The sequence below is a fragment of the Streptomyces sp. NPDC004065 genome, from assembly GCF_044903565.1.
GTDB lineage: Bacteria > Actinomycetota > Actinomycetes > Streptomycetales > Streptomycetaceae > Streptomyces.
This window is the reverse complement of sequence record NZ_JBJDQT010000020.1, coordinates 1-55,741: the sequence shown is the minus strand read 5'-3', so window position 1 is coordinate 55,741 and position 55,741 is coordinate 1. Positions and strand designations below refer to the sequence as shown.

The 55,741-nt window shown below is 73.6% G+C and carries 50 protein-coding genes and 1 tRNA gene (1 of these 51 cut by a window edge); 16 read left to right on the top strand and 35 right to left on the bottom strand.

From position 1 onward, the window contains the following. A protein-coding gene (locus ACI2LW_RS21285; RefSeq protein ID WP_404732770.1) for a GNAT family N-acetyltransferase crosses the window boundary here: on the top strand, window positions 1-241 show its 3' portion. 203 nt of this gene lie to the left of the window's left edge; 241 of the gene's 444 nt are visible here — the last part of the coding sequence; the start codon falls outside the window, past its left edge; the stop codon is at window positions 239-241. 8 nt (window positions 242-249) lie between these two features. Here the strand turns inward: ACI2LW_RS21285 and ACI2LW_RS21280 are convergent, their stop codons facing one another. From ACI2LW_RS21280 to galT, 6 genes are all read right to left on the bottom strand, one after another. After that, entirely contained in the window at window positions 250-732 is a 483-nt protein-coding gene (locus ACI2LW_RS21280; protein ID WP_404732769.1) for a hypothetical protein, read from the bottom strand. After that, entirely contained in the window at window positions 732-1,367 is a 636-nt protein-coding gene (locus ACI2LW_RS21275; RefSeq protein ID WP_404732768.1) for a hypothetical protein, read from the bottom strand. The genes ACI2LW_RS21280 and ACI2LW_RS21275 overlap by 1 nt, the downstream gene beginning before the upstream one ends. An 82-nt stretch (window positions 1,368-1,449) precedes the next feature. Next, on the bottom strand, window positions 1,450-1,674 hold the full coding sequence (locus ACI2LW_RS21270) for a hypothetical protein (RefSeq protein WP_404732767.1): 225 nt from the start codon (window positions 1,672-1,674) through the stop codon (window positions 1,450-1,452). A 128-nt stretch (window positions 1,675-1,802) separates the two neighbouring features. After that, the gene (gene galK, locus ACI2LW_RS21265) at window positions 1,803-2,960 is read right to left on the bottom strand and encodes a galactokinase (RefSeq protein WP_404732766.1); all 1,158 of its coding nucleotides are present in this window, start codon (window positions 2,958-2,960) and stop codon (window positions 1,803-1,805) included. Then, entirely contained in the window at window positions 2,961-3,929 is a 969-nt protein-coding gene (gene galE, locus ACI2LW_RS21260; RefSeq protein ID WP_404732765.1) for a UDP-glucose 4-epimerase GalE, read from the bottom strand. It abuts the gene before it with no gap. After that, window positions 3,926-4,981: a galactose-1-phosphate uridylyltransferase gene (gene galT / locus ACI2LW_RS21255; RefSeq protein WP_404732764.1), complete on the bottom strand. Its 1,056-nt coding sequence runs from the start codon at window positions 4,979-4,981 to the stop codon at window positions 3,926-3,928. The genes galE and galT overlap by 4 nt, the downstream gene beginning before the upstream one ends. Window positions 4,982-5,204: 223 nt before the next feature. Between galT and ACI2LW_RS21250 the strand changes: the two genes are divergently transcribed. Both ACI2LW_RS21250 and ACI2LW_RS21245 read left to right on the top strand, forming a co-directional pair. Beyond that, entirely contained in the window at window positions 5,205-6,896 is a 1,692-nt protein-coding gene (locus ACI2LW_RS21250; RefSeq protein ID WP_404732763.1) for a sodium:solute symporter family protein, read from the top strand. A 21-nt stretch (window positions 6,897-6,917) separates the two neighbouring features. After that, complete coding sequence (locus ACI2LW_RS21245) at window positions 6,918-7,247, top strand: hypothetical protein (RefSeq protein ID WP_404732762.1); 330 nt, start codon at window positions 6,918-6,920, stop codon at window positions 7,245-7,247. A 1,114-nt stretch (window positions 7,248-8,361) separates the two neighbouring features. Here ACI2LW_RS21245 and ACI2LW_RS21240 read toward each other — a convergent pair. From ACI2LW_RS21240 to ACI2LW_RS21225, 4 genes are all read right to left on the bottom strand, one after another. Further along, a complete protein-coding gene (locus tag ACI2LW_RS21240; protein WP_404732761.1) occupies window positions 8,362-9,039 on the bottom strand; it encodes a LuxR C-terminal-related transcriptional regulator in 678 nt (225 codons plus the stop codon). A gap of 298 nt (window positions 9,040-9,337) precedes the next feature. Beyond that, window positions 9,338-11,320 carry a PQQ-binding-like beta-propeller repeat protein gene (locus tag ACI2LW_RS21235; protein WP_404732760.1) on the bottom strand — a complete coding sequence of 661 codons (1,983 nt, stop codon included), beginning with the start codon at window positions 11,318-11,320 and terminating at the stop codon, window positions 9,338-9,340. Between the two features lie 112 nt (window positions 11,321-11,432). Then, window positions 11,433-13,388 carry a PQQ-binding-like beta-propeller repeat protein gene (locus ACI2LW_RS21230; protein WP_404732759.1) on the bottom strand — a complete coding sequence of 652 codons (1,956 nt, stop codon included), beginning with the start codon at window positions 13,386-13,388 and terminating at the stop codon, window positions 11,433-11,435. 234 nt (window positions 13,389-13,622) lie between these two features. Continuing rightward, complete coding sequence (locus ACI2LW_RS21225) at window positions 13,623-15,449, bottom strand: ABC-F family ATP-binding cassette domain-containing protein (RefSeq protein ID WP_404732758.1); 1,827 nt, start codon at window positions 15,447-15,449, stop codon at window positions 13,623-13,625. A 157-nt stretch (window positions 15,450-15,606) separates the two neighbouring features. On the opposite strand from ACI2LW_RS21225, the gene ACI2LW_RS21220 reads away from it, so the two are divergent. Beyond that, window positions 15,607-16,200 carry a Uma2 family endonuclease gene (locus ACI2LW_RS21220; protein ID WP_404732757.1) on the top strand — a complete coding sequence of 198 codons (594 nt, stop codon included), beginning with the start codon at window positions 15,607-15,609 and terminating at the stop codon, window positions 16,198-16,200. Window positions 16,201-16,210: 10 nt separating this feature from the next. Here the strand turns inward: ACI2LW_RS21220 and ACI2LW_RS21215 are convergent, their stop codons facing one another. The 6 genes from ACI2LW_RS21215 to rsmI form a co-directional block, all read right to left on the bottom strand. Further along, a complete protein-coding gene (locus tag ACI2LW_RS21215; protein WP_404732756.1) occupies window positions 16,211-17,104 on the bottom strand; it encodes a 4-(cytidine 5'-diphospho)-2-C-methyl-D-erythritol kinase in 894 nt (297 codons plus the stop codon). Next, window positions 17,101-18,063, bottom strand: a complete 963-nt coding sequence (gene rsmA / locus ACI2LW_RS21210) for a 16S rRNA (adenine(1518)-N(6)/adenine(1519)-N(6))-dimethyltransferase RsmA (protein WP_404732755.1) — start codon at window positions 18,061-18,063, stop codon at window positions 17,101-17,103. The genes ACI2LW_RS21215 and rsmA overlap by 4 nt, the downstream gene beginning before the upstream one ends. Window positions 18,064-18,082: 19 nt before the next feature. Continuing rightward, window positions 18,083-19,318 carry a ubiquitin-like domain-containing protein gene (locus ACI2LW_RS21205; RefSeq protein ID WP_404732844.1) on the bottom strand — a complete coding sequence of 412 codons (1,236 nt, stop codon included), beginning with the start codon at window positions 19,316-19,318 and terminating at the stop codon, window positions 18,083-18,085. A gap of 537 nt (window positions 19,319-19,855) precedes the next feature. Continuing rightward, entirely contained in the window at window positions 19,856-20,743 is an 888-nt protein-coding gene (locus ACI2LW_RS21200) for a TatD family hydrolase (RefSeq protein WP_404732754.1), read from the bottom strand. Between the two features lie 164 nt (window positions 20,744-20,907). Continuing rightward, on the bottom strand, window positions 20,908-21,333 hold the full coding sequence (locus ACI2LW_RS21195) for a hypothetical protein (RefSeq protein ID WP_404732753.1): 426 nt from the start codon (window positions 21,331-21,333) through the stop codon (window positions 20,908-20,910). 240 nt (window positions 21,334-21,573) lie between these two features. Continuing rightward, window positions 21,574-22,422 (bottom strand): 16S rRNA (cytidine(1402)-2'-O)-methyltransferase, encoded by an 849-nt coding sequence (gene rsmI / locus ACI2LW_RS21190; protein ID WP_404732752.1) that lies wholly within the window; start codon window positions 22,420-22,422, stop codon window positions 21,574-21,576. A 97-nt stretch (window positions 22,423-22,519) separates the two neighbouring features. On the opposite strand from rsmI, the gene ACI2LW_RS21185 reads away from it, so the two are divergent. After that, the gene (locus tag ACI2LW_RS21185; protein ID WP_404732751.1) at window positions 22,520-24,283 is read left to right on the top strand and encodes a dolichyl-phosphate-mannose--protein mannosyltransferase; all 1,764 of its coding nucleotides are present in this window, start codon (window positions 22,520-22,522) and stop codon (window positions 24,281-24,283) included. Between the two features lie 103 nt (window positions 24,284-24,386). On the opposite strand, the gene ACI2LW_RS21180 is transcribed toward ACI2LW_RS21185, so the two are convergent. Beyond that, entirely contained in the window at window positions 24,387-25,592 is a 1,206-nt protein-coding gene (locus ACI2LW_RS21180; protein ID WP_404732750.1) for a cytochrome P450, read from the bottom strand. A gap of 516 nt (window positions 25,593-26,108) precedes the next feature. Here ACI2LW_RS21180 and ACI2LW_RS21175 point away from each other — a divergent pair. Then, window positions 26,109-27,722 carry a penicillin-binding transpeptidase domain-containing protein gene (locus tag ACI2LW_RS21175; protein ID WP_404732749.1) on the top strand — a complete coding sequence of 538 codons (1,614 nt, stop codon included), beginning with the start codon at window positions 26,109-26,111 and terminating at the stop codon, window positions 27,720-27,722. Between the two features lie 274 nt (window positions 27,723-27,996). Beyond that, on the top strand, window positions 27,997-29,676 hold the full coding sequence (locus ACI2LW_RS21170; protein ID WP_404732748.1) for a penicillin-binding transpeptidase domain-containing protein: 1,680 nt from the start codon (window positions 27,997-27,999) through the stop codon (window positions 29,674-29,676). Window positions 29,677-29,716: 40 nt separating this feature from the next. On the opposite strand, the gene ACI2LW_RS21165 is transcribed toward ACI2LW_RS21170, so the two are convergent. After that, complete coding sequence (locus tag ACI2LW_RS21165; RefSeq protein WP_404732747.1) at window positions 29,717-30,082, bottom strand: SsgA family sporulation/cell division regulator; 366 nt, start codon at window positions 30,080-30,082, stop codon at window positions 29,717-29,719. A 279-nt stretch (window positions 30,083-30,361) separates the two neighbouring features. Here ACI2LW_RS21165 and ACI2LW_RS21160 point away from each other — a divergent pair, with 279 nt between their 5' ends. The 6 genes from ACI2LW_RS21160 to ACI2LW_RS21135 all read left to right on the top strand — a co-directional run bounded on the left by ACI2LW_RS21160 (window position 30,362) and on the right by ACI2LW_RS21135 (window position 35,335). After that, window positions 30,362-31,447: an energy-coupling factor ABC transporter permease gene (locus tag ACI2LW_RS21160; protein WP_404732746.1), complete on the top strand. Its 1,086-nt coding sequence runs from the start codon at window positions 30,362-30,364 to the stop codon at window positions 31,445-31,447. A 1-nt stretch (window position 31,448) separates the two neighbouring features. Beyond that, window positions 31,449-32,210 (top strand): cobalt ECF transporter T component CbiQ, encoded by a 762-nt coding sequence (gene cbiQ / locus ACI2LW_RS21155; protein WP_404732745.1) that lies wholly within the window; start codon window positions 31,449-31,451, stop codon window positions 32,208-32,210. Beyond that, entirely contained in the window at window positions 32,198-32,965 is a 768-nt protein-coding gene (locus tag ACI2LW_RS21150; RefSeq protein WP_404732744.1) for an energy-coupling factor ABC transporter ATP-binding protein, read from the top strand. Before cbiQ ends, ACI2LW_RS21150 begins: the two co-directional genes overlap by 13 nt. Beyond that, window positions 32,962-33,429, top strand: a complete 468-nt coding sequence (locus ACI2LW_RS21145) for a MarR family winged helix-turn-helix transcriptional regulator (protein ID WP_404732743.1) — start codon at window positions 32,962-32,964, stop codon at window positions 33,427-33,429. The genes ACI2LW_RS21150 and ACI2LW_RS21145 overlap by 4 nt, the downstream gene beginning before the upstream one ends. A 138-nt stretch (window positions 33,430-33,567) precedes the next feature. After that, complete coding sequence (locus ACI2LW_RS21140) at window positions 33,568-34,026, top strand: organic hydroperoxide resistance protein (RefSeq protein WP_404732742.1); 459 nt, start codon at window positions 33,568-33,570, stop codon at window positions 34,024-34,026. Window positions 34,027-34,132: 106 nt separating this feature from the next. Continuing rightward, window positions 34,133-35,335 (top strand): serine hydrolase domain-containing protein, encoded by a 1,203-nt coding sequence (locus ACI2LW_RS21135; RefSeq protein WP_404732843.1) that lies wholly within the window; start codon window positions 34,133-34,135, stop codon window positions 35,333-35,335. A gap of 42 nt (window positions 35,336-35,377) precedes the next feature. Here ACI2LW_RS21135 and ACI2LW_RS21130 read toward each other — a convergent pair whose 3' ends face one another. From ACI2LW_RS21130 to ACI2LW_RS21110, 5 genes are all read right to left on the bottom strand, one after another. Then, on the bottom strand, window positions 35,378-35,653 hold the full coding sequence (locus ACI2LW_RS21130; RefSeq protein ID WP_404732741.1) for a DUF1876 domain-containing protein: 276 nt from the start codon (window positions 35,651-35,653) through the stop codon (window positions 35,378-35,380). Window positions 35,654-35,785: 132 nt separating this feature from the next. Next, the gene (locus tag ACI2LW_RS21125; RefSeq protein WP_404732740.1) at window positions 35,786-36,631 is read right to left on the bottom strand and encodes an EamA family transporter; all 846 of its coding nucleotides are present in this window, start codon (window positions 36,629-36,631) and stop codon (window positions 35,786-35,788) included. Continuing rightward, window positions 36,628-37,218, bottom strand: coding sequence for a YbaK/EbsC family protein (locus ACI2LW_RS21120; RefSeq protein WP_404732739.1), 591 nt, complete (start codon window positions 37,216-37,218; stop codon window positions 36,628-36,630). The genes ACI2LW_RS21125 and ACI2LW_RS21120 overlap by 4 nt, the downstream gene beginning before the upstream one ends. A gap of 89 nt (window positions 37,219-37,307) precedes the next feature. After that, on the bottom strand, window positions 37,308-39,527 hold the full coding sequence (locus tag ACI2LW_RS21115) for an MMPL family transporter (RefSeq protein ID WP_404732738.1): 2,220 nt from the start codon (window positions 39,525-39,527) through the stop codon (window positions 37,308-37,310). A gap of 102 nt (window positions 39,528-39,629) precedes the next feature. Further along, entirely contained in the window at window positions 39,630-40,229 is a 600-nt protein-coding gene (locus ACI2LW_RS21110; RefSeq protein ID WP_404732737.1) for a TetR/AcrR family transcriptional regulator, read from the bottom strand. A gap of 216 nt (window positions 40,230-40,445) precedes the next feature. Between ACI2LW_RS21110 and ACI2LW_RS21105 the strand changes: the two genes are divergently transcribed. Next, window positions 40,446-44,174, top strand: a complete 3,729-nt coding sequence (locus tag ACI2LW_RS21105; RefSeq protein ID WP_404732736.1) for a S41 family peptidase — start codon at window positions 40,446-40,448, stop codon at window positions 44,172-44,174. Between the two features lie 180 nt (window positions 44,175-44,354). Here ACI2LW_RS21105 and ACI2LW_RS21100 read toward each other — a convergent pair whose 3' ends face one another. The 4 genes from ACI2LW_RS21100 to ACI2LW_RS21085 form a co-directional block, all read right to left on the bottom strand. Next, entirely contained in the window at window positions 44,355-44,540 is a 186-nt protein-coding gene (locus ACI2LW_RS21100; protein ID WP_404732735.1) for a hypothetical protein, read from the bottom strand. A gap of 96 nt (window positions 44,541-44,636) precedes the next feature. Continuing rightward, complete coding sequence (locus ACI2LW_RS21095; protein ID WP_404732734.1) at window positions 44,637-45,530, bottom strand: SDR family oxidoreductase; 894 nt, start codon at window positions 45,528-45,530, stop codon at window positions 44,637-44,639. Then, entirely contained in the window at window positions 45,527-46,510 is a 984-nt protein-coding gene (locus ACI2LW_RS21090; RefSeq protein WP_404732733.1) for an alpha/beta fold hydrolase, read from the bottom strand. The genes ACI2LW_RS21095 and ACI2LW_RS21090 overlap by 4 nt, the downstream gene beginning before the upstream one ends. Further along, window positions 46,507-48,045 (bottom strand): flavin-containing monooxygenase, encoded by a 1,539-nt coding sequence (locus ACI2LW_RS21085; RefSeq protein ID WP_404732732.1) that lies wholly within the window; start codon window positions 48,043-48,045, stop codon window positions 46,507-46,509. Before ACI2LW_RS21085 ends, ACI2LW_RS21090 begins: the two co-directional genes overlap by 4 nt. 184 nt (window positions 48,046-48,229) lie before the next feature. Here ACI2LW_RS21085 and ACI2LW_RS21080 point away from each other — a divergent pair, with 184 nt between their 5' ends. Continuing rightward, window positions 48,230-48,850, top strand: coding sequence for a MerR family transcriptional regulator (locus ACI2LW_RS21080; protein ID WP_404732842.1), 621 nt, complete (start codon window positions 48,230-48,232; stop codon window positions 48,848-48,850). A 65-nt stretch (window positions 48,851-48,915) separates the two neighbouring features. Here the strand turns inward: ACI2LW_RS21080 and ACI2LW_RS21075 are convergent, their stop codons facing one another. Continuing rightward, entirely contained in the window at window positions 48,916-49,719 is an 804-nt protein-coding gene (locus ACI2LW_RS21075) for an exodeoxyribonuclease III (protein ID WP_404732731.1), read from the bottom strand. A 92-nt stretch (window positions 49,720-49,811) separates the two neighbouring features. Between ACI2LW_RS21075 and ACI2LW_RS21070 the strand changes: the two genes are divergently transcribed. Then, complete coding sequence (locus ACI2LW_RS21070; protein ID WP_404732730.1) at window positions 49,812-50,288, top strand: GNAT family N-acetyltransferase; 477 nt, start codon at window positions 49,812-49,814, stop codon at window positions 50,286-50,288. A gap of 129 nt (window positions 50,289-50,417) precedes the next feature. Here ACI2LW_RS21070 and ACI2LW_RS21065 read toward each other — a convergent pair. The 7 genes from ACI2LW_RS21065 to ACI2LW_RS21035 all read right to left on the bottom strand — a co-directional run. Continuing rightward, window positions 50,418-50,491 (bottom strand) — tRNA-Ala (locus tag ACI2LW_RS21065). A 71-nt stretch (window positions 50,492-50,562) separates the two neighbouring features. Continuing rightward, window positions 50,563-51,894, bottom strand: a complete 1,332-nt coding sequence (glpR, locus tag ACI2LW_RS21060; protein ID WP_404732729.1) for a gephyrin-like molybdotransferase receptor GlpR — start codon at window positions 51,892-51,894, stop codon at window positions 50,563-50,565. A gap of 184 nt (window positions 51,895-52,078) precedes the next feature. Further along, window positions 52,079-52,711, bottom strand: coding sequence for a GNAT family N-acetyltransferase (locus ACI2LW_RS21055; RefSeq protein WP_404732728.1), 633 nt, complete (start codon window positions 52,709-52,711; stop codon window positions 52,079-52,081). Window positions 52,712-52,731: 20 nt separating this feature from the next. After that, window positions 52,732-53,232, bottom strand: a complete 501-nt coding sequence (locus tag ACI2LW_RS21050; RefSeq protein WP_404732727.1) for a molybdenum cofactor biosynthesis protein B — start codon at window positions 53,230-53,232, stop codon at window positions 52,732-52,734. Next, the gene (moaC, locus tag ACI2LW_RS21045; protein ID WP_404732841.1) at window positions 53,229-53,657 is read right to left on the bottom strand and encodes a cyclic pyranopterin monophosphate synthase MoaC; all 429 of its coding nucleotides are present in this window, start codon (window positions 53,655-53,657) and stop codon (window positions 53,229-53,231) included. The genes ACI2LW_RS21050 and moaC overlap by 4 nt, the downstream gene beginning before the upstream one ends. A 285-nt stretch (window positions 53,658-53,942) precedes the next feature. Then, window positions 53,943-55,265: a gephyrin-like molybdotransferase Glp gene (gene glp, locus ACI2LW_RS21040; protein ID WP_404732726.1), complete on the bottom strand. Its 1,323-nt coding sequence runs from the start codon at window positions 55,263-55,265 to the stop codon at window positions 53,943-53,945. Between the two features lie 5 nt (window positions 55,266-55,270). Next, window positions 55,271-55,741: sugar phosphate nucleotidyltransferase (locus tag ACI2LW_RS21035; protein WP_404732725.1), on the bottom strand; the 471-nt coding region annotated here is incomplete at its 5' end.

The window sequence follows — 55,741 nt, the reverse complement described above, 5'->3', positions numbered from 1 at the left end:
GCTGCACGTGACGTACCTGTGGGTCGACGAACGCCACCGCGGCGCCGGCCTCGGCTCCCGCCTCCTCACCCGCGCCGAACGCCTGGCCCACGACGAACGCGGCTGCCGCGGCGCCCGCCTGGAGACCTGGGACTTCCAGGCCCCGCGGTTCTACCGCCGCCACGGCTACAAGGTGGTCTGCGCGATCCCCGACTACCCCCCGGGCATCACGGAGTACACCCTGATCAAGCCCTTGCGCTGAACGGGGGCTCAGCCGGGGTTCGGCGCGGGCGGCGGGGGCGGCGGAAGAGGCGGGTACGGCGGCCGGGACGGAATCCGCGGCCCGGGCCGGCCCGCCGGCGGAGCCGGAGGAGGCGGTGGCGGCTCCAGCGACCGCCGGGGGCGGGGTGCCGGCGGCCGGGGCGTCAGGGGCGGGGCCGGCGAGGGCGGCGGAGGCGGCGGAGGCTCGACCTCCGGCAGCACCGGTCCGCCCGCCCGCAGCCGCTCGACGGCCTGCTCGGCCCGCCGGCGGGCCCGCGGATCGTCGTCGCGCCGGAAGACGAGCAGCACCCGGTCCGGCGGACGGTACCCGGGCAGCAGCCCCGCGCTCGGGCCGCCGAGGCGCTCGACGGAGACCAGCGCGTACCCGAGCGCCCGCCCGACCGCCTCGGCCCGCCCCCGCACCGACGCCTCCCCCCGGATCTCCACCATCCCCCGACCGTCGAACCGCGACCGCAACGCGTCGTCGTCCATCAGCGCTCCTTGTAGCGGGGCAGTTCCCGGGGCAGTTCGCGACGCTTCTCGCACTCGGCCACGTGGTAGGCGTGGCGGGCCAGCCGGTACGCGAAGTCGGTCAGGGCCTGACGCAGCGGCACACCCGCGGCCCGGGCAGGTCCGTAGACCCGGGCTTCGGCGGCCACCGCATAGGGCCGGGAGGCGTTGTACTCGGGCACGGCGGGCGGCGTGCAGGGCACGTACACCGCCGAGGTCGTCTCCCCGGAGTCGATCCGGGCGAGCGCTTCCACGCCCTCCACGGAGACCCGGACGACTCGGCTTCGCTCCCCGGCACCGCGGTAGTACTCGAGCCATTGCCCACGGGAGACCTGCCGGACCCGCGCTTCTCCGGAGAGGGACGAATCGCTGCTGGTGGTGACCCGGCACCAAAAGGTGAGACCGTCCCCCGCGCCCTGCGTGTTCGCACTGCTGTCGGCCGATCGGACGTTGGGCAGCACTTGCTTGACCGTGTCGCGGTCGAGGGTGTCTTCGCACATTCTGTCCGGCAACAGATAGAGGCCCTTGTTCAGGAACATCCACCCACCACCGCAGAAGACTCCGAGAACGAGCAGGAACAGGAGGACCACCTTCCCACCCCGCCAGTGAGCAAGCATCGGCCGACGTTCCGGCGTTGTCTCCACTAGGGGCGCTCCTTCGCGTTCCTCAGGTACTCGTCGCTCGCATCCCATCCTTCGTTCACGGCATTGCGGACGAGAGCCCCGACGCCGTCCTTGGGCAAGAGAAGTGGTCGAACAGGTCGTGGGCGGCCCGGCCCACGGCTTCGAGGTCCTCGTGGCCCACGACGAGGTCTCCCTGGGTTCCGTCGCCTCCCTGGTCGGCCGGGTACTGGTTGAGCTGCATCCGCGCGGAATGCGCGTCGGCCGCCTGGGCCTTCAGCTGTTCCCACTCCTGCCATGCCATGTGTGGTCTCCCCCTTGTCCGGTCGCACCGCCAGGCGTGGTGGCGGCCGCGGCGCACCTTACCGGGATCCGTTCGGGTGCCGGACGCGCGCGGTCGGCGGGGAGGCCACCGGTGCGGTGGGCCGGGGGTCAGGTGAGGCGGTGGGCTCCTGGGGAGGGGGTCGCTTCGAAGACGCGGGGGGTGGGGAAGCCGGAGGTGGCGAAGGCGTCCTCGACGGCGCGGGTGACGGCGGGGACCGCGGTCGCCTCGGTCAGGACGATGGCGGAGCCGCCGAAGCCGCCGCCGGTCATGCGGGCGCCGAGCGCGCCGGAGGCGAGGGCCGTGTCGACGACCAGGTCCAGCTCCGGGCAGGAGACGCGGAAGTCGTCGCGCAGGGAGGCGTGGCCCTCGGTCAGGACCGGGCCGATGGCGCGCGGGTCGCCCGAGTGGAGCAGGGACACCACCCGTTCCACCCGCTCGTTCTCGGTGACGACGTGCCGCACCAGGCGGCGGACCTCCTCCTCGTCGCCCAGCCGGGCGAGCGCCGCGTCCAGTTCCGCGTAGGGCACGTCCCGCAGGGCGTCCACGCCGAGCAGCGCCGCGCCCTTCTCGCAGCCGGCCCGGCGCTTGCCGTACTCGCCGTCGCTGTGGGCGTGCTTGACGCGGGTGTCCACGACCAGCAGGCGCAGCCCCTCGGCCGCGAGGTCGAAGGGGATCTGCCGCTGGGACAGGTCGCGGGTGTCCAGGAAGAGGGCGTGGCCGGCCTCGCAGCAGGCCGCGGCCGTCTGGTCCATGATGCCGGTGGGGGCGCCGACGTAGACGTTCTCGGCGCGCTGGCACAGCCGGGCCAGCTGCCAGCCCCGCAGCCCCAGCCGGAACAGGTCGCTCAGGGCCAGGGCGACGACGACCTCCAGGGCGGCGGAGGAGGACAGGCCGGCGCCCGTGGGGACCGTCGAGGACAGGTGCACGTCCGCGCCGGTCACCTCGTGGCCGGCCTCCCGCAGCGCCCAGACCACGCCGGCCGGATAGGCCGTCCAGTCCTTGTCGGACCCGGGCGCCAGCTCGGCCAGGCGCAGCTGCACCGGGGCGCCCGGCACGTCGGCCGAGTGCAGGCGCAGCACCCCGTCCGTCCGGCGGGCGACCGCGGCGACCGTGACGTGCGGCAGCGCGAACGGCATCACGAAGCCGTCGTTGTAGTCGGTGTGCTCGCCGATGAGGTTGACGCGGCCGGGCGCCGCCCACACCCCGTCCGGCTCGGCGCCGTACAACCCGGCGAAGCCGTCCCGCACCTCTTGTGCTGCCCCCACTTAGCGCTCCTTCGCGATGTGCTGCGCGAACTCCCAGGCGTCCGCGACGATACCCGCGAGATCCGCGCGGGACGGGGTCCAGCCGAGCTTCTCCCGGGCGGCGTCCGCGGAGGCGACCAGGACCGCGGGGTCGCCGGCCCGGCGCGGGGCGACGACCTCGGGCACGGGGTGGCCGGTGACCCGGCGGACGGTCTCGATCACCTCGCGCACGGAGAAGCCGTTGCCGTTGCCCAGGTTGCAGATCAGGTGCTCGCCGGGCCGGGCGGCCCGCAGGGCCAGCAGATGGGCCTCCGCGAGGTCGGCGACGTGGATGTAGTCGCGCACGCAGGTGCCGTCCGGCGTGGGGTAGTCGTCGCCGTAGACGGAGATCGCGTCACGGCGGCCCTGGGCGACCTGGAGGACCAGCGGGATCAGATGCGACTCGGGGTCGTGGCGCTCGCCGCAGGCGCCGTAGGCGCCGGCCACGTTGAAGTAGCGCAGGGAGACCGCGCCCAGGCCGTGGGCCGCCGCCTCGCCGCTGATCATGTGGTCGACGGCGAGCTTGGAGGCGCCGTAGGGGTTGGTGGGCCGGGTGGGGGCGGTCTCGGCGATCGGCACCTGCTCCGGCTCGCCGTAGGTCGCGGCCGTGGAGGAGAACACCAGCGTGCGCACCCCCGCCTCGCGCATGGCGGCGAGCAGCGCCATGGTGCCGCCGACGTTGTTCTCCCAGTACTTCTCCGGCTTCACCACCGACTCGCCGACCTGCGAGAACGCGGCGAAGTGCAGAACGGCGTCGTAGGAGGAGTCCAGCCATTTGGCGGCGTCGCGGATGTCGCCCTCGACGAAGGCGGCGCCCGCCGGGACGCCCTCGCGGAAGCCCGTCGAGAGGTTGTCGAGGACGGTGACCTCGTGGCCGGCCTCCAGCAGGTGCTGGGCGACCACGCTGCCGACGTAGCCCGCGCCGCCCGTCACCAGGTACTTCCCGCTCATGAACTCGCTACCTCTCGCAGTCGCTCGGCCGCGCGCTCCGGCGGCACGTCGTTGATGAACACACTCATGCCGGATTCGGAACCGGCGAGGTACTTCAGCTTGCCGGAAGTACGGCGGACGGTGAAAAGCTCCAGGTGGAGCGCGAACTCCTCGCGCACCGCATTATCACCCGAGCGGCCGAACGGGGCCTGGTGCCAGCCCGCGATGTACGGGGTCGGAGGCTCTCCCTCGCCGAAGATCCGGTCGAAGCGCCTCAACAGTTCCAGATACACCTGGGGGAACTCCGTGCGCGCCGCCTCGTCGAGCGCGAGCAGGTCGGGGACGCGGCGCCTGGGGTACAGATGGACCTCGTAGGGCCAGTGCGCCGCGTACGGCACGAAGGCCACCCAGTGTTCACCCTCGAGGACGATCCGCTCATCGGCCAGTTCGCGCTCCAGGACCGCGTCGAACAGGTTCTCCCCGCCGGTGGCCTCCTGGTGCGCCGCCAGTGAGCGCAGCATCAGGGCGGTGCGCGGGGTAGTGAAGGGGTACGCGTAGATCTGACCGTGCGGGTGACCCAGCGTCACGCCGATCTCCGCACCACGGTTCTCGAAACAGAACACCTGCTCGACGGAGGGCAGATGCGACAGCTCCGACGTCCGGTCCGTCCACGCGTCCAGCACGAGTCGCGCCTGCCTCTCGCTCAGGTCGGCGAAGGAGGCGTCATGGTCGGAGGTGAAGCAGACGACCTCGCACCGGCCCGAGTCGCCGGCCAGCGAGGGGAAGCGGTTCTCGAAGACCACCACGTCGTAGGACGAGTCGGGGATCTCGCTCAGCCGCTCGCCGCGGGAGGGGCACAGGGGGCACTCGTCGGCGGGCGGGTGATACGTGCGGCCCTGGCGGTGCGAGGCGATGGCGACCGAGTCGCCGAGCAGCGGGTCCCGGCGGATCTCGGAGGTGGTGACGGTCGGCTCCAGCGGGCGCCGGTCGACCGCGTCGCGCACGGTGTCGTCCCGCAGGTCGTAGTAGATGAGCTCACGACCGTCGGCGAGCCGGGTCGAGGTCTTCTTCACTGTCGGACTCCCTCTGGATCCCACGGCCGGTCTGGGTGTCCCCGGGTCGGAACCCGGCACCTTCACCCCCAGTCACCCAACACAATCAAACATAACACATCACAACCAACCAAGACCCCTCGACATCACAATCAAACAAAGACGACCAACAAAAGTGTTCAATTACTGAACGCGGAGGCGTAGGTTCCCCGCTGGATCAGTTCGCGCAACGAAGCGAGTTCTCATGCAAACCCCCCCATACAACGCCGTGGAGCTGGCAGCGGGGCTACGGCTCCCCACGAACGGGCTCGACTACACGATCCTCGGGATCTACTTCGCCGTGGTCCTCGGCATCGGCTTCGCCGCCCGCCACTCGGTCAAGACCAGCCTCGACTTCTTCCTGTCCGGGCGCTCCCTGCCGGCGTGGATCACGGGACTGGCGTTCGTCTCCGCCAACCTGGCCGCCACCGAGATCCTCGGCATGGCCGCCAACAGCGCCCAGTACGGCGCCTACACCGTGCACTGGTACTGGATCGGCGCCATCCCGGCCATGGTCTTCCTCGGCCTGGTGATGATGCCGTTCTACTACGGCTCCAAGGTGCGGTCGGTCCCCGAGTTCCTGCTGCTGCGCTTCGACAAGGGCGCGCATCTGCTCAGTTCGGTCCTGTTCGCCTTCGCGGCGGTGCTGATCGCCGGTGTGAACCTGTACGCCCTCGCGATCGTCGTCGAGGCGCTGCTGGGCTGGCCGCAGTGGCTGGCGATCGTGGTCGCCGGCTTCTTCGTGCTCGCCTACATCACCCTGGGCGGCCTGTCCTCCGCGATCTACAACGAGGTGCTGCAGTTCTTCGTGATCCTCGCGGCGCTCATCCCGATCGTGGTGCTCAGCCTGAAGAAGGCCGGCGGCTGGGACGGCCTGACCCAGAAGCTCACCGCCACCCACGGGGCGAACTTCACCACTGCCTGGGGCGGCACCGGCATCGGCCACGCCAACCCGCTCGGCGCCAACTGGCTGACCATCGTCCTCGGCCTCGGCTTCGTGCTGTCCTTCGGCTACTGGACGACCAACTTCGCCGAGGTGCAGCGCGCGCTGTCCGCGAGGAACCTCTCCGCCGCCCAGCGCACCCCGCTGATCGCCGCCTACCCCAAGATCTTCATCGTCTTCCTGGTGATGATCCCGGGCCTGGCCGCCGCCGCGCTGGTGCCGCACTTCGGCGCGCCCGGCTCCGGCTACCAGTACAACGACGCCATCCCGTACCTGATGCAGGAGCTGCTGCCCAACGGCGTGCTCGGCATCGCGGTGACCGGTCTGCTCGCCGCCTTCATGGCGGGCATGGCGGCCAACGTGTCGTCCTTCAACACCGTGTTCACCAGCGACATCTGGGCGAAGTACGTGGTCAGGCACCGCGAGGACGAGTACTACGTCCGCTTCGGCCGGATCATCACGGCGATCGGCGTGCTCGCCTCGATCGGCACCGCGTTCCTGGCCTCCTCGTTCTCGAACATCATGGCCTACCTGCAGACGCTGTTCTCCTTCTTCAACGTGCCGATGTTCGTGGTGTTCATCGTCGGCATGTTCTGGAAGCGGGCGTCCATGAAGTCCGGCTTCTGGGGCCTGCTCGCCGGCACCGTGACCGCGATGGTGAACTACTTCGTCATCTACAAGCAGGGCATCATCGGCATCCCCTCGGACCAGGGCGCGAACTTCGTCTCCGCGATCGCGGGCTTCGTCGCCGGCGCGGTGGTCATGTTCGCCGTGTCGCTGTTCACCCGGCCCAAGCCGGCCGAGGAGCTCCAGGGCCTGGTCTACGGCACCCGGTCCCCGGGCGTGGCCGAGCCCGCCGCCCCCGGCGACGAGGCCTGGTACCGCAGGCCGGCGCTGCTGGGCTGGGGTGCCGTCGTCATCGCCGCCCTCTGCTACATCCCGTTCTCGTTCTGATCGCGGGAGGATTGAGAGACCATGTCTGAGTCCGAGCGCTCGGGATTCTCCGAGAAGGACGTCCAGCGGGAAGTCACCGAGCTGGAGCACCAGTCCGCGACCGCCGCGCGCATCTTCGACCTGCGGCGCATCATCGGCGGCCTGTTCGTGCTGTACGGGATCATCGTGACGATCACCGGGATCACCGACTCCCAGGCGGCGATCGACAAGGCCGAAGGGGTGAACATCAATCTGTGGACCGGCCTCGGGATGCTGCTCCTCGGCCTGTTCTTCCTGGTGTGGATGAAGCTGCGCCCGGTGAGCCACCCCTCCGGGGAGGAGCTGCTGGAGGAACAGAAGCCGGAGCAGTGAGCCACCGGCCGGGCGCCGGCCCGGTCGGGGCGCCGGCCCGGTCGGGGCGCCCGGGAAGGGGCGCCCTGACCGGGGCGCCCGGGCGGGGGCCTTGCCCGGGGGCGCCTGGGCAGGCTGGCGCCTGGCCGGGGGACCGCCTGGGCAGGGCGGCACCCAGGCAGGCCGCGGCGCCCGGGAGGGTGGCACCCGGGAGGGTGGCACCCGGGCAGGCAGACGTCGGGGCAAGCGGGCGCCCGGGAGGGTGTGGTGCCCGGCCGGGTGGCACCCGGGCAGGCAGGCCTCGGGGCAGGCAGGCCTCGGGGCAGGCAGGCGCCCGGGAGGGTGGCACCCGGGAGGGTGGCACCCGGCCGGGTGGCACCCGGGCAGGCAGGCCTCGGGGCAGGCAGGCGCCCGGAAGTGTGGTGCCCGGCCGGGTGGCACCCGGGCAGGCAGGCCTCGGGGCAGGCAGGCGCCCGGAAGTGTGGTGCCCGGCCGGGTGGCACCCGGGCAGGCAGGCCTCGGGGCAGGCAGGCGCCCGGAAGTGTGGTGCCCGGCCGGGTGGCACCCGGGCAGGCAGGCGTCGGGGCAGGCAGGCGCCCGGAAGTGTGGTGCCCGGCCGGGTGGCACCCGGGCAGGCAGGCGCCCGAGAGGGCAGCGCCCAGCCAGGACGTGCAGGCGGAGCGCCCTGCCCATGGGGCACCCGGACGGGCGGGTGGCGCGCAGGCAGGTGCGGGCATGCGTGGGGGGCACGCACCGCGCCCGCTCGCGCCCCTTGAGCGCCTCCCACGCCGGACGGAGGGCCGGAGGCCGTCGCCGGAGGCCCGAAGGCCCGCGTCGGAAGACCGGAGGCCCGCGCCGGAGAGCGGGAGACAGCCGCTGGGAGATCAGGGGCCACCGCGAAGACCACAAGCCACCGCCGAAGACCGGACGCCCACGCCGGAAGACCGGAGACGGCCGCCCGAACGCCGGGCCCGCCCCGGAAAGCCGGGGCGCCCCCGAAGACCGGGGACCGCCGCCCGACTCCCGGGCCGCCCCGGGAGACCGGGGCGACGCCGGAAGACCGCGCCCGCCCGGAAGACCGGGTCCGCCCCGGAAGGACGGGCCGGGCCCGGAGGGCGGGCGCGCGCGCCCGGTGTTACGCCGGTGGTGGTGGGGTGGCGCGGTCCAGGAGGCCTGTGCGGGCCGCCAGGGCCGCCGCCTCCAGGCGGGAGCCGACCCCCAGTTTCATCAGCACCCGCTGGACGTGGGTGCGGGCCGTGCTCGGGGCGATGCCCATGCCGGCCGCGATCAGCCGGGTGTCCTCCCCGTCGGCCACCCTGACCAGCACCTCCACCTCCCGCGGGGTGAGCATCTGCAGCAGCCGCTGACCCTCGTCGTCGGGCTGCGCGGCCGGGTTGAGGAGCTCGCCGAAGGCGCCCTGGAGCAGCTGGGGGGCCACCGCCGCCTCGCCCGCCCGGGCCTTCATGATGGCCCGCTCGACCCCCTCGATGCGCTCGTCGTGGCGTACGTAGCCCGAGGCGCCCGCGGCGAAGGCCGCGGCGATGCCGCGCGGCGAGGGCACCGGCCCCAGCACGACCACGGCCACCTGCGGACGCTCCCGCTTGATCCGCGCCACCGGGTCGAAGGCGCCCGGCTCGGCCGGGGTCGCCGTGCCCAGCAGGCACACCTCCGGCGCCCGGCTGATCACCAGCTCGGCCGCGCCCGCGGCCGGCGCCGCGGCGGCCAGCACGCGGTGCCCCCGCAGCTTCAGCGCCGAGGCCAGCGCCTCCGCGAGCAGTCGGTGGTCGTCGACCACCATGAGCCGCACTCCCATCGAGCAACCCCCCAGTCCCCCCAACGGATGCCCACCATGGCCGCCCACCGCATCCGACGGACAGGCCCACGGACAGCCGTATGAACAGCCCCACGGCAGATGGCCCCCCGGCACACCCGCCCGTCATGCACCCGGAAGCTACACGCTCGTTCGACATCGCGCTGCCCCTACCGGCGAGAAGTGCCCCGGAACGCCGAAGATCATCACATTCGGGCAGGAATGGGCAGAACGCGTACGGCCCCGCCCCTGAACAGGGGCGGAGCCGTAACGGGACCGTACCGCGGGTGTCCGGGCGCGATCAGCTCGTGCCGAACGCCAGGGCCAGGTACTCCTTGCCGAAGGACGAGGTCGACTTGTGGGCGAACACCGTCGACATGTAGAGGCGGCCCTGGGCGTAGCGGATCTCCGCGTAGTCCGGGGACATGGCGGTCTCCGCGTCGCGCACCGCCTCCGTGGCCGGGTTCTCCAGCAGCGTGGTCTGCTTGAAGGTGCCGCCGTCGATGCTCACGACCTGGCCGCCCTTGTCGTAGGGCGGGCGCTTGTAGGCGATGACGTTGGCGCCGTCCGTGCGCAGCGGGTAGATCTGGTAGCCGTCGCCCGCGTCCGCGCGCTGACCGGTCTGCCGGCCGCTGGCGAGGTCGAACGCGACGATCTCGTTGGTCTGGCTGTACTCGCCGGTGCCGTCGTGCTCCTCGGTCGGCACGTACAGCCTGTCGCCGCCCACCGCGAGGTTCGCGCAGAACTCGATCCGGCTGATGCCGTCGCAGCGCGCGGCGTACTTGTCGCCGGGCGCCGAGATGTGCGCGCGCAGCTTGCCCGTCCGGTTGTCGACCGAGAAGAAGTCGGAGATGCCGCTGCCGTCGCCGGCGGTGTCGCCGACGTCGGCCGCGACGACCAGCGGGTCGGTGGAGACGATGGCCGCGTACTCGATGCCCGAGGACATCTTGTAGTCGGAGATCACCTTGCCCGACTTGGGGTCGATGGTCTGCACGTGCAGCTGGCGCTGCCCGTACTGGCCGCACTTGCGCAGCGCGACCAGCTTGGCGCCGCCGCCGTAACCGGCGTCGTAGCAGGTGTCGGACGGCTTGGGGGCCCACAGCGGCTTGCCGCTCGCGACGTCGAAGGCGGCGCCGCCGCTGGTGCTGCCCACGGCGACCGTGTTCGCGCTGATCGTGACGTTGTCCAGGCCGACGAGCTGGTCACCGGACTTGACGGTCTTCGTCCACAGCTTCCGGCCGTCGTTCAGGTCGATGGCCGCGACCTGGCTGCAGCCGTGCGAGGGCTTGTCCTTGGTCGGCATGGCGGGCTCGTGAACGATCGCCGTCCGGCCGTCCGCCGTGGTGTGCCGGCTGGCCTGGCACACCGGGCCGGGCAGCTTGACGGTCCACAGCTTGGTGCCCCTGGCGGGGTCGTAGCCGACGATCTCGGCGACGCCGGTCTTGGCGTACACCTTGTCGGTGAGCCAGGAGCCGGAGGTGGAGACCGTGTCCTTCACCGCGGGCATGGGCACCTGGAAGAGGACCTTGGCGGCCGGGTCGGAGGGCACCTTCTCCTTCCCTCCGGAGGAGGTGCCGCCGGTGCCGCCCTTGCCGTCCTTGCCGTTCTCGCCGCCGGTGCCGCCGCTGGAGTGCGCGGTGTCCTTCTTGCCGCCGTCGCCGGACGACTTGGCGTACCACACACCACCGCCGATGATCAGCGCGATCGCCACGACGGCCGAGACGATGATCACCAGCTGTGCGTTGACCTTGCCGGCGCGCCCGCCGGGGGCGCCGGCCTGCGGGTGCAGGGGCATGGTCGGCTGCTGACCGGGATGGCCGGGGTAGCCCGGGTATCCCTGGCCCGGCTGGCCCGGGTAGCCGTATCCGGGCTGCTGGGAGCCGTAGGGGCCCGGCTGCTGGCCGTAGGGCTGGGCGTACGGGTTCGGCTGGGGGGCCGGGTAGCCGTACCCCGCGGGCGGCTGCGGCGGCTGGGCGCCCGGGGCCCCCTGCGGAGGCTGGGCGGGCTGCTGCGGCTGCGGGGCCTGCGGGTAGCCGTATCCCGGTGCGGGTGCCGGGGCCGGGGGTTGCGCCGGAGCCGGAGCCGGAGGCTGGGCCTGGGGTTGCGCCGGAGCCGGAGGCTGGGCGGGCTTGGTGAGGTCGGGGCCGCTCGCGGCCGGCTGGTCCTGGGCCGGCGGCGCGGGCTGGGCGGCCGGCGGCGCGGGCTGGGCCGGCTGGTCCTGGGGCGGGCCGAAACCGCCCTGCTGCGGCGGCTGGTTGGGCGGCGGGGGCGGCGGCTGGGTCATGACGGGGTGCACCTCGAGGGGACGGGGACGACTGAGACGACGGGGACGACGGGGAAGCCGGGTGATCGGTACGGCGCGGGAGCGCCGGCCGCGCTGCGGCGGCCGGTCCGCCTCACTTGCCGAAGGCGAGCATCAACTTCTCCTTCGCGTCGTCATTGCCCCGCAGCCGGGTGGTGGAGAGGTAGAAGCGCCCGTCGGCCCAGTCGACGTCCTTCGAGAAGAAGCCGCGCTCGATCTCCGCGGTGCCCTTCGGGTTCTGCAGCAGCTTCACCGGCGTGTGGCCCGAACCGGCGGTCGGCACGGACACCACCTGCCCGCCCGCGTCGTACGACGGCGCCACATACGCGACGAGCCTGCCGTTCTCCACCTTCACCGGCGTCATCGTGGTGTCCTCGGGGGACTTCACCCGCCACTTCTCCTTGCCGGTGGCGAGGTTGACGGCGACGATCTCGTTGGCGCCGATGGTCTTGGCGGTGGGCAGGTAGAGGGTGGAGGCGTCGGAGGCGACGGCCTGGCAGCCCTGGAGGTCGCGGTCGAGGACGGCGAAGCCGCACTGGGCGTTGAAGGACGCCTTGGTGTCCACCTGGGAACGGATCGACCCGTCGTTGTTCAGGGTCGAGATGTTCCAGTGCTTCTTGTCCTTGTTCGTCGAGTACAGGATCACCGGGTCGACGGAGTAGGCGCGTTCGACCGACCAGCCCTTGGGGATCTTCCTGGTCCACTTGACCTTGCCGGTGGCGGGGTCGAGTTCCTGCACCTCGTCGTGCTCGTTCGTGCCGCTGGCGTCGCACCACGAGACCACGATCAGCCGGGCGCCGCCCGCGAATCCGGACGGGTAGCAGGACTGGCCGTAGTGCCGCTTGTCGTAGAGGTGCTTGCCGGTGGTGACGTCGTACGCCGTGCCCGACTGCGAGCGGCCCACCATCAGCGTCCTGCCGGTGACCGACAGCTCGATGGTGACGGTGCTGTCGAAGAGCTGGCCGTCGGAGACCTTGGTGCTCCAGCCCTTCCGGCCGGTGTTCAGGTCGATCTGCTGGAGCTGGTTGCACTTGGCGCGGTCGCTGCTGCCGCTCATGTACGCCACGACGATCTTGTCGTCGGACGTCTTCTGCGGCGTCACCGCGCATATCTTCTGCGGCAGGGTGAGCGGACCCCAGGCCGGCGTGCCGTCGGCGGCGTCATACGCGAAGACCTGCTTGTAGGCGGCCTTCACCGCCGTCTTCCCGGTGATCCACATGCCGGGGGCGTCGGCGCCCGAACCGGGCGCGTCCGGCGCCTCCTTGTACCAGAGCACCTTCGCCTCGCCGGGCCTGCGACCCGCGTTGAGGTCCTCGGTGTCCTTGCCGCCGTCGCCGCTGCCGTCGCCGGGGTTCACCGGGTCGTCGGAGGCGGTGGCCGTGGGGCTGCCGCTCTTGTGCGCGACCGGCTTCTTCCCGCCGTCGCCGTCCCCGCCGGCCACGGCCCACACCGTGCCGCCGACCACGAGCAGCGCGGCCACCGCGGCGCCGACGACGACCGCGGGCCTGCCCTTGAAGGGGTTCCGCGAGCCGCCCCCGGGCGGCGGGGTGCCGGGCGCGCCCGGGTACTGCGGCTGCGCGGGCCCGTATCCGGGCTGGGGCCCGTACGGCCCCGGCTGCGGCTGCCCGTACGGGCCGGGCGCGGGCGCGGCGGGCGCGCCGTAGGGACCGGGCTGACCGTAGGGGCCGGGCCCGCCGTACGGTCCCGGCTGGGCGTAGGGGCCGGGCTGCTGCGGGTAGCCGTACCCGGGCTGGGGCGGGCCGGCGGGCGGGGCCGCCGGGCCCTGCGGGGGCTGGGCGGGCGGCGGGGGCGTGCCCTGGCCCGGGCCCTGGGGGGCGCCGAAGCCGCCCTGCGGAACGGGAGGAGCGCCGAATCCGCCGCCGGGCGCCGGCGGCTGCGGCGGCTGCGGCGGCTGCTGCGGCTGCTGCGGCTGCTGCTGCGGCTGCGACTGTGGCTGCGGTTGCGGGGGTTGCTGCGGTTGCGGCTGCTGCGGCTGGTCCTGCGGCGCTCCGAAGCCGTCCTGCGGCGGCTGGTTGGGCGGCTGACTCATCCGCGCCTCTCCCCCTCGTTCACTGATTTCTCGCCATGTCCGAGGCGCGTGACGGATCCGGTGCCGTACGCGGACAGTCCTCGGACGGCTCTTTCTATCACCCGTCACCGACGGCCCACCGGCCCGTGGCGGCCCCTGTTCCCAAGGGAGGACCGGGCTGTGATGCCTCCGTTACGCGCCTTCACGCCCCCTCCACGCGGCGCGCGCGGCGCCTGCGGGACGCGGCCGCGGGACTCATCCGCCCTGAGCGTCCTCGGCCAGTTCCAGCCAGCGCAGCTCCAGTTCCTCGCGCTCGGCCGCCAGTTCGCGCAGCTCCGCGTCGAGTTGCGCGACCTTCCCGAAGTCGGTGGCGTGCTCGGCGATCTGCGCGTGCAGCGCGGACTCCTTCTCCGAGACGCGGTCCAACTGCCGCTCGATGCGCTGCAGTTCCTTCTTGGCGGCGCGCAGTTCGGCGGCGCTTTTCTCGGGGGCCCCGGCCTTGTCCGCGGCGGGCGCGGGGGCGGAGGCCGCGGCCGCGGCCTGCTGCTCCATGCGCTGCCTGCGCTCCAGGTACTCGTCGATGCCGCGCGGCAGCATCCGCAGCGTGCCGTCGCCGAGGAGGGCGTACACCGTGTCGGTGGTGCGCTCGACGAAGAACCGGTCGTGGGAGATGACGATCATCGAGCCGGGCCAGCCGTCGAGGACGTCCTCGAGCTGGGTGAGGGTCTCGATGTCGAGGTCGTTGGTGGGCTCGTCGAGGAAGAGGACGTTGGGCTCGCCCATGAGCAGGCGCAGCAGCTGGAGCCGCCGCCGCTCACCGCCGGACAGGTCGCCCACCGGCGTCCACTGCTTCTCCTTGCCGAAGCCGAAGGTCTCGCACAGCTGCCCGGCCGTCATCTCCCGGCCCTTGCCGAGGTCGACGCGCTCGCGCACCTGCTGCACGGCCTCCAGGACGCGCCAGGCGGGGTCGAGTTCGGCCACCTCCTGGGACAGGTACGCCAGTTTCACCGTCCTGCCGACGGCGATCCGGCCGCCCACGGGCTGTGTCTCGCCCTCGGTCCGTGCGGCCTGCTCCATGGCCCGCAGCAGCGACGTCTTGCCGGCGCCGTTGACGCCGACCAGGCCGATGCGGTCGCCGGGACCGAGCTGCCAGGTCACATGCTTGAGCAGCACCTTGGGCCCGGCCTGGACGGTCACGTCCTCCAGGTCGAAGACGGTTTTGCCGAGCCGCGAGGAGGCGAACTTCATCAGCTCGCCGCGGTCCCGCGGCGGCGGCACGTCCTTGATCAGCTCATTGGCGGCCTCGACCCGGAAGCGCGGCTTGGAGGTGCGGGCGGGGGCGCCGCGCCGCAGCCAGGCCAGCTCCTTGCGGATCAGGTTCTGCCGCTTGGCCTCCTCGGAGGCCGCGATACGCTCGCGCTCGGCGCGGGCGAAGACGTAGTCGGAGTAGCCGCCCTCGTACTCGTACACGGTCCCGCGCTGCACGTCCCACATGCGGGTGCACACCTGGTCCAGGAACCACCGGTCGTGGGTGACGCACACCAGCGCCGAGCGGCGCTCGCGCAGGTGCCGGGCGAGCCAGGAGATGCCCTCGACGTCGAGGTGGTTGGTCGGCTCGTCCAGGACGATCAGGTCCTGCTCCTCGATGAGCAGCTTGGCCAGCGCGATCCGCCGCCGCTCCCCGCCGGACAGCGGCCCGATGACCGTGTCCAGGCCCTTGGGGAAGCCGGGCAGGTCGAGCCCGCCGAACAGTCCGGTCAGCACGTCCCGGATCTTGGCGTTGCCCGCCCACTCGTGGTCGGCGAGGTCCCCGATGACCTCGTGCCGCACGGTGGCCGCCGGGTCGAGGGAGTCGTGCTGGGTGAGCACGCCGAGGCGCAGCCCGCCGGAGTGCGTCACGCGTCCGGTGTCGGCCTCCTCCTGTCTGGCCAGCATCCGGATCAGCGTGGTCTTCCCGTCGCCGTTGCGCCCGACGACGCCGATCCGGTCCCCCTCGGACACGCCGAGCGACACGCCGTCGAGCAGCGCACGGGTGCCGTACACCTTGCTGACGTTCTCGACATTGACCAGGTTGACGGCCATTTCTCTCCTGCCCGGGGGGATGGATCAGCCTTCAAGCCTAGGCCCTGCGCGACGGGTGGCGACGCGCCAGGGGTCGGTCACTCTTTGTGATGACGCGAACCGGATCCGGCCGCTGCCGTGGAAACCGGGCAGCAGGATCCCGTCCATGGGAGGAACCATGACCGCCGAATCCGCAGAGCACTGCCACGCCTGGCCGGTGCCGCCGCCGGACGGCTACACCGTGGACGACCTGTTCACACTGCCCGATCTCCCGCCGCACACCGAGCTGATCGACGGGAGTCTGGTCTTCGTCGGTCCGCAGCGCCGTTTCCACTTCCTCGTGATCGACCTGCTGGTCGGCGGTCTGCGCGGCTGTCTGCCCCCGGAGTTCCGGGTCAGCCGGGAGATGACCGTCGTCCTCGACCGCCACAACGGCCCGGAACCCGATGTCAGCGTGGTCCGCGCCGAGGCGGTCACCGGGCTGGACCAGACCAGCTTTCACGCCGAGGACGTGCTGCTCGCCGTGGAGGTCGTCTCCCCCGACTCGGAGTCCCGGGACCGCACGACCAAGCCGCACAAGTACGCGGCGGCCGGCATCCCCGGCTTCTGGCGCGTGGAGCAGGACGGAGTGACCGGCGGACCTCTCGTCCACGTCTACGAACTCGACCCGGTGACCCAGGCGTATGTGCACATGGGGCTGCACCGCGACTGGATCCACGTCGAAAAGCCCTACGCCGTGCGGATCGACCTCAGCGCCATCGACCAGCTGTAGTTCCCGTCCCTCACACCACCGTCGCCCCGGGCGCCGGGGACTCGGTGATCCGGGCGGCGCGGCAGGTGCCCGAGGCGAGCAGGGCGTCGGCCACCTTCGCGGCCGCCTCGGCGTCCCGGACGAGGAACGCCGTCGTGGGCCCGGAGCCCGACACCAGCCCCGCCAGCGCCCCCGCCGCACGCCCGGCCTCCAGGGTGTCCGCGAGGGACGGGCGCAGGGAGAGCGCGGCCGGCTCGAGGTCGTTGGACAGGGTGGCGGCCAGCGCCTCCGCGTCCCCCTTGGCCAGTGCGGCCAGCAGGTCCTCGGACGCCACCGGCTCGGGGACCCGCACCCCCTCGTTCAGCCGGTCGAACTCGCGATAGACGGCCGGTGTCGACAGTCCGCCCTCGGCGAGGGCGAACACCCAGTGGAAGGTGCCGCCCACCTCCAGCGCCCGCAGCCGCTCGCCCCGTCCGGTGCCCAGGGCCGCCCCGCCGACCAGGCTGAACGGCACGTCGCTGCCCAGCTCGGCGCAGATGGACAGCAGTTCGGCGCGGGAGGCGCCCGCCTGCCACAGCGCGTTGCAGGCGAGCAGGGCGCCCGCGCCGTCCGCGCTGCCGCCCGCCATGCCGCCGGCGACCGGGATGTCCTTGGCGATGTGAAGGTGCACCGCCGGGTCGATGCCACGGCGCCGGGCGAGGGCGAGGGCGGCGCGGGCGGCCAGATTGGTGCGGTCCAGCGGCACCTGGCCCGCGTCCGGGCCGGCGCAGGTCACCCGCAGCTCGTCGGACTCGGTGACGGTGACCTCGTCGTACAGGCCGACGGCGAGGAAGACGTTGGCGAGGTCGTGGAAGCCGTCGGGGCGGGCGGCGCCCACCGCGAGCTGGACGTTGACCTTGGCCGGGACGCGGACGGTGACGCTCACTGGTTGCCGGACTCCTCGTGCTGTGCGGTGCGCTGCTCGTCGGTGGCGGGCTCGTCGGTGACGTGCTCGGCGGGGGCGGGCTCGTCGGTCCGCCGGGCGGCGGTGCGCTGCTCGGCGATGCGCGCGAACTCGTGGACGGTCAGCGCCTCCCCGCGCGCCCGCGGCGACACCCCGGCGGCGACGAGGGCCGCCTCCGCGGCGGCGGCGGACCCGGCCCACCCGGCGAGCGCCGCCCGCAGGGTCTTGCGGCGCTGCGCGAACGCGGCGTCCACGACGGCGAAGACCTCCCGCCGTGAGGCCGAGGTCCTGACCGGCTCGGTCCGCCGGACCAGGGAGACGAGCCCGCTGTCGACGTTCGGCGCGGGCCAGAAGACGTTGCGCCCGATGGCGCCGGCCCGCTTGACCTCGGCGTACCAGTTGGCCTTGACGGACGGCACGCCGTACACCTTGGAGCCGGGCGCGGCGGCGAGCCGGTCGGCGACCTCCGACTGCACCATCACCAGGGTGCGCCGGATGCTCGGGAAGGTCTCCAGCATGTGCAGCAGCACGGGCACGGCGACGTTGTAGGGGAGGTTGGCCACCAGCGCGGTCGGGGCGGGGCCCGGCAGCTCGGTGACGTGCAGGGCGTCGGAGTGGACGAGCGCGAACCGGTCGGCGCGGCCGGGCATGCGGGCGGCGACGGTCGCGGGCAGCGCGGCGGCGAGCACGTCGTCGATCTCGACGGCGGTGACCCGGTCGGCCGCCTCCAGCAGGGCGAGGGTGAGGGAGCCGAGCCCCGGGCCGACCTCCACGACCACGTCCTCGGGGTGGACCTCGGCGGTGCGGACGATACGGCGGACGGTGTTCGCGTCGATCACGAAGTTCTGTCCGCGCTGCTTGGTGGGGCGCACGCCGAGGGCCGCCGCCAGTTCACGGACGTCGGCGGGGCCCAGCAGGGCGTCGGAGGTGGGGCTGCTCACGGCACAAGGGTACGGGGGCCTAGGAGTGCAGCCGGTCCCCGCAGTGCGGCCAGGGGCTGGCCCCGCGGCGCACGTACAGCTTCTTCGCCCGGTACGTCTGCTCCTCCGCCGACGCGTCCTGCGGACGCCCCGTGCCGCCCAGGCCGTGCCAGGTGCCCGTGTCGAACTGGTAGAGCCCTCCGTAGGTGCCGGACGAGTCCACCGCGTCCGGCCGGCCCCCGGACTCGCACTGGGCGAGACCGCGCCAGTTGAGGCGGTCCGCGCCCCGCGCGGACGGCGGATGCGGCCGGGTGCCGACCCTGACGACCTGTGCGCGCGGCGCGCGCACCACCTCCGACGCCAGCAGCCGGGGCCGTTGGCGTACGCCGTTGACGGTGCGCACGGAGTACGTGACCCGCCGGAGGCCCGGCCGCCCGGCCCGGTCCACGACCTCGGTGCCGCGGAACAGGGCGGGGTCCTCGGCGCGCCGCACCGCGAAGGGGATCGTCTCCTCGCGCACGACCCGCGAGCCGGTGATCCGCAGCACGGTGACGGTCTGGCCGTCGCGCGGGAAGCTGCCGGGCGGCACGGACAGGGCGTCCAGCCCGCGCAGGGTGATCCCGGCCTCCCGCACCGCCTCCCCGACGGTCGCCGCGTTGGTGCGGACGGTGCGGGCGCGGCCGTCGGCGAGGATCGTCACCGAGCGCTCGGTGCGCACGTCCAGGGCGAGTCCGGCGCGTCCGATGGGCCGGGACCGCGAGGCCGACAGATACGCGCCCTCGGCCCGCACGCCGAGCTGGCGCAGCGCGCCCTCCACCGTCCGGGCCGTCGTCCACACCTGGTGCGGCTCTCCGTCCAGGGTGAGCCTGACCGGCCGCGCGTAGCGCACCGTGACCTGGTCGCCGCTGGTCAGGGCGGTGCCGGGAGCGGGCGCCACCACGTCGTGGGCGCCCACCCGCACGCCCTCCTCGGCGAGCAGTTCGGACACGTCGTCGGCGAAGGTGTGCAGGGTGCGCGGGCTGCCGTCCACGCTCAGCTCGACCGCCTTGTCCTCGGCGACGAACGCGGTGGTCCCGCCGGCCAGGAACGCCACGACCAGGGCTTGCGGCAGCAGCCGGCGCAGGCTCGCCTCCGGCCGCTCGGCGGACCGCGTCCGGCGCCGCCCGCCCCGGCGCGCGCCCCGCCGCCCGCCGCCGCTCGCCGTCTGCCGGGGCAGCACCGGCTCGGTGCGCTCGTAACCGGGCCGGTAGGTGTCGCCGTAGGGCAGCGTGTCCATGCTGTGCAGGTCCGGGCCGTGCGGGTCGGGGCTGTGCGGGTCGTCTTCCGGGACCGGGGTCCCGGGCGGCGGGTACGGGTCGCGGGACACCTGGGTCGCGCCCGGCCCGGACACCGTCCCACGGGCGCCGTACGTCTCCTCGGCCCCGGGCCCGTACGCCTCGGGCCCGTACGTCCCGGGCCCGTACGTCCCGGGCCCGTACGCCTCGGGCCCGTACGTCCCGGTCGCGTACGCCTCGGGCCCGACCGTCCCGGTCCCGTACGCCGCGAGTCCGAACGTCTCGGTCCCGTACGCCGCGCACACCTCGGTCCCGTCCGGCCCGTACGGGAGGTACGCCTCGTACGGCCGGTGCGGCTCGTACGCCTGGTACGTCTCGTACGCCTCGTACGGCCGGTACGTCTCGTACGGCGATCTGCTCACGCAGGCACGCTCCAGGGGGCCGGGGAGTCGGTGGGTCCCGATCGGGCCACCAGAACCTAGCGGAGCGTCCGTCACTCTCCAAAGCGGCACGACCACGCAGCGTGGCCACCGATGGGGTCAGTACCCGAAGGCGCGTGCGGTGTTCGCCGCGAGGGCCGTGGCCAGCACGTCCTCGTCGATGCCGCGCACGGCGGCCATCGCGCGCACGGTGACCGGGACGAGGTACGGGGCGTTGGGCCGTCCGCGGTAGGGCGCCGGCGTCAGGAACGGCGCGTCGGTCTCCACCAGGACCAGTTCCAGCGGGGCGACGGCGAGGGCGTCCCGCAGGTTCTGGGCGTTCTTGAAGGTGACGTTGCCGGCGAAGGACATGTAGTAGCCCTCGCGGGCGCAGATCCGGGCCATCTCCGCGTCGCCCGAGTAGCAGTGGAAGACCGTCTGCTCCGGGGCGCCCTCCTCCTTCAGCACGCGCAGGACGTCCTCGTGGGCCTCGCGGTCGTGGATGACCAGGGCCTTGCCGTGCCGCTTGGCGATCTCCACATGGGCCCGGAAGGAGCGCTCCTGGGCGGCCTTGCCCTCGGGGCCGGTGCGGAAGTAGTCGAGCCCGGTCTCGCCGACGCCCTTGACCTGGGGCAGCGCGGCCAGCCGGTCGATCTCGGCCAGCGCCTCGTCCAGGGCCGCGTCCCCGCCCGGCTCCCGGGCGCCCTGCCGCGACCACCCGTCGGGGTCACCGTGCACGATGCGGGGCGCCTCGTTCGGGTGCAGGGCGACCGCCGCGTGGACGCCGTCGTACCGCGCGGCGGTCTCCGCGGCCCAGCGCGAGCCGCGCACGTCGCAGCCGACCTGGACGACCGTCGTCACCCCCACCGAGGCGGCCCGGGCCAGGCCCTCCTCGACCGTCGCGGACTGCATGTCGAGGTGGGTGTGGGAGTCGGCGACCGGAACGCGCAGCGGCTCCGGAAGCGGGGGCGCCGCGGGCCCGCCGGCCCCATCGGTGTGCGAAGACATGCCCCGATCCTACGAAAGGGGCGCGCCCCGGCCGCCGCGCGCACCTCGGCCGCCGCGCCCGCCTCGCCGCCGTACGCGAGCCCCGGCCCCCGTGCGCGCCTCGCCGCCGTACGCACGCCCGGCCGCCGTACGCACACCCCGGCCCCCGTGCGCGCGGGCCGGTGTCAGCCCGCGCGGTGCTGGAACGGGTGCAGCAGGTCGGACAGGTGCCAGTGGTGGTCGTCCCGCTCGCCGGCCGCCGCCTCCTCCCCGGGCGGTGACACGGACGCCGGGGCCGCCGCGGGCCCCGCGGGGCGCTGCCGCTCGTGCGTGCGCAGATGGCTCTGCACGGACGACACCCGCCCGGCCCGCATGATGCGCACCACGTGGCCGTCGCAGTTCTGGCAGCTCGGCCGGCTCAGCGGGGACGGCACGACCTCGCCCTCCGCCAGGTACAGCACGAACGCGTGGCCTTCGGCGTCCGTGTGGTGCTCTATCTCGTACGACTGCTCCCAGCCGTGCCCGCAGCGCATGCAGGCGAACGAGTACGACTCGTTGACGACGGCGGTCCCCGCGGTGCGGTGACCGGTCTCCTCGGCGCTGTCGCTCATGCCGCCTCCTCGTGTCCGCCGGACGAAGGGGCACCGGTCGCGTGCCCCGATCCCAGTGGACGCCTCCACCCGCCGGAACGCACCACGCCTGCCGAGTGTTGGAGGCGATTTGGGCGTCGCTTGCCCAAGCGCCCCCCGGGCGGCGCGTGTCGCTTTGCCTTCGCGGACGGTGCTTTGCCCCCTCATGGGGCGCCCGCTCATCCGGGATACGGCCTGCTCACGGCGGCTGCGCGCGCCGTCTCACGCCTCCGCGCGCTTGGCGGCGACCACCGCGTCGAACACCTCGCGCTTGGGCACCCCGGCCTCCACCGCGACCGCCGCGATGGCCTCCTTGCGGCGCTCCCCGGCCTCCTCGCGCACCCGTACCCGCCGCACCAGCTCCTCGGCGCCGACCTCCTCGGGCGCCTTCTCCGGGGCCCCCTCGACCACGACCGTGATCTCGCCGCGCACGCCCTCGGCCGCCCACGCGGCCAGCTCGCCCAGCCCGCCGCGCCGCACCTCCTCGTACGTCTTGGTCAGCTCCCGGCACACCGCGGCCCGCCGGCCGGCGCCGAAGACCTCGGCCATCGCCGCGAGGGTGTCGTCCAGCCGGTGCGGGGCCTCGAAGTAGACGAGCGTGCGCCGCTCGCCGGCGGCCTCGCGCAGCCGGGCGAGCCGCTCGCCCGCCTTGCGCGGCAGGAACCCCTCGAAGCAGAACCGGTCCACCGGCAGGCCCGACAGCGCGAGCGCGGTGAGCACGGCGGACGGCCCCGGCACGGCGGTCACCCGGACGTCGTGCTCCACGGCGGCGGCGACCAGCCGGTAGCCCGGGTCGGACACGGACGGCATCCCGGCGTCCGTCACCAGCAGCACCCGCGCACCGCCGAGCAGCTCCCGCACCAGCTCCGGGGTGCGCGCGGACTCGTTGCCCTCGAAGTACGACACGATCCGGCCCCGGGGGCTCACGTCCAGCGCCTGCGCCAGCCGGCGCAGCCGCCGTGTGTCCTCGGCGGCGACCACGTCGGCGCCGGCCAGTTCCGCGGCGAGCCGGGGCGGCGCGTCCTGGACGTCGCCGATGGGGGTGCCCGCCAAAACAAGGGTTCCAGTCACACCCGTCATCCTCTCAAGCGCCGGCCGTGACGGACGCATCCCGGCCGGTACCGCCCATGCACGGGACTCACACAGCGCGGTTCCCTACGATGGCGCGGTGACCAGTACCGCGTCCTCCACGGACACCCGGCAGGGCCCGCTCCCGCACGACACGCGGCCGTCGTGGCAGCAACGGCTGCGCCGTTTCGGCTACCCGGCGGGCGGCCCGGCGCGCCCCGCGGACGACGGCGCGGGCGGTGTGGTGGCCCGTCTGACACCGGGGTACACACGGCCCGGACCGCGCATGTGGGCCGCCCTCGGCATCCCGCCCACGCTCGCCGACCGCCTCGTCCGCTGGTCGGGCTGGGGCGGTCCGCTGCTGGTCACGCTGGCGGCGGGTGTGATGCGGTTCTGGCACCTGGGCAGCCCCAAGGCGGTGATATTCGACGAGACGTACTACGCCAAGGACGCGTGGGCGATCGTCCACCGCGGCTTCGAGGTCAACTGGGACAAGAACGCCAACGACGTCATCCTGAACAGCGGCGGCCACGTCGCGCTGCCCTCGGACGCGGCGTACGTGGTGCACCCGCCGGTGGGCAAGTACGTGATCGGCCTGGGCGAGCTCCTCTTCGGGTTCGACCCGTTCGGCTGGCGCTTCATGACGGCGCTGCTCGGCACGCTGTCGGTGCTGATGCTGTGCCGGATCGGGCGCCGTCTGTTCCGCTCCACCTTCCTCGGGTGCCTGGCGGGCGCGCTGATGGCGGTGGACGGCCTGCACTTCGTGATGAGCCGGACCTCGCTGCTCGACGGCGTGCTGATGTTCTTCGTCCTGGGCGCCTTCGGCTGTCTGCTGATCGACCGGGACCGGGCGCGGGAGCGGCTCGCCGCCGCGCTGCCCGCCGACGCGGACGGCAGGGTCCGCCCCGACGCGCACACGGCGCAGACCGCCCGGCTGGGATGGCGTCCGTGGCGGTGGGCGGCGGGCGTGCTGCTGGGCCTGGCGATCGGCACCAAGTGGAACGGCCTGTACGTGCTGGCCGCGTTCTGCGTGATGGCCGTGGTGTGGGACGTGGGCGCGCGCCGGGTCGCCGGGGCCCGGCACCCGTACGCGGCGGCGCTCAGGCACGACACCGGGATCACCTTCCTGGCCACGGTGCCGGTCGCGCTCGCGGTGTACCTGGCCTCCTGGACCGGCTGGATCCTGTCGCCTGCCGACGGCACCGGCGGCTACTTCCGCGACTGGGCGGCCACCGACGGAAAGGGCGGCGGCTGGACCTTCCTGCCGGACTGGCTGCGCAGCCTGTGGCACTACGAGCACGAGGTCTACAAGTTCCACGTCGGCCTGTCCTCGCCGCACACCTACCAGTCCAACCCGTGGAGCTGGCTCGTCGACGCCCGCCCGGTGTCGTACTTCTACGAGTCGCCCTCCCCCGGCACGGCCGGCTGCCCGGCCGGCGCCGGCGACAAGTGCGCCCGCGAGGTGCTGGCCATCGGCACGCCGGTGCTGTGGTGGGTGGCCTGCGCCGCGCTCGTCTACGTGCTGTGGCGCTGGTTCTTCCGCCGCGACTGGCGCGCGGGCGCCATCGCCTGCGGCATCGCGGCCGGCTACCTGCCGTGGTTCCTGTACCAGGAGCGCACGATCTTCTTCTTCTACGCCGTCGTCTTCGTGCCGTTCCTCTGCCTGGCGGTCGCCATGCTGATCGGCGCGATCACCGGCCCGCCCGGCGCCTCGGACACCCGCCGCGTCACCGGCGCCACGGCCGCGGGCGTCCTGGTCCTCCTGATCTCCTGGAACTTCATCTACTTCTGGCCCCTGTACACGGGCCAGTCCATCCCGATCGACTCCTGGCGGTCGCGGATGTGGCTGGACACGTGGGTCTAGCCGGGCCGACACGCCATGAGAACGCGGCGTCGCGCCGCGCTCTCATGGCCGTCGGCGGCCGTCGGCGCCCGTCACGGGGCGCCTCCGCCGTGCCGCGAGGCGCCTACCAGGCCACCGGCAACTCCAGCGGGAACCTTCTGATCGTCTTCGTGTCCCAGCGCACGTCCTCCGGCGCCACCGCGAGCCTCAGTCCGGGGAACCTCTCCACCAGCCGGCCGACGGCCACTTCCAGTTCCGCCATGGCCAGGGGCATCGCGATGCACCGGTGTCCGCCCCAGCCGAAGGTCATGTGCGGAGCGCTGGGACGGTCGAGGTCGATGACGTGCGGGTCCGGGTAGCGCTCCGGGTCGCGGTTGGCCGCCAGGTACGACACGTGCACGAAGTCGCCGGCCCGGATGTGCGCACCGTCCAGTTCCACGTCCTCCAGAGCCACCCGGGGGATGCCGACGCCCTTGCGGAACGGGATGCAGCGCAGCATCTCGTGCAGGACGTCCGTCAGGGTCCCGGGCCGGTCCCGGAGGTGCCGCAACAGCTCGGGCCGGGTCAGCAGCAGGTAGACGATGTCGCTGATCTCGCAGGTCGCCGTGTCCTGGCCGCTGAGCGCCAGCGTCAGGGTCATGACCGCCAGTTCCCTGTCGTCGAGGTGTTCCTCGCCCTCCTCCGCCGCGGCCATCGCACTGATGATGTCCGGCCCGGGCGCCTTGCGGCGCTGTTCCACCAGCCCGGTGAAGTACTCCAGCAGACCGGCCTTGGCCTTCGCCGCCGCCTCCTTGTTCCCGGCGCCGACGACGAGCATCTGGTGCACGGAGTCCTCGATCCAGGGCCACTCCTGCCGTTCGATGCCGAGGAGGTCCAGGACGGCGTGCTGGGGGAGCTTGTCGGACAGGTGCTCCACCACGTCCGCCGGCGGCCCCTGTTTCTCCATGTCGTCCAGCAGGCGGTCCGCGAGCCGGACGATCCGGGGCCGCATACGGTCGACCCGGTGCTGGGTGAAGGCCTGTGAGGCGAGGTGACGGACGCGGCTGCTGTGCGGCGGGTCCATCACGTTGACCGACTCCGGGGAGACGATGGGTTCCGGCGTCATCCGGGGGTAGTCCTGGCCGATGATGGCCGCCCGGCTGAACCGCTGGTCGGTGACCACCTGCTTGACGGCGTCGAAAGACGTGATCAGCCAGGCTTCCGCGGCGCCGTGGGGAAGCCGGATGCGCGCGGGTGAATCCCGCTGCATCAGGGCCTGGAGCGCGGGGTCGAATTCCAGGGCTTCGCTGAAGTCGAACGGGCAGACGGGTGTCTCGTTGTCCGCGGTCATGGGGCGGCTCCTTCGGGCATGGGGGTGTGCGCGCCTGGAGGTGGTGGTGAGGGGGACGGGGAGTACTGCTGTCGCTCGTCAGCCATGTCATATGCCTCCTGACATGATCAAAACATCGCGATCCGCATCGCCCCGTGACCGACGCAGCCACGTCGCGCGAGTGGGCTAGGCCCCTCGGCCGTCCTCCGCGTCGGCATCCGCCCGACCGGGACGCCCCCACCGCCAACGGCCCGGTGCGCCCGGTGCCGCAATGGCCGGCTGTGGCCACGGCGCGCGAGAGGGGTCGTGGGAGGCCACCCAACGCCGCCGCTTGCCCGAGAGGGACACGGAGACGTGGAGTACCGAGCGGGCGCCGAACGAACCGCCGACCCCCCTCGTCGTTCACGTATGCGGCTGGACACCCGGGTTCGAGTCAGCCCGCTGATCACTGTTCGGACACCATTCGAAAGGAGCTCTCACGCGAGTTCCTCCCGCCACCTAGAGTGCATGGGTTGGCCACGGGGAGGGGAGTGCGTCATGCGCAAGGGAGCGAAGGCCGCCCTGGTGGGCGGGGTGTTCGCCGCGCTGGTGGGCGGGGCGGCCTACGGCGCGTTCGAGATGGTCTCCGTGGTGCACGGGACGGGCGGGCCCGCACCCGTGCGGACCGGGCCGCCGAGCCGGGACGAGGTGAAGGACACCTCGGCGAAGTTCTTCACCGCCTGGGAGAAGAACCAGGTCGTGACCGCCGCCTCGTACACCAACTTCCCCGAGGCGGCTCAGGAGTTGCTGGGCGCCTACGGCGGCGAGGCGCACATACGGAACCTGCGGATCACTCCGGGCGCCGCGTCCGGCGCCACGGTGCCCTTCTCGGTGCGGGCCACCGTCTCCTACGACGGGAAGTCCGAGCCGCTCGCCTACCGCGGCGAGCTGACCGTCGTGCGCGGCCGGACCACCCACCGCCCGCTGGTCGACTGGCGGCCCTCGGTGGTGCATCCCGCGCTGAAGAAGGGCGACACGCTCGTCACCGGCGAGTCCGCCGCCCCGCCGATCGAGGCCGTCGACCGCGACGGCGCCGTGCTGACGAAGGCCAAGTACCCCTCGCTCGGGCCGATCCTGGACGAGCTGCGGGCCAAGTACGGCGACCGGGCGGGCGGCACGCCGGCCGTGGAGCTGAGCATCCGGCACACCGGCACCGACGCCGCGGAGACCCCGCTCGTCACCCTCGCCGAGGGCCGGCCGGGCAAGCTGCGCACCACGCTCAGCGCCAGGGCCCAGGCGGCGGCCGAGCGGGCGGTGCAGAAGTACACCGAGTCCTCCCTGGTGGCCGTGCAGGCGTCCACCGGTGAGGTGCTGGCGGTGGCCAACCACCGCGACGACGCCTTCAACGCGGCGTTCCTCGGGCGGCTCGCCCCCGGCTCGACGATGAAGATCATCAGCGCGGCCACGCTGATCGACAACGGGATCACCACGGCCGCCGGGCCCGCGCCCTGCCCGGACGAGGCCGTCTGGCAGAGCCAGACCTTCCACAACCTCGCGACCATGAAGCCGAACGAGCACGCCACCCTCTCGGAGAGCTTCGCCCGCTCCTGCAACACGGCGTTCGTGAAGTACGCGGACGAGGTGAAGGTGGACTCCCTCACCAAGGAGGCCGAGGAGCGCTTCGGGCTCGGCCGGGACAACTGGAAGACCGGCATCCCCTCCTTCGACGGCTCCGTCCCCGCCTCCGGCGGCCCGGACACCGCGGCCAACATGATCGGGCAGGGCCAGGTCCAGATGAGCCCGCTGAACATGGCGTCGGTGACGGCGACCGCGATGACGGGCCGGTTCCGGCAGCCGGTCATCGTCTCGCCGAAGCTCGACAACCGTGAACTGGCCCGGGCCAAGGGCCTGCCGGCGCGTACGGTCGCGCAGCTGCGGCAGATGATGAACCGCACCGCCACCAGCGGCACCGCGGCGGTCGCCATGTCCGGCCTGAGCGGCAGCATCGGCGCCAAGACCGGCTCCGCCGAGGTCGACGGGCAGGCGAAGTCCAACAGCTGGTTCACCGGCTACCGCGGCGACGTGGCCGCCGCCGCCATGACCCAGGAGGGCGGCCACGGCGGCGACGCGGCCGGCCCGATCGTGGCAGCGGTCCTGCGCGCGGCCGGCTGAGCGGCCGGGGGGCGGCCCCCCTGCAGCCCCTGCCGCCCCTGCCGCCGCTGCCGCCGCGACGTGCCCGCGCACGCCGGCCGCCCGCGCGGGCGGGCGGAGGCGGCTCGCGCGGGCGGGCGGAGGCGGCGTGTGGTGAATGTCGCAGCTTGGCTACGGACAGATGGCCGCCGCCGCGGCGCCGGGGCGGGACTCTAGGGTGGTTGCCGTCGTTGGGTGAGTGAAGGCCGTACGGGCAGCGGGGGCGCCCCGGGCACTGGCGGAGGACGGAAGGCAAGTGGGCAAGAGAAGGCGCGTCGCCGAGCGACGGAGGACGTCCCCCGCCGTGGTCGGCGGAATGATCGCCGCGGTCGTGGTGGGCGCGGGCGTCGGCGTCTACGCCCTGTACGGCGGCGGCGCGGCCGCCGACGACCAGCCCCGGGCCGCCTCCGCGGACGGCGGCCGCAAGGAGGTGCCGACGGGCCCCCTGTCGGCCGCCGAGGTGCGGACCACGGCCCAGCGGTTCCTCACGGCCTGGCAGCGCGGCAAGCCCGCCGAGGCCGCCGCCGCGACCAGCGACTCCACGGCGGCCGGGACCCTGCTCACCGGCTATGCCAAGGACGCCCACCTGACCGGCGTCACCCTCACCCCGGGCACCGCCGAGGGCGCCAGGGTGCCGTTCTCCGTCCGGGCGACCGTGTCGTACAAGGGCGTCCGCAAGCCGCTGGCGTACGACAGCGCGCTGACCGTCGTGCGCCGCGCCGCCGACGGCGCCCCGGTCGTCGACTGGCACTCCTCCGTCGTCCACCCCGACCTCAAGGACGGCGACACCCTCGTCACCGGCGGGTCCGGCGACCCGCCGGTCAAGGCCCTGGACCGGCACGGCGGCGAGCTGACGGCGGCGAAGTACCCCTCGCTCGGCACCGTGCTGGACGGGCTGCGCGAGAAGTACGGCAGGACGGCCGGCGGCAAGGCGGGCGTGGAGCTGCGCGTGGTGCGCGGCGCGGCGTCCAGGAAGGCGAAGCTGTCCGACAAGACGCTCGTCGAGCTGAGCAAGGGCACCCCGGGCACGGTGGAGACCACGCTGAGCCCCACCCTCCAGGCGGCCGCCGAGAAGAAGGTCGCCGACCGGGACCGGGCCTCGGTCGTGGTGCTGCGCCCCTCCACCGGCGAGATCCTCGCGGTGGCCAACTCCAACCACGGCTTCAACACCGCTTTCCAGGGCTCCCTCGCGCCGGGCTCCACGATGAAGGTCATCACCTCCTCGCTGCTCATCGACAAGGGCCTGGCCTCGGCCGACAAGCAGCACCCGTGCCCGAAGACGTTCACCTACGGCGGCTGGAAGTTCCACAACGACGACGACTTCGAGATCAAGGACGGCACGTTCAAGGCGAGCTTCGCCCGCTCCTGCAACACCGCCTTCATCAGCCAGGCCGGGAAGCTGGACAACGACGACCTGACCCGGCAGGCGCAGCAGGTCTTCGGCCTGTCGATGGACAACTGGGCGGTCGGCGTCCCGTCCTTCGACGGCTCGGTGCCGGTGCAGTCGCAGGCCCAGATGGCCGCCTCGCTCATCGGCCAGGGCGGGGTGCGGATGAACCCGCTGAACATGGCGTCGGTCGCCGCGACGGTCAAGTCGGGCACCTTCCACCAGCCGTACCTGGTCGCCCCGTCCGTCGACCACCGCAAGCTCGCCACGGCCTCGCGCGGCCTGTCGCCGGGCACGGCGGCCCAGCTGCGCGACCTGATGCGCTACACGGCCGCGTACGGCACGGCGGCGCAGGCGATGTCCGGTCTGGGCCCGGACTACGGCGCGAAGACGGGCTCCGCCGAGGTCGACGGCCAGAAGAAGCCCAACGGGTGGTTCACCGCCTACCGCGGCGACCTCGCGGCCGCGGGCGTGGTGCAGGCGGGCGGGCACGGCGGTGACACGGCCGGCCCGATCGTGGCGTCGCTGCTCAAGCTGGGCGGCGGCTGAGGCCGGACCGGACGGCGGGATACGCGACCCGCGCCGGGCCTCAGCGGTGGGCCACCGCCGCCGCGGTCGCCGCGGCCATGTAGGTGCGCCGGAGGAACCGCAGCAGCGCGCGGGTCTCGAACTGCACCACGGCGACGCCCTGCCCGGAGTGGAACTCGACCACGGTCTGCACCCGGCCGCAGGGCCACACCCGGACCTCGCCGGTGCCGGTGGGCGCGCGCAGGCCCTGTTCCAGCAGCGACCGGGAGAAGGTCCACTCACGGGCCCCCGGGCCGGGCAGGGCGACCCGCACCATCTGCGGTTCCAGGGGGTCGTAGCGCAGACGGACCGGGACGGCGGTCCGGTCGTCGCGGATGTCGTGGTCCGTGACTATGTAAGCCCGTGCGTACTGCTCGACTACCGACATCGGACGACCCCTTACACCATGTGACCCGTGCGACAGAGTTGGAGCATCCTCTGCCGTCTAATGTCGCATATTTCCCTTTCGTCGGCGCGTGAACCCTGCCGGTCACGGCGCATGCACGGCGCATGCCCGGCCCGCGTGCCCCGCCGCGCGCCTGCCCACGCGCCCGGCCCGCACACCCGGCCCCCGCCCACCACCGCGCGGGTGCCGCCGCACGAGCACCGCCGCACGAGAGCACTGCGCTCTTGCAATCCATTCGCAACAAGCCACTATCATCGAACGGTGCATGTGCCTGACGGATTCATCAACGCGCCCATCTCCGCCGCCACCGGGGTCGTCGCCGCCGGCGCCGTGGCCGTGAGCCTGCGCGGAGCGCGCCGGGAACTCGACGAGCGGACCGCGCCGCTGGCCGGTCTGGTCGCGGCGTTCATCTTCGCGGTGCAGATGCTGAACTTCCCCGTCGCGGCCGGCACCAGCGGCCATCTGCTGGGCGGGGCGCTCGCCGCGATACTCGTGGGCCCCTTCACCGGGGTCCTGTGCGTCTCGGTCGTCCTGCTGATGCAGGGCATCCTCTTCGCCGACGGCGGGCTGACCGCGCTCGGCGTCAACGTCACCGACATGGCGATCGTCACCACGGTCGTGGCGTACGCCGTCTTCCGGGGCCTGGTGAAGGTGCTGCCGCGCCGCCGCCGCTCGGTCACGGTCGCCTCCTTCGCCGCCGCGCTCGTCTCCGTCCCCGCCGCCGCGTCGGCCTTCACGCTGATCTACGCGGTCGGCGGCACCACGGACGTGGCGATCGGCAAGGTGGCCACCGCCATGATCGGCGTGCACGTCCTCATCGGTCTCGGCGAGGCCGTGATCACCGCGCTGACCGTGGGCGCCGTCATCGCCGTACGGCCGGACCTCGTGCACGGGGCGCGCGGGCTCGGGCAGCGGCTGAAGCTGCGGGTGAACGGGGAGCTGGTCGACGCGCCCGCCGCAGCCCCGGTGCCGGCGCCCGCCGGCGCGCTGCCCCGCCGCAAGCTGTGGATCACCGGGCTCGCCACCTCCCTGGTGCTCGCCGGGTTCGTCAGCTTCTACGCCTCCGCCAGCCCCGACGGTCTGGAGAAGGTCGCCCACGACCAGGGCATCGACAAGAAGGAGGAGCGGCACGCGGCCGCCGGCTCGCCGCTGGCCGGCTACGGCGTCCGGGACCTCTCCGACGCCCGGCTGTCCGGCGGTCTGGCGGGCGTGATCGGCGTCGGCACGACGGTCGTGGCGGGCAGCACCGTCTTCTGGGCCGTCCGCAGGCGCCGCACCGCCGCCGGCGGCGGCCCCTCCGGTCCCTCCGGTCCCTCCCGGGTCTCCTCCGCAGGCCGGGCCGGCTGACATGGGCGCCGGGCACGCGCACAGGCTCTACCGGCACGGGCACTCCCCCGTGCACGGCCTGCCGCCGCACACCAAACTCGCCGCCGCCTTCGCGTTCGTCGTGGTCGTGGTGTCCACCCCGCGGGAGGCGATGTGGGCGTTCGGCCTGTACGCCGTCCTGCTCGCCGGCGTCGCCCGCGCGGCGCGGGTGCCGGCGGGGTTCCTGCTGCGGCGGCTGCTGATCGAGGTGCCGTTCGTCGCGTTCGCGGTGCTCATGCCGTTCGTGGCCGAGGGCGAGCGGGTCGAGGTGCTGGGACTGTCCCTGAGCGTCAACGGCCTGTGGGGCGCCTGGAACGTGCTCGCCAAGGGCACCCTCGGCGTCGCCGCCTCCGTCCTGCTGGCCGCCACCACCGAGCTGCGGGAGCTGCTGCTCGGCCTGCAGCGCCTGAGACTGCCCCCGCTGCTGGTGCAGATCGCCTCCTTCATGATCCGCTACGGCGACGTCATCACCGACGAGATGCGGCGCATGCGCATCGCCCGCGAGTCGCGCGGCTTCGAGGCGCGCGGCGTCCGGCACTGGGGGGTGCTCGCCAAGTCCGCGGGGGCGCTGTTCATCCGCTCCTACGAGCGCGGGGAACGGGTGCACCTGGCCATGGTGAGCCGGGGCTACGCCGGTTCGATGCCGGTCATCGACGAGGTGACCGCCTCCCGGGCGCAGTGGTCCGGCGCCCTGGCCCTCCCGTGTGCCGCGCTGATCGTGTGTCTGCTGGGATGGGTCCTGTGACGACTGCACCCGCCTCCCTTGAGGTCTCCGGCCTCGCCTTCGCCTATCCCGACGGCCACCAGGCCCTGTTCGGCGTGGACTTCCGCGTCGAGCGCGGTGAACGGGTGGCGCTGCTCGGGCCGAACGGCGCCGGCAAGACCACCCTGGTCCTGCACCTCAACGGCATCCTCAGCGGCGGCACCGGCTCGGTGACGGTGGCCGGGCTGCCGGTCGGCCGCGCGCACATGGCCGAGATCCGCCGGAAGGTCGGCATCGTCTTCCAGGACCCGGACGACCAGCTGTTCATGCCGACCGTGCGGGAGGACGTGGCGTTCGGCCCGGCGGCGGCCGGGCTGAAGGGCGCGGCGCTCGAGGAGCGGGTGCGCACCGCGCTGGAGCGAGTGGGCATGGAGGAGTTCGCCGACCGCCCGCCGCACCACCTGTCCTTCGGCCAGCGCCGCCGGGTGGCGGTGGCGACGGTGCTCGCGACGGAGCCGGAGATCCTGGTCCTGGACGAGCCCTCGTCCAACCTGGACCCCGCCGCGCGGCGCGAACTGGCCGACATCCTGCGCTCGCTGGACGTGACGGTCCTCATGGTCACCCACGACCTGCCATACGCGCTGGAGCTGTGCCCGCGCTCGCTGATCCTGAGCGAGGGGGTGATCGCGGCGGACGGGCCGACCGGCGAACTCCTCTGCGACGACGCCCTGATGCGCGCCCATCGTCTGGAGCTGCCCTTCGGCTTCGACCCGGGGTCCGTGACAATGGGCGCGTGACGCCTCAAGAGAACCGAGCGGCCGCCGGGTCGCTGCTCCTCGACGACCAGCTGTGCTTCGCGCTGTACGCCGCCCAGCGCGCCGTGACGGCGGTGTACCGGCCGCTGCTGGAGGAGTTCGGGCTCACCTACCCGCAGTACCTGGTGCTGCTGGTGCTGTGGGAGCGCGGCGAGACCACGGTGAAGGAGCTGGCCGCCGCCCTGCGGCTGGACTACGGCACGGTGTCGCCGCTGCTGAAGCGGCTGGAGGCGGCGGGGCTGGTGCGCCGGGAGCGCTCGGCGCGCGACGAGCGCTCGGTGCTCGTCGCCTGCACCGCGCGCGGGGAGGAACTGCGGGAGCGGGCCGCGTGCCTGCCCGGCACCCTGCTGGAGACGACCGGACTCGGCCCGGCCGAGGTGGCGCGGTTGCGCGCGGAGCTGTGGGACCTGGCGCGGCGGGCCGGGGAGGCCGCGCAGCGCCCCTGACCGGAAAGGTCCGTGCCCCGGACGACCGACCGCTCGGACTCCCGTACCCGGGTGCGGACCCGGATGCGGACACCGACCGACCGGCCAGTACCTTGTGCACGATGTACTTGTGCACACCTCTTCCCGGGAAGGCCGACGATGACTGACGGCACCGCTGCCGACACGCGCCCCGACACGCGCCCCACGAAGATCGTGTACGTGGCCGAGGCCACCGCCCACGGTGGCCGGGACGGCCATGTCACCAGCCAGGACGGTCATATCGCCCTCAAGGTCGCGATGCCCCCGGAGCTGGGCGGCGACGGCAACGGCACCAACCCCGAGCAGCTCTTCGCCGCCGGCTACAGCGCCTGCTTCCACAACGCGCTGATCCTGGTCGGCAACCGCGCGGGCTACGACCTGGCCGGCTCCACCGTCGCCGCCAAGGTCGGCATCGGCCCCAACGCCAGCCGCGGCTACGGACTCGCGGTCGCCCTCAGCGTCTCCCTGCCGGTGCTGGACCCCGAGGTCGCGGCCCGGCTCGTGGACGCGGCCCACGAGGTGTGCCCGTACTCGAACGCGACCCGCGGCAACATCGACGTAACGATCGTCCTGGGCTAGCCGTACCCAGGAATCGCAGGCCCGGCGTCCTTGTTGCACCCGCTGTCGCAGGCGGAGCGAGAGGACGGCGGGCGAGACGATGACGGACACGGACGTCGCCGTGCACGTGGACGTGCACGGCACGGTGGCCGAGGGCTACGAGCCGGTCGGGGAGGCGTTCGCGGCCAACTTCGCGCTGCGCGGCGAGCGGGGCGCGGCGGTCGCCGTCTACCGGCACGGGCACAAGGTCGTCGAGCTGTGGGCCGGTCCGAGGGACGTCGACGCCCCGGCGGGCTCCGCGCCGTGGGTGCGGGACACCGCCCAGATCGTGCGCTCGGCGACCAAGGGCGTCGCCGCCGCCGTACTCCTGCTGCTGCACCAGCGCGGGGAGCTGGACCTGGACGCGCCGGTGGGCGCCCACTGGCCGGAGTACAAGGCGGCGGGCAAGGAGCGGACGCTGGTGCGGCACCTGCTCGCGCACCGCGCGGGCGTGCCCGTCCTGGACCGGCCGCTGACGCCGGAGCAGGCCGCCGACCCGGTGCTCGGCGCCGAGGCCGTCGCCGCGCAGGCGCCCGTGTGGGAGCCGGGCACGGACCACGGCTACCACGCCCAGACCTACAGCTGGCTGACCGGCGAGCTGGTCCGGCGGGTCACCGGCCGGACGATCGGCGAGTGGATCGCGCGGGAGATCGCCGGGCCGGTCGGCGCCGGCCTGTGGGTCGGGCTGCCGGCGGGCGAGGCCGGGCGCGTGGGCCGGGTGGGGCAGGTGACGGCGCCGCCCGCGGCGGGCGGGCTGCGCACCCGCCCCAAGCGCGCCGTCGCCGAGGCGTACGCCGACCCCGGCTCGCTGACCCGGCGCGCCTTCGCCGCGATCACCCCGCTGCCCGACGAGAACGACCCCGCCTACCGCGCCGCCGTCCTGCCCGCCTCCAACGGCATCGCCACGGCCGACGGCCTGGCCCGCTTCTACGCCTCGCTGATCGGCGAAGTGGACGGCGGGACGCGCCTGTTCACCCCGGAGACGACAGAACTGGCCCGCGCGGAGCACTCCTTCGGCCCGGACCGCGTGCTGGTGGTGAACACCCGGTTCGGCCTCGGCTACATGCTGCACGGCGGGGCCGGCCCGCTGCTCGGCCCGGGCTCGTTCGGCCACCCGGGGCGCGGCGGCGCGCTCGGCTTCGCCGACCCCGAGTCGGGCATCGCCTTCGCCTACATCCCCAACGCCTTCCGCACCAGCGTCACCGCGGACCCCAGGGCCCAGGCGCTGGTCCGGGCCGTCGCGGCCTCCCCGGCCCTGGCCGGAGCCGGCGGCGGCCGCGCGGCGACGTGAGGAACGGGCCCGCCGGCCGCCTCGAGACGGCCGGCGGGGCGCTCACATGTGGATGGGCTGCGACGTGCGCCCCGACGCGTCGTCGATCTCGCCGTGCGCCTTGGTCAGCAGGTGCATGGCGATGTCGTTGAGCGCGCGGGCGCCGGCGATCTCCTCGCCGATCCGCGGCTGGTAGGAGTCGGTGTGGTGCCTGCTGGCCCGTCCGTGCCCCCTGACCTCGGTGCCGTCGGGCAGACGCACCAGCGCCGCCGCCTTGGTGTGCTCGGTGTCCTCCTCGAACTCCAGCTCGACATGCCATCCCACAGCGGTCTTCATCATGACGATCACCTCCGGAACACCTGTTTCCAGGGTGCTCCTCGCCGGGCCGCAGCGCACCCACGAGGGGGGCGGGGCGTGTTGCGGAAGCAGCGCCGTCCGCCCGCAGGGCGGGCGGGACTCCCGCGACACGGCCTAACCGGCGTGCAGCATCAGCCCGATGCCCAGGACCAACAGCCCCGCCGCGGCCAGCCGCGGCACGCCGAAGCGCTCCTTGAAGAACACCGCGCCGATCGCGGCGCCCACGATGACCGACGACTCGCGCAGCGCGGCGATCGGCGCCAGTTCCGCGCGGGTCTGCGCCCACAGCACCAGCGCGTAGGCCGTCACCGACAGCACGGCCCCGAGCAGGCCGAGCGCGGCGAACGGCCGCAGCAGCGCGACCGTGTCCCCGCGCCAGTGCCACGCCGCGTACGCCGAGATCACCGCGCCATGAAGCGCCATCAGCCAGGCGAAGTACCCCAGGGAGGACCCGGAGGCACGTACCCCGAGCCCGTCGACGACCGTGTACGCCGCGATGGACAGTCCCGTCGCCAGCGCCGCGCCGATCGCCGCCCAGTCGGGACGGCGCCCGCGCAGTCCCCACAGCGCCACCCCGGTCAGCCCCGCGCAGGACAGGGCGATGCCGGCCGCCGCCCGGCCGTCGGGCACCTCGTGCGCGAACACGGCCGCGAGCACCGTCACCACCAGGGGGGCGGTGCCGCGCGCGATCGGGTACGCCTGCCCGAAGTCCCCGAGGCGGAAGGACGTCATCAGCAGCGCGTAGTACACGATGTGGATGGCCGCCGAGGACAGCAGGAAGGGCCAGGCCGCCCGGGCCGGCGGTGCGGTGAACGGCGCCATCGCCAGCCCGATCAGCAGTCCGCCGCCCGCGATCAGGGTGAACCCGACCAGCTTGTCGGTGACGCGGTGGGCGATGGCGTTCCAGCTCGCGTGCGTGACCGCGGCCAGCAGCACGGCCGCGGTGACGGCGGGCGTCACGCCGTGCGCTCGCGCACGTCCACCACGGTGGCCCCGGCGTGCGCGACCAGCGCGTCGGGTGCGATGGGGAAGACCGCGTGCGGGTCGCCCGCCGCCGCCCACACCACCTCCTGCTCCAGCAGCCCCCGGTCGGCCAGCACCCGGGTGCGCCTGCGGTGCCCGAAGGGCGGCACCCCGCCGATGGCGTAGCCGGTCGTCTCCCGTACGACGTCGGCGCGGGCCCGGGTCACCCGCCCGGCGCCCAGTTCCCGGCGCACCAGCTCGACGTCGACCCGGGAGGCGCCGTCCATGAGGACCAGCACCGGCTCGCCCTCCCGGGGCCCGTCACCTTCCCGGGGCCCGTCGCCTTCCCGGGGCCCTTCACCTTCCCCGGGCAGCGGGGACTGCCATGCCGTGAAGATCAGCGACTTGCAGATCCGGCCCGGCTCGCAGCCGAGGGCCGCGGCCGCCTGCTCGGCGGTGCGTGCCGCCCCGGGCAGGCGCAGGACCCGGGTGCGGAGCTCGCCGAGGCCCAGTCGGTCCAGGGCCTCGGCGAAGCGCGGGTGGGCAGCGGAGCCCCCGGCGCCGTTGGCGGCTGTCGTCGTCATGGACGGCACGCTAGCGGGGGGCGCGCCCGCCGTGCGAGCGGGTTGCCGGGCGGGGCGGGCTCAGACCCGTACCAGCCCGGGGGGGGGGCTCAGACCCGTACCAGCCGGCGCTCCTCGTCGGCGTCACCGGCGTGCCCGGGGCCGCCGGTGCGCAGGCCCTCGCCCTCCACGTCGACGTCGGGCAGCAGGCGGTCCAGCCACTTCGGCAGCCACCAGGCGCGGCGGCCGAGCAGGGCCAGCACGGCGGGGACGAGGGCCATGCGCACGATGAACGCGTCGAAGAACACCGCGATGGCCAGGCCGAAGCCGATCATCTTCACCATCGACTCGCTGGAGCCGATGAAGCCGGAGAACACGGCGATCATGATGACGGCCGCCGCGGTCACCACCCGCGCGCCGTGCCGGAAGCCCGTCACGACCGCCTGGGCCGGCTTCTCCCCGTGGACGTACGCCTCGCGCATCCGGGTCACGAGGAACACCTCGTAGTCCATGGCCAGCCCGAAGACGACGCCCACCATGAAGATCGGCATCATCGACATCACCGGCCCGGTCTCCTCCACGCCCATCGGGCCGGACAGCCAGCCCCACTGGAAGACCGCGACGACCGCGCCGAGGGCGGCCAGCACGCTCAGCAGGAAGCCGAGGGCCGCCTTCAGCGGCACCAGCACCGAGCGGAAGACCACGATCAGCAGCAGGAAGGCCAGGCCCACCACCAGGGCGAGATAGGGGACCAGGGCGTCGTTCAGCTTCTGCGAGACGTCGATGTTCATCGCCGTGGCGCCGGTGACCAGCACCTTCGCGTCCGTCCGGGCCTCGATGCCCGCGCCCGCGCCGCGGATGGCGTGGACCAGGTCCTCGGTGGTCGTGGAGGACGGCTTGGAACCCGGGACGACGGTGACCGTCGCCGTGTCGCCGGCCCTGTTCGGCTGGGCCGGCGTCACCGTGGCCACGTCGTCCAGGCCCTTGATCTCGTCGGTCACCTCGGTGAAGGCCGCCTTCGGGCGGTCGCTGTCCCGGGCGTCGACGACGACCGTCAGCGGACCGTTGAAGCCGGGTCCGAAGCCCTCCGAGAGCAGGTCGTAGGCGCGGCGCTGGGTGGTGGACACCGGCTGGGAGCCGTCGTCGGGCAGGCCCAGTTCGAGGGAGGCGGCCGGGACGGCGGCGGCGCCCAGCCCGATCACGCCCAGCAGCAGCACCGCGACCGGCCGGCGCACGACGAAGCTCGCCCAGCGCGTGCCCATGTTCGGCCGGCCCGCCCGGCGCGCGGCGCGCGCGCCGCCCAGCATCCTGCTCTTCTGCCCCGCCGGCCTCACCCGGCGGCCCGCGTAGCCCAGCAGCGCGGGGATCATCGTGAGGGCGATGAGGACCGCGATCACGACCGTGCCGGCCGCGGCGACGCCCATCTTGGTCAGCATCGGGATGTTGACCACCGACAGTCCGACCAGCGCGATCACCACGGTCAGGCCCGCGAAGACCACCGCGGAGCCGGCGGTGCCCACGGCCCGTCCGGCGGCCTCCTCGCGCGCCCGGCCCTCGGCCAGCTCGGCCCGGTAGCGGGAGACGATGAACAGCGCGTAGTCGATGCCCACCGCGAGGCCGATCATGGTCGCCAGCGTGGAGGTGGTCGAGCCCAGGTCGAGGGTGCTCGCCAGCGCGGTGATCGAGGAGACGCCGATACCGACGCCGACGAGCGCGGTCAGCAGCGGCAGCCCGGCCGCGAGCAGCGAGCCGAAGGTGATGACCAGCACGACGGCCGCGATCCCGATGCCGATGACCTCGGTCGCCCCGGTCTCGGGCGCCGCGTTGAGGGCGTCGCCGCCGATCTCGACGGTCAGCCCGGCCTCGCGCGCGTGCTGCGCGGCCCGCTCCAGCGCGGTGCGGGAGGAGTCCTCCAGTTCCATGCCGGAGACCTCGTACCTCACGGAGGCGTAGGCGACGGCGCCGTCCCGGCTGACGGCGTGGCCGGTGTAGGGGTCGGCGACGGAGGCGACCTCCGAGCCGGTGGACAGCTCCTTGACGGTCTTGCGCACGGCCGCCTTGTTCGCGGCGTCCGTCATCTTCTCGCCGTCGGGCGCGCGGAACACCACGCGTGCGGTGGCGCCGTCGGCGCTCGCGCCGGGGAACCGCTGCTCGAGCAGGTCGAAGGCGCGCTGGGCCTCGGTGCCGGGGACGGAGAAGGAGGTGTTGCCCGCGGCGGGCGCGGAGGCGGCGCCGACACCGGCGAGCGTCAGCAGCGCCACCCAGATCAGGGCGACGAGGTGCCGTCGCCGGAAGGCGAGGCGCCCGAGTTTGTAGAGGAACGTGGCCACGTCGGCGTAACTCCCGGTCAGTCGTGGGTGGTTCAGGGCAGGGGTGATCAGCCCGACGACGTGAGCGGTCGCGTCAGAGGGTGGGCTTGCTGGGGAGGGGTGTCAGGGGACGGGCACGCCGAGGGCGGGGAGGACCACGGCGTCGATGTACGAGGTGAGGAAGGCCCGGGTGGGCGGCTGGTCGTCGAGCAGGGCCCGGGTGGCGAAACCGCCGACCATCATGTGCAGCAGGAAGCCGAGCGCGGGACAGTCCGGGCGGACCTCGCCCCGGTCCACCGCCCGCCGCACGATCTGCCCGAACCCGCCCATCTCCGGGTCGATGACCTGCTCCCGGAAGGCCCGGCGCAGATCGTCGTTGTGGTGCATCGCCATGGCGACGCCCCGCATGAGCGCGGAGTTGCGCTCCATGGTGCAGTCGTCCTCCAGCGCCACCAGGGCGTGCAGGTCGCCGCGCAGCGAACCGGTGTCGATCTCGTCGAAGTGGCCCGGCTTGCCGTGCCGCAGCGCCTTGACGACCAGTTGGGCCTTGCCGCCCCACTGGCGGTAGAGCGTCGCCTTGCTGGACTTGGTGCGGGCGGCGACGGCGTCCATGGTGAGGGCGTCGTAGCCGACCTGCCGGAGCAGGTCGAGCACGGCCTCGTACAGCTCGGCCTCGCGCTCGGGGGTGATCCGGCTGCGACGCGGACTCGTGCCCTCGGTCATGCCGTCACCCTCTCCTGTTCCCGTCCACCGGCGCCACTCGGAACGACACCGTTTCGTACACGAGGAGAATAGCGCGACCCGGAACGAAACGAAACCGTTTCGTACGTGTCCTGGATCACCTCTGCCCGTCCGCCGCCACCCGGGCGCGACCGCACGGGCGAACCCCCGTCCTCCCCACGAGTTGCCCGGCTCCATCCCCCGGCGAAGCATGGGGAGGTGAGCTACTTGCGTCTGCCGCACCTCAGCGGCGATCTGCTCTGCTTCGTGGCCGAGGACGACCTCTGGCTGGCGCCGCTCGACGGAGCGGACCGTGCCTGGCGGCTCACCGTGGACCGCACCAAGACCGGTCACCCCCGCTTCTCGCCGGACGGCCTGCACATCGCGTACACGAGCTGGCGCAGTCTGGTCCCCGAGATCCACCTGGTCCCGGTGGACGGCGGCCCGGGCCGGCAGCTGACGTACTGGGGCTGCTCCGACACCCGGGTCTGCGGCTGGAGCCCGCCCGACGAGCACGGCCACACCGCGATCCTCGCCGTCACCTCCCAGGCCGAGCCCTTCTCCTACTTCACCTGGGCCTACAAGGTCGGCACCGACGGCTCCCCGGGCCGCAAGCTGCCCTGGGGACCGGTCTCCGACATCCAGGTCGCCGACCTCGACGGCGAACGCCGCAGCCTGCTGCTGACCGGCACCCCGCCGCACGAACCCGCCTCCTGGAAGCGCTACCGGGGCGGCGCCACGGGCCGGCTCTGGCTGCACGGACGGCGGCTGCTCGCGGACCTCGACGGCCACCTCGCGTGCCCGATGTTCGTCTGCGGCCGGATCGCGTTCCTCTCCGACCACGAGGGCGTCGGCAACCTCTACTCCTGCGCCCACGACGGCTCCGACCTGCGCCGGCACACCGACCACGACGCCTTCTACGCCCGGCACGCCGCCAGCGACGGCACGCGGGTGGTGTACCAGTGCGCCGGGGACCTGTGGATCGTCGACGACCTGTCCCCCGACTCCGTGCCGCGCCGGCTGGACGTACGGCTGAGCGGCGCGCAGGCGGGCCGCCGCCCCTACCAGGTGCCGGCCGCCCAGCACGTGGAGGGCATCTCGGTGGACGAGACGGGGCGGGCCAGCGCGGTCGTCGTCCGCGGCTCCCTGCACTGGCTCACCCACCGGGACGGCCCCGCCCGCACCCTGATCGACAACCCGGGCGTGCGCATCCGGCTGCCCGAGATGCTCGGCGAGACGGGTCAGGTCGCCTACGTCACCGACGCCGAGGGCGAGGACGCCGTCGAGATCGCCCACCTGCCGCGGGCCACCGGCGCCCGGCCGCCCCGCCGGCTCGCCTCCGGGCGGCTGGGGCGCGTCCTGGAGATGGTCGCCGACCCGGCGGGCGAACGCCTGGCCGTGGCCTCCCACGACGGCCGTCTGCTGCTGCTGGACCTGACGGTGCCGCCGGAGGGGGACGAAGAAGGGGGAGGCCAGGGAGGAGAGGGAGGAGAGGGAGGAGAGGGAGAAGAGGGAGAAGAGGGAGGAGAGGGAGAAGGGGGAGAAGGGGGAGAAGGGGGAGAAGGGGGAGAAGGGGGAGAAGGGGGAGCGGCGAAAGAAGGGAAGGGTGCGGCGGACGCGGAGGGCGCGGAGGTCCCGCACCCGGCGCAGGGTGACGAATCCCCGCTGACCGCGAAGGGCGCGCGCACCGCGCGGCCCACGGGTCCCCCGCAGGACGCCGACCCCGCCGACGGCACGGAACCCGTCCGGGACGACGGCCCCGCCGAGAGTGCCGGGCCCGCGCAGGACACGGACCCCGCCGAGAACCCCGGGCCCGAGCAGGACACGGACCCCGCCGAGAGCCCCGGGGCCGAGCAGGACACGGACTCCGGCGACGGCGCCGAACCCGGGGACGCCCCCGGTCCGGACGGCTCCGGGACCCCGCCGGGGGTGGTGACCGAGCTGGCGCGGTCCGTCAACGGGCCCGTGCGGGATCTCGCCTTCTCCCCGGACGGCGCCTGGGTCACCTGGTCGCATCCCACGGTCGGCCGGGCCCTGCGGCAGATCAGGATGGCCCGGATAAAGGACCGCCAGGTCGTCGACGTCACCGACGGTCGCTTCGAGGACGAGAACCCGGTGTTCACCCGGGACGGCCGCTATCTGGCCTTCCTGTCCTGGCGCGGCTTCGACCCGGTGTACGACGTGCACACCGGGGACCTGTCCTTCCCGCTCGGCTGCAAGCCGTACCTGGTCCCGCTGTCCTCCGCGACCCCCTCCCCGTTCGCGCTGAACCCCGAGGGACGGCCGGCGGCCGGCGGTCTCGACCCGGTCAAGGTGGACGACGGCGGCGAGTCGGGCGCGGTGACCGTGGAGGCCGAGGGGCTGGCGAGCCGGGTGACGCCGTTCCCGGTGACCGCCTCCAAGTACTCCGGGCTGTCCCCGGTCGCGGGCGGCGGGCTGGTCTGGCTGCGCTGGCCGATCTCCGGCGCGCTCGGCGAGACGTTCGCGAACCCGGACGACATGACGGGCCGGCCCACGCTGGAGCACTTCAGCATCAGCAAGGCGAAGAAGGCCGAACTGGTCGGCCACCTCGACTGGTTCGCGGTCAGCGGCGACGGCACACGGCTGGTCGTGGTGGACGAGGGGGACCTGCGCGCGGTGCCGGCCACGGAGCTCGGCGACAGCGACAGCACCACCTGGATCGACGTGCGCCGCATCCTGCACACGGTCCACCCGGCCGCCGAGTGGCGCCAGGCCTACGAGGAGGCGGGGCGGCTGATCCGGGCCTACTTCTGGGAACCCGGGATGTGCGGCATCGACTGGGACGGGGTGCTCGCGCAGTACCGCCCGCTGGTCGAACGGGTCGCCTCCCCCGACGACTTCGCCGACCTGCTGCGCGAGGTCCTCGGCGAACTGGGCACCTCCCACGCCTACGTCGCCGCCGCCCGCCGCAACGAGGGCCCGGCGCACTATCAGCGGTGGCAGGGTCTGCTCGGCGCCAACCTTGTGTGCCGTGACGGCAGTTGGCTGGTCAGGCGGATCCTGCCCGGCGACTCCTCCGACTCCAGGGCCCGCTCGCCGCTGGCCGGCACGGGGGTCCGGGAGGGCGCCGTGCTGACCCATGTGGACGGGCGCCCGGTCGATCCGGTGGCGGGGCCGTACCCGCTGCTGGCGGGGTCGGGCGGTACGACGGTGGAGCTGACCTTCTCGCCCGCCGAGGGCGGGGGACCGCCGCGCCGGGTGGCCGTCGTCCCGCTGATCGACGAGCGGCCGCTGCGCTACCAGGACTGGGTGGCCAAACGCCGCGCGGTGGTACGGGAGATGAGCGACGGCCGGTGCGGCTATCTGCACATCCCCGACATGGGCGGCTCCGGCTGGGCGCAGTTCAACCGGGACCTGCGCGTGGAGGTGTCCCGGCCCGCCCTGATCGTGGACGTACGGGGCAACGCGGGCGGACACATCAGCGAGCTGGTCATCGAGAAGCTGACCCGCACCATCCTGGGCTGGGACCTGACCCGGTGGGCGGAGCCGGTGTCGTACACCTCCAACGCGCCCAGGGGCCCGATCGTCGCCCTCGCCGACGAGGCGACCTCGTCCGACGGGGACATGATCACGGCGGCGTTCCGGCTGCTGAAGCTGGGCCCGGTGGTGGGCCAGCGCACCTGGGGCGGTGTGGTCGGCATGACCGGCCGGCACCGGCTCGTGGACGGCACGGTGATCACGGTGCCGATGAACGCGGCCTGGTTCGACGCCTACGGCTGGTCCGTGGAGAACCACGGCGTGGCCCCCGACGTGGAGAGTCTGCGCACCCCCATGGACTGGGCGGAGGGCCGCCATGTCGAGATGGACGACGCCATCGAACTCGCCCTGGAACTGCTGGAGTCCAACCCCGCGGCGACCCCGCCCGACTACAGCGACGTACCCGACCGCTCGCGGCCCCCGCTGCCCCCGCGGCCCGGCGGCGGGTGAGCCCGACGGACGTGGGGCCCTGCACACGGACGTGGGGCCACGGACACGGACGTGGGGCCACGGACACGGACGTGGGGCCACGGACACGGACGTGGGGTGCTGGGCACGGACGTGGGGCGCCCCGGCACACAAGGGCGCCCCACGTCGTCCCGGCCCGAGGCCGAGCGCGGCAACCAGCGACTACCGGTCGTAGTCCTCGTTGAGACGGTCCTCCATCTCGTCGGGCGTGTCGCCGATGCCCTGCCGGGCACGCTCACGCTGCTGGGAGGAGCGCTGGCCCGCCTTCTCCCGGCCCTCGCCGGCCTTCTCGCGGCCCTGCTGCTGCCGCTGCTCGGACTGGTCCTGGAACTTGTCCTTCATGCCCATGCTGTTTCACTCCCGTTGTGGGTGAGGGGATCCCCGAGTCGATGGGGGGATCGGCCTCGACCAGATTCACACGGGCGGTCACCCTGCGCATGTCGATCAGTGACGGTCGGTAGCGGCGGTGGTCCGGTGCTGCTCGTCGGCCGCTCCGCCCGCCCCGACCAGCCCGGTCCGCATGCCCGTCAGCCGGTCCGCGAACTGCCGCATCTGGCGCGGCCCCACGGTCCCGATGATCCCCGGCAGACCGCCGCGCACGCCCTGCATCCCGCGCAGCCACCACTGCCCGTACACATGGCCCGCCCGCCGCTCGATGCCCTGGACGATCCGGTCCACCGCCGGTCCCAGCGGATAGGTCTTGTTGGACGGCCACGGCAGCCGCTGCCTCAACTCCCGCATCACGTCGTGCTGGTCGGCGCCGCGCACCATGTCCGTGTCGGTCCACGACAGGTAGGCGACGCCCACCCGCACGCCCTGGTGGGCGACTTCGGCCCGCAGGGCGTGCGCGTACGCCTCCACACCGGACTTGGAGGCGCAGTACGCCGTCATCATCGGCGCCGGGGTCATCGCGGCGAGTGAGGCGATCTGCAGCAGATAGCCGCGGCTGGCCAGCAGCGCGGGCAGGAACGCCCGCCCGGTGACGGCCGATCCGATGAGGTTGACCTCGATCACCCGCCGCCAGGACTCCGGGTCGGACTCGGTGAACGGACCACCGGTGGCCACACCGGCGTTGGCGACCACGATGTCCACCCGCCCGAACCGCTCCCCGACCTCCCGGGCGACCCGGGTCATCGCCTCGTCGTCGGTGACGTCGGCGTGCCAGTACGCGCTCTCGCCGTGCAGCCGCTCGGAAACCTGCTTCAGCTCGTCCGGCTCCAGGCCCACCAGCGCGATCCGCGCGCCGCGCGCGGACAGTTTGCGCGCGAGGAGTTCGCCCACGCCCCGTGCGGCCCCGGTGACGACCGCGACCTTGCCCTCCAGGCTCACCCTGCTCATGCGCCCTCCTTGATCCGTGCGTCGTCGTCGTTGTCGTGTGCGCGTACATGGGCGGTGACGAGCTCCCGGATCCTGCCGGTGACCGTCCCGGGCGCCTCCACCGGCGTCATGTGGCCGATTCCCGGCAGCTCGGTCAGGCCGGCGCACTGCGGCAGCGCGGCGGCGAGCGCCCGCGCGTGCACCGGCGGGGTGAGCCGGTCGGCCGTGCCCGCGACCACCGCGGCCGGCACCCTCAACTGCCGTACGCCCTCGTCGAGATCCAGTGACTCCAGCACCAGCGACCAGGCGTGGCGCACCCCGCGCGGGCAGGAGTGCACGATCCGCGCGCACGCCTCGACCATCCCGGGCTCCGAGGCCGGGCCCATCGTCGCGTACTTGAGGACGCGGCGGGCCATCGGCGTGACCGGGCCGAGCGGCGCCCGCGAGGCGAGCACGCTCCGGGTCAGCCGGGTCCGCAGCCGGCCGGGCCGCAGCGGCAGCACGGTCGACTCGGCGACCAGCCGTGAACTGCCGGTGCTGCACAGCAGGACGGCCGCCGCGTGCTCCTGGAAGCCGGGACGGCCGGCCGCGGCCATCACCGTCATCCCGCCCATCGAGTGGCCGGCGACCACCGCCCGCTCGCCCGGGGCGAGCGTCGCGGCGAGCACGGCCTCGAGGTCGTCGGCGAGGGCGTCGGTGCCGCAGGCCGGGCTCGCCGGGCTGCGGCCGTGGCCGCGCTGGTCGTAGGCGATGACCCGGTGGTCGGCGGCCAGGTCACGGATCTGCGCGGCCCAGAAGGCGGTGGAGCAGGTCCAGCCGTGGGCGAGGACGACGGCGGGCGCGTCCTGCGGGCCGTGCACCTCCACGTGCAGCCGGGCGCCGTCGGCGGAGACGGCGGTCAGCTCCCGGGCCGCGGCGGGAGGGGCGTAGGGGCCGGAGGTGACGTGTGCGGGACGGGCGGGACGGGTGGAACGGGCGGGCCGGGAGGCGGGACGGCTCACGCGTCCACCGCCTCGGTCCGCTCGCGCTCGCCGGCGCCCTTGCGGGCGGGCGCGCGCAGGACCTCGTACTCGGACAGGTCCACCCGCCGGGTGGCCCGCCGGAACTCGGTGGTCGTGCCGGGCCAGATGGTGGTGTTGCGGCCGCTCGCGTCGAGGTACCAGCTGGTGCAGCCGCCGGTGTTCCACACCGTGCGCTTCATCCGCTCCTGCACCTTGCGGTTCCAGGCGGCCACCGCCTCCGGGCGGGCGTCGAGGGCGGCCCGGCCGCCGAGGACGTCCAGCTGCCGCAGGAAGTCGGCCAGGTAGTTCAGCTGCGACTCGATCATCAGGATCATCGAGGAGTTGCCCAGGCCGGTGTTGGGGCCGATGATCGTCATCCAGTTGGGGAAGCCGGACGCGGAGGCGCCGCGCAGCGCCTGCATCCCGCCCTTCCAGCTCTCGGCGAGCGTACGGCCGTCGGCGCCCACGACCCGCTCGGCGATGGGCATGTCGGTGACGTGGAAGCCGGTGCCGAAGACGATCGCGTCGACCTCCGCCTCGGTGCCGTCGGCGGCCACGGCCGTCGAGCCGCGGACCTCGCTCAGCCCGCTCGCGACGACGTCCACGTTGTCCTGCGCGAGCGCCGGGTAGTACGTGCTGGACAGCAGGATCCGCTTGCAGCCGATGCGGTAGTCCGGGGTCAGGCGGGCCCGCAGCTGGGGGTCCTTGATGGCGCGGGCCATGTTGCGCCTGGCCAGCCGTTCGACGAGACCGAGCTCGTCGGGGTGCTTGGTGAACGCCTGGACCTGCAGCTCGCGGATGCCCCAGAGCAGTCCGCGGCGCATCCGGGCGGTGACCGGCAGCGCCCGGTGCAGCGCGCGCTCCACGCCGCTGACCGCGCGGTCGACGCGGGGCATCACCCACGCCGGGGTGCGCTGGAACACGGTGAGCCGGGCGACCTCGGGCTGGATGGACGGCACGATCTGGATGGCCGAGGCGCCGGTGCCGACCATGGCGACCCGCTTGCCCCGGAGGTCGTAGTCGTGGTCCCAGCGCGCGGAGTGGAAGACCTTGCCGGGGAAGGTGTCCAGCCCCGGGATGTCCGGGATCCTCGGGTCGGACAGCGGGCCGGTCGCGGAGACCACGACATCGGCCGAGAGGTTGCCGCCGGTGGTCTCGATGTGCCAGCGCAGCCGCTCCGCGTCCCAGGTCATCTTCTTGACCTCGGAGTCGAACCGGATGTGCGGGCGCAGGTGGAACACGTCGGCCACGTGCTCCAGATAGGCGCGGATGTGCTCCTGCCCGGAGAAGGTGCGCGGCCAGTCGGGGTTGGGCGCGAAGGAGAAGGAGTACAGGTGGGACGGCACGTCGCAGGCGCATCCCGGATAGCTGTTGTCGCGCCAGGTGCCGCCGACGCTGCCGGCCCGCTCCAGCACGACGAAATCGGTGATCCCCTCCCGGCGCAGCCGCACGGCGGCGCCCAGCCCGCCGAACCCGGACCCGATCACCGCCACCCGCACGTGCCCGTCCTCGTGCCCCTGCCCATGCTCGGCCATGGAGCGCCCCTCCTCACAGCGACTCTGCCAGTGAACACTGGCGCAATGGGGAGGGTAGAGGAGCCCCGTACCGATCGGTAGGGGGCGGGCAAGGAAAGTTACCGGCGGTACAACATAGGCTGCTGCCGTGGCAGAAGACGCTGGAGGACGCGACGGACGGGGCGGGGGCCCGCGCGAGTACCGCATGGAGGAGCTGGCCCGGCTGGCCGGCATCACCGTGCGCACCCTGCGCTTCTACCGCGAGCGCAAGCTGATCCCGCCGCCCCGCCGCCAGGGCCGCATCGCCTGGTACGACGACCACCACCTGGCCCGCCTGCGCACCATCTCCGCGCTCCTGGAACGCGGCCACACCCTCAGCGGCATCGCCGAGCTGGCCGAGGCCTTCGACCACGGCCGCGACGTCGGCGACCTGCTCGGCGTGGGCGGCCCCACCGAGGAGACCCCGGTCCGCCTGACCCCCGAGGCGCTCGCCGACCACTTCGCCGGCGAGGTCACCGCGGAGAACCTGGCCGCCGCCATGGAACTCGGCTACCTCGGCACCGACGGCGACGAGATCGTCCACATCAGCCGCCGCCTGCTGGACGTCTCCGCCGCCCTGGTCCGCGAGGGCATCCCGCTGGCGGAGGTGCTCGCCACCGGCCGCCGTGTCCGCGAACACGCCGACGCCCTGGCCGCCCTCTTCACCGACCTGATCCTCCGCCACGCCCCGGAGGAGGACCTCCAGCGCCTGCGCCCCCTGGCCAAGAGCGTCGTCGAGGCCGAACTCTCCATGGCCCTGGACCGCCGCCTGCACAAACAGCCGTGACGGCCCGCGTTCCGCGCGGAGGGCGCCGGCCGTTCCGCGCGGAGGGCGCCGGCGCTCCGGCCGCTCTAGAGGTCGTACACCACCGTGACCGGCGCGTGGTCGGACCAGCGCTCGGCGTGGCTGGCCGCTCGCTCCACCACTGCCTTGACCGCGCGCTGAGCGAGCCCGGGCGTCGCCACGGCGAGATCGATCCTCCATCCCGAATCGTTGTCGAACGCCCGGCCCCGGTACGACCACCAGGTGTACGGGCCCTCGGTGTCCGGGTGCAGGGCACGGACGACGTCGACGTAGCCGCCGTCCTCGGGGGTGAGCACGCGCGTGAGCCAGGCGCGTTCCTCCGGGAGGAAACCGGAGTTCTTGGTGTTGCCGCGCCAGTTCCTCAGGTCGGCCTGCTGGTGGGCGATGTTCCAGTCGCCGCAGACCAGGACCTCGCGGCCGTCGGCGGCGGCGCGTGCGCGCAACTCCTTGAGGTGGGCGAGGAACTCGCCCATGAAGCGGGTCTTCTCGTCCTGCCGCTCGGTGCCCACCTCGCCGGAGGGGAGGTAGAGGGAGGCGACCGTGACACCGGGCAGGTCGGCCTCGACGTAGCGGCCGCTGCCGTCGAACTCCGCCGACCCGAAGCCGATCCGGACCCGGTCGGGCTCCCGGCGGGTGTAGAGGGAGACCCCGGCCCGGCCCTTGGCGGCGGCCGGCGCGTGCACGACGTGCCAGCCCTCGGGCGCTCCGACGTGTGCGGGCAGCTGGTGCGGCTCGGCGCGCACCTCCTGGAGGCACAGCACATCGGCCTCGGTCGCCGCGAGCCATTCCACGAAGCCCTTCTTCGCGGCGGCGCGCAGCCCATTGACATTGGCGGAGGTCACAGTCAGCACCCGGGCACCTTACCGGCACACTGGACGGGGCCTCGTAAGAGACCACCCGCGCACGCCCCCGCTACCGATCGCATTGATATACGGTTCTCAACATGATTATCCGTCCCAGACCCTTCGACCACCCCGACGCCGTCAAGCTCAACGACGAGGTCCAGGCCGAGTACCACGTCCGCTACGGCGACGGCGGCGACGCCACCCCGCTGGACCCGGCGGACTTCCGGCCGCCCCACGGCTTGTACCTCATCGCGTACGACACGGACGGCACCCCCGTGGCCACCGGCGGCTGGCGCAGCCAGGACCGCAACGAGGAGGGCAACGAGGACGGCGACGCCGAGCTGAAGCGGATGTACGTCGTCGAGCAGATGCGCGGCCGGGGGCTGGCCCGCAGGATGCTTGCCGTCCTGGAGGAGGACGCGCGCGCCGCCGGCCGGGTCCGCATGGTCCTGGAGACGGGCGACCAGCAGCCCGAGGCGATCGCCCTGTACACCTCCTGCGGCTACGAGCCGTGCGCCAAGTTCGGCTACTACCGGGAGTACGAGTCGAGCATGTGCTTCGCCAAGCGCCTCTGACCGCGGGCGCCACGGGGCCCGCGCCCGCCGCTCCAACTCCGCGCGACCGCCTGCCGCCTGCGGCCCCGGACCGCCGTACGACATGCCGAAGCCCCGGCCGGGAGATCCCGGCCGGGGCTTCGAGCTGCGTGGACCTGAGGGGATTTGAACCCCTGGCCCCCTCGATGCGAACGAGGTGCGCTACCGGACTGCGCCACAGGCCCTTGCAACGAGTGAAACTCTAGCATCCCGGTCCCGGTGGTTGGAAATCCGTTCCCGGGCAGGTCAGGGACGGCTACTCGTTGGCGGCCCGCGGCCGGTCGCCGTCCTCGTACTGGTCGAAGAGCGGGGTCCGGCCGCGCTCGCGGGAGCGGCGGGCCGAGGCGGCGTTGGGGGTCCCGCCGCGCGAGCGCCTCCGCGCGCGGGGGACGGCGTCGGTGCGGCCGCCGTCGGACGGCTCGTCGTGCGCCGGGGTCTCCGCGGCGGCGGGCGCCGCCTCCTGCTCCGGCACGGCGGACGACGACCGCGCCGAGCTCCAGGCGTCGGGCGCGCCCAGGTCGACGTCGGAGGTGGCCCGCGGGGCGACCGGGGCGGTGACGTAGGTGGGCAGCGGCACCGGTACGGGGTCCCAGCTGTCGCCGGCGCCGGGGCGGCGCTGGCGCTCGCGCTGCTGGTCGAGCCACTCGGCGTGGTCGGTCTGCTCGACCAGCGCGCGCCGGTCCGCGGCCAGCGCGGACAGTCCCGGGTCCGTCTCCGGCTCGGGCGCCGTCTCGGGTTCGTCGCCGGCCGGGTCCGCGGTGGCGCGCCGGCGCGGCTGGTGCCGGCTCTCGCGCAGGCGCTGCGCGGCGGCCTCGGCGCGGCGGCGGTCCATCTGGTAGGCGAAACGGCGCCGTTCCTGGGCGCGCAGATACGCGATGTATCCGCTGAGCAGCACGGCGGGCACGCCGGGCGCCCACAGGAAGGCCAGTCCGCCGACCGCGGCGACGATCGCGCCGAAGGTGAAGGCGAGGAAGAGGAGGACGGTGGTGCGCCGGCGGCGGGCGAGGACCTTGGAGCGCCGGGCGCGGGCCGCGGCCGCCTCCGCGCCGGGTGCGCGCCGGGCCGCGGGTACGCGCTTGCGTGCGGGCGCCTGCCGCCGGTCGCGCGCGCCGGGGCGGTCGTGGCCGTGTGCTCCGGGTCCGTCCTGTGCGCCGGGACCGTCGTGCGCGTCGGGACCGTCGTGCGCGTCGCCTCCGGCCTGCCCGGCGGGTGCGCCGCGCCGGTCGCGCTCGTCGCGCGCGCTCCGGCCGCGCTGTCCGGCCGTGCGGTCGTCCGCCGGCCGCGGCTGGGCCGGGATGCGTTCCTGGGTGCCGGCCGGAGGCACGGCGAAGGCCCGGACGTCCACCGAGTCGGTGACGGCGTCCGGATCCACGGCGCTGGGCTCCCCCTCCTCGGTGGAGCGCGCCCGCAGGTCCCTGGCGTACCGGCGCTCCATACCCGCCCGTCCGGACAGCAGCCGGATGGCGGTGCTGAAGCGTTCCGTCGGACGGGCCTCGTTCAGCTCGTCCTGCCTACGGAGCCACATCGGCACCAAGTAGGCGGCCCAGGCCCCGACAATGACTGCGTAGATGAGGCCGCTGCTGCTCACCCCTCACACGGTAGAGGGGTTTGCGTGAGGCCATCTGCCAATTGAGCCGGTGTGTCGCACGATCTGGCTGATATTTCGAACTTTTTTTGTGACCGATGCGATCAACAGGCCGTCAAGGCAGCGAATTCAATGTCCCCAAGACGATCGGCACCAGTTCACGAGGCGATCATCTTCGAACATTTATTCAATTTCCGGGTCGCGCCGGATTCCCCGGGCTGTTCTCGGAGTTGCGCGGACGCGACCGGCGCCAGCGGTTCAGCAGCCCTTCCGGGACCTCTTCCGCGGTGAGCGCGTACACCAGGTGGTCGCGCCAGGCTCCGTCGATGTGCAGATAACGCGGCCGGAGCCCCTCCTCGCGGAATCCGAGTTTCTCCACCACCCGCCGGCTCGGCCTGTTCTCGGGGCGAATGCAGACCTCGATGCGGTGCAGCCCGACGGTGCGGAAACAGTGGTCCACCACGAGCGCCACGGCCGTCGGCATCACCCCGCGGCCCGCCACCGCCTCGTCCACCCAGTAGCCCACGTGTCCCGAGCACATGGAGCCCCAGGTGATTCCGGCGACCGTCAACTGCCCGACCAGGCGCCCCTGGTACTCGATGACGAACGGCAGCATCCGTCCCGCGTTCGCCTCCGAGCGCAGATGGCGCACCATCTGGCGGTAGGTCGGGCGATGGGTGACCGGCCCGCCGGGCGTGGGCGGCGGAATGGTCGCCTCCCAGGGTCTGAGCCAGTCCCGGTTGCGCCGGTTCACCTCGCGCCAGAGCCGCTGGTCGCGCAGCTTTATCGGCCGGAGGACGACATCGCCCTCGGTCAGCACGACGGGCCAGGACGGGGTGTTCAGCTCGCACCCCCGTGGCCGGCTCCCGGGTGGTCCCCGCCGCGGAGCTGGTCGACGGCATGGACCAGCAGCGGCTCCAGGACGGCCAGACCGTCCTTCACACCGCCGGTCGACCCCGGCAGATTGACGATCAGCGTGCGCCCGGCCACCCCGGCCAGGCCCCGGGACAGCGCCGCGGCGGGCACCTTCTCGCGCCCGTACGCCCGGACCGCCTCCGCGATGCCCGGCACCTCGTGGTCGATCACCCGGCGGGTCGCCTCGGGGGTGCGGTCGGTGGGCGAGATGCCGGTGCCGCCGGTGGTGACGACGGCGTCGTAGCCCTCGGCGACGGCGGCGCGCAGCGCGGCCTCGACCGGGTCGCCGTCCGGGACGACCCGCGGCCCGTCGACGGCGAAGCCCAGGCGCCGCAGGCCCTCGGCGATCAGCGGGCCGCCCCGGTCCTCGTAGACGCCCGCCGCCGCCCGGTTGGACGCGGTGACCACCAGAGCGCGGTAGCTCATGCCCGGCTCCAGTCGCCCGACTTGCCGCCCGTCTTCTCCTCCACCCGCACGTCCGTGATGACCGCCCCCTTGTCGACCGCCTTGACCATGTCGATCACGGTGAGCGCGGCCACGCTGACCGCGGTGAGCGCCTCCATCTCGACGCCCGTGCGGTCCGTCGTCCGCACGGTGGCCGTGATCTCCACGGCGTCGTCCGCGACCGACAGGTCCAGTTTCACACCCGACACCGACAAGGGGTGGCACAGGGGGATCAGGTCCGGGGTGCGCTTGGCGCCCATGATCCCGGCGATCCGCGCGGTGGCCAGCGCGTCGCCCTTGGGCACGCCCTCGCCGCGCAGCAGCTCGACCACGCGCGGGGAGACCAGGACGCGGCCGCTGGCGCGGGCGGTGCGCGCGGTGACGTCCTTGCCGGAGACGTCGACCATACGGGCGGCGCCCGCCTCGTCGATGTGCGTCAGCCGGTCCCCGGCCGGGGTCTCACCGCGGTCCCCGGCCCGGTCCCGCGGCGCGTCCGAGGCCCTGTCGCGGGTCTCGTCGCGGGTCCCGTCCTGGGTCCCGTCCTGGGTCTCGTCCTGCGTTCCGTCCTGTGCGGAGGGTCCGGGGGTCTCCCCCCGGGAAGGCGTGCTCATGCTGTGTGGCGCTCCCGGTCCGGGCCCGCCGCCTCGCGGCGCGGGTGCTGTGCGCGACACGGTACCGCCCGGCCGGCCGGCTCAGCCGAGCAGGACCACCTCGACCTCGGCGCCGGGCTCCACGGACTCGGTGTCCTCGGGGACGACGATGAGCGCGTCGGCCTGCGCCAGGGCGGCGACCAGATGCGAGCCCGCGCCGCCGACGGGGGTGACCTCGCCGTCGGCGTACCTGCCGCGCAGGAACTGCCGGCGTCCCCGGGGCGAACCGATCGCCTTGTCCGCGGCCAGGGTGGCCCGGGCGGTCGGCCGGTGCACGTCCGGCAGGCCCATGAGGGTGCGGATGGCGGGGCGGACGAACAGCTCGAAGGAGACGTACGACGACACGGGGTTGCCGGGCAGCGCCAGCAGCGGCACATGGTCGGGGCCGACCGAGCCGAAGCCCTGGGGCTTGCCCGGCTGCATGGCCAGCCGCCGGAACTCCACGCCCGCGCCCGGCTCGTCCTCGTCGCCGACCCGCGACAGCGCCTCCTTGACGACGTCGTACGCCCCGACGCTGACCCCGCCGGTGGTGACCAGCAGATCGGCGCGCACCAGCTGGTCGTCGATGGTGGAGCGCAGCTCGTCGGCGTCGTCGGCGACGGCCCCCACCCGGTAGGCGATGGCGCCGGCGTCGCGGGCCGCCGCGGTCAGGGCGAAGCTGTTGGAGTCGTAGATCCGGCCGCCGCCCAGCGGCTCGCCGGGCTGGACGAGCTCGCTGCCGGTGGACAGCACGACCACGCGCGGGCGCGGGCGCACCCGGACCGAGCCGCGGCCGATCGCGGCGAGCAGCCCGATGTGCGGCGGCCCGAGGACCGTGCCGGCCCGCAGCGCGCGGTCGCCGGCCCGTACGTCGCTGCCCTCGGCGCGCACATGGGCGCGCGCCCCGGCCGGCCGGTGCACGCGCACGTGCCCGCCGGCCTGCTCCGGGGACAGGCTGCGGGCGCGCATCCCGCTCACCGGGCCCTCGCCGAGCCCGCCGTCGGTCCACTCCACCGGGACGACCGTCTCGGCGCCGGGCGGCAGCGGGGCGCCGGTCATGATCCTGGCGGCCTGTCCGGGGCCGACGCGCACCGGGTCGGACGCGCCCGCGGCGACGTCCCCGACGACCTCGAGGACCGCCGGGAACTCCTCGCTCGCGCCGGAGACGTCCGCGACCCGCACCGCGTAGCCGTCCATGGAGCTGTTGTCGAACGGCGGCAGGGACACCGGCACCGTCACGTCCTCAACGAGGACGCAGCCCTGGGCGTCGAGCAGTTGCAGCTCGATGGGGTCCAGGGGGCGGACGGTGGCGAGGATGTCCTCCAGGTGCTCGTCCACCGACCACAGTCGGTCCGGATCGGCGGTGCGGGACTCGGCGCTGCTCAACGTCGTTACATCTCCTCGGCTGCGTACCGCTTGAGCCAGGCCCTGAAGTCGGGGCCCAGGTCCTCACGTTCGCACGCGAGCCGGACGATGGCACGCAGATAGTCGCCGCGGTCGCCGGTGTCGTAGCGGCGGCCCTTGAAGACCACGCCGTGCACCGGGCCGGCCACCGACTCGTCCTGCGCCAGCTGCTGCAGGGCGTCGGTCAGCTGGATCTCCCCGCCCCGCCCCGGCCCGGTGGTGCGCAGCACGTCGAAGATGCCCGGGTCCAGCACGTACCGGCCGATGATCGCGTAGTGGGACGGCGCCTCGGCCGCCTCCGGCTTCTCCACCAGACCGGTCACCCGCACCACGTCGCTGTCCGCGGCGGCCTCCACCGCGGCACAGCCGTACAGGTGGATCTGCTCCGGCGCGACCTCCATCAGGGCCACCACACTGCCCCCGTAGGTCTCCTGGACCTCGATCATGCGCCGCAGCAG

Coding starts and splice junctions, on each gene's coding strand:
- ACI2LW_RS21280 (WP_404732769.1), bottom strand. CDS start 732: ATGGACGACGACGCGTTGCGGTCGCGGTTCGACGGTCGGGGGATGGTG.
- ACI2LW_RS21205 (WP_404732844.1), bottom strand. CDS start 19,318: ATGGACACGCTGCCCTACGGCGACACCTACCGGCCCGGTTACGAGCGC.
- ACI2LW_RS21195 (WP_404732753.1), bottom strand. CDS start 21,333: ATGAGCGACAGCGCCGAGGAGACCGGTCACCGCACCGCGGGGACCGCC.
- ACI2LW_RS21225 (WP_404732758.1), bottom strand. CDS start 15,449: ATGGCCGTCAACCTGGTCAATGTCGAGAACGTCAGCAAGGTGTACGGC.
- galE (WP_404732765.1), bottom strand. CDS start 3,929: ATGAGCGGGAAGTACCTGGTGACGGGCGGCGCGGGCTACGTCGGCAGC.
- ACI2LW_RS21050 (WP_404732727.1), bottom strand. CDS start 53,232: ATGAGCTACCGCGCTCTGGTGGTCACCGCGTCCAACCGGGCGGCGGCG.
- moaC (WP_404732841.1), bottom strand. CDS start 53,657: ATGGTCGACGTCTCCGGCAAGGACGTCACCGCGCGCACCGCCCGCGCC.
- ACI2LW_RS21230 (WP_404732759.1), bottom strand. CDS start 13,388: ATGAGTCAGCCGCCCAACCAGCCGCCGCAGGACGGCTTCGGAGCGCCG.
- ACI2LW_RS21095 (WP_404732734.1), bottom strand. CDS start 45,530: ATGAGCAGGGTGAGCCTGGAGGGCAAGGTCGCGGTCGTCACCGGGGCC.
- ACI2LW_RS21245 (WP_404732762.1), top strand. CDS start 6,918: ATGTCTGAGTCCGAGCGCTCGGGATTCTCCGAGAAGGACGTCCAGCGG.
- ACI2LW_RS21130 (WP_404732741.1), bottom strand. CDS start 35,653: ATGATGAAGACCGCTGTGGGATGGCATGTCGAGCTGGAGTTCGAGGAG.
- ACI2LW_RS21070 (WP_404732730.1), top strand. CDS start 49,812: ATGATTATCCGTCCCAGACCCTTCGACCACCCCGACGCCGTCAAGCTC.
- ACI2LW_RS21275 (WP_404732768.1), bottom strand. CDS start 1,367: ATGCTTGCTCACTGGCGGGGTGGGAAGGTGGTCCTCCTGTTCCTGCTC.
- ACI2LW_RS21250 (WP_404732763.1), top strand. CDS start 5,205: ATGCAAACCCCCCCATACAACGCCGTGGAGCTGGCAGCGGGGCTACGG.
- ACI2LW_RS21175 (WP_404732749.1), top strand. CDS start 26,109: ATGCGCAAGGGAGCGAAGGCCGCCCTGGTGGGCGGGGTGTTCGCCGCG.
- cbiQ (WP_404732745.1), top strand. CDS start 31,449: ATGGGCGCCGGGCACGCGCACAGGCTCTACCGGCACGGGCACTCCCCC.
- ACI2LW_RS21200 (WP_404732754.1), bottom strand. CDS start 20,743: ATGTCTTCGCACACCGATGGGGCCGGCGGGCCCGCGGCGCCCCCGCTT.
- ACI2LW_RS21085 (WP_404732732.1), bottom strand. CDS start 48,045: ATGGCCGAGCATGGGCAGGGGCACGAGGACGGGCACGTGCGGGTGGCG.
- ACI2LW_RS21235 (WP_404732760.1), bottom strand. CDS start 11,320: ATGACCCAGCCGCCGCCCCCGCCGCCCAACCAGCCGCCGCAGCAGGGC.
- ACI2LW_RS21165 (WP_404732747.1), bottom strand. CDS start 30,082: ATGTCGGTAGTCGAGCAGTACGCACGGGCTTACATAGTCACGGACCAC.
- ACI2LW_RS21240 (WP_404732761.1), bottom strand. CDS start 9,039: ATGGGAGTGCGGCTCATGGTGGTCGACGACCACCGACTGCTCGCGGAG.
- ACI2LW_RS21120 (WP_404732739.1), bottom strand. CDS start 37,218: ATGACGACGACAGCCGCCAACGGCGCCGGGGGCTCCGCTGCCCACCCG.
- ACI2LW_RS21150 (WP_404732744.1), top strand. CDS start 32,198: ATGGGTCCTGTGACGACTGCACCCGCCTCCCTTGAGGTCTCCGGCCTC.
- ACI2LW_RS21180 (WP_404732750.1), bottom strand. CDS start 25,592: ATGACCGCGGACAACGAGACACCCGTCTGCCCGTTCGACTTCAGCGAA.
- ACI2LW_RS21140 (WP_404732742.1), top strand. CDS start 33,568: ATGACTGACGGCACCGCTGCCGACACGCGCCCCGACACGCGCCCCACG.
- ACI2LW_RS21220 (WP_404732757.1), top strand. CDS start 15,607: ATGACCGCCGAATCCGCAGAGCACTGCCACGCCTGGCCGGTGCCGCCG.
- ACI2LW_RS21110 (WP_404732737.1), bottom strand. CDS start 40,229: ATGACCGAGGGCACGAGTCCGCGTCGCAGCCGGATCACCCCCGAGCGC.
- ACI2LW_RS21100 (WP_404732735.1), bottom strand. CDS start 44,540: ATGGGCATGAAGGACAAGTTCCAGGACCAGTCCGAGCAGCGGCAGCAG.
- ACI2LW_RS21270 (WP_404732767.1), bottom strand. CDS start 1,674: ATGGCATGGCAGGAGTGGGAACAGCTGAAGGCCCAGGCGGCCGACGCG.
- ACI2LW_RS21080 (WP_404732842.1), top strand. CDS start 48,230: ATGGAGGAGCTGGCCCGGCTGGCCGGCATCACCGTGCGCACCCTGCGC.